The sequence below is a fragment of the Nocardia barduliensis genome, assembly GCF_013315795.1.
In the GTDB taxonomy this organism is placed as follows: domain Bacteria; phylum Actinomycetota; class Actinomycetes; order Mycobacteriales; family Mycobacteriaceae; genus Nocardia; species Nocardia barduliensis.
In genome coordinates this window covers 1-52,633 of record NZ_JABLTE010000053.1, presented here as the reverse complement: position 1 = coordinate 52,633, position 52,633 = coordinate 1, and the positions used below count along the sequence as shown (strand labels likewise).

Annotated in this window: 47 protein-coding genes; 25 read left to right on the top strand and 22 right to left on the bottom strand. The window is 67.8% G+C overall.

Annotation, left to right across the window (positions count from 1 at the left end; genetic code table 11):
• Positions 1-28: 28 nt before the first annotated feature.
• Entirely contained in the window at positions 29-736 is a 708-nt protein-coding gene (locus HOV91_RS22420) for a hemerythrin domain-containing protein (protein WP_174187383.1), read from the bottom strand.
• Positions 737-881: 145 nt separating this feature from the next.
• Entirely contained in the window at positions 882-1,538 is a 657-nt protein-coding gene (locus tag HOV91_RS22415) for a maleylpyruvate isomerase family mycothiol-dependent enzyme (RefSeq protein ID WP_246350552.1), read from the bottom strand.
• A gap of 70 nt (positions 1,539-1,608) precedes the next feature.
• Here HOV91_RS22415 and HOV91_RS22410 point away from each other — a divergent pair, with 70 nt between their 5' ends.
• Positions 1,609-2,544 carry a MerR family transcriptional regulator gene (locus tag HOV91_RS22410; RefSeq protein WP_174187382.1) on the top strand — a complete coding sequence of 312 codons (936 nt, stop codon included), beginning with the start codon at positions 1,609-1,611 and terminating at the stop codon, positions 2,542-2,544.
• 365 nt (positions 2,545-2,909) lie between these two features.
• Positions 2,910-3,281 (top strand): hypothetical protein, encoded by a 372-nt coding sequence (locus HOV91_RS22405; RefSeq protein WP_174187381.1) that lies wholly within the window; start codon positions 2,910-2,912, stop codon positions 3,279-3,281.
• Positions 3,282-3,381: 100 nt separating this feature from the next.
• Here HOV91_RS22405 and helR read toward each other — a convergent pair whose 3' ends face one another.
• Positions 3,382-5,544: an RNA polymerase recycling motor ATPase HelR gene (gene helR, locus HOV91_RS22400; protein ID WP_174187380.1), complete on the bottom strand. Its 2,163-nt coding sequence runs from the start codon at positions 5,542-5,544 to the stop codon at positions 3,382-3,384.
• Between the two features lie 625 nt (positions 5,545-6,169).
• Between helR and HOV91_RS22395 the strand changes: the two genes are divergently transcribed.
• From HOV91_RS22395 to HOV91_RS22385, 3 genes are read left to right on the top strand one after another with little or no spacing between them, the layout of a single operon-like run.
• Positions 6,170-7,150, top strand: a complete 981-nt coding sequence (locus HOV91_RS22395; protein WP_217441022.1) for an alpha/beta hydrolase — start codon at positions 6,170-6,172, stop codon at positions 7,148-7,150.
• Between the two features lie 31 nt (positions 7,151-7,181).
• Positions 7,182-9,008 (top strand): ABC transporter ATP-binding protein, encoded by a 1,827-nt coding sequence (locus HOV91_RS22390; RefSeq protein ID WP_174187379.1) that lies wholly within the window; start codon positions 7,182-7,184, stop codon positions 9,006-9,008.
• Positions 9,005-10,714, top strand: coding sequence for an ABC transporter ATP-binding protein (locus HOV91_RS22385; protein WP_174187378.1), 1,710 nt, complete (start codon positions 9,005-9,007; stop codon positions 10,712-10,714). Before HOV91_RS22390 ends, HOV91_RS22385 begins: the two co-directional genes overlap by 4 nt.
• 21 nt (positions 10,715-10,735) lie before the next feature.
• Here HOV91_RS22385 and HOV91_RS22380 read toward each other — a convergent pair whose 3' ends face one another.
• The 3 genes from HOV91_RS22380 to HOV91_RS22370 all read right to left on the bottom strand — a co-directional run bounded on the left by HOV91_RS22380 (position 10,736) and on the right by HOV91_RS22370 (position 12,407).
• Positions 10,736-11,554 (bottom strand): class II glutamine amidotransferase, encoded by an 819-nt coding sequence (locus HOV91_RS22380; protein WP_174187377.1) that lies wholly within the window; start codon positions 11,552-11,554, stop codon positions 10,736-10,738.
• Between the two features lie 202 nt (positions 11,555-11,756).
• Complete coding sequence (locus tag HOV91_RS22375) at positions 11,757-11,984, bottom strand: hypothetical protein (RefSeq protein WP_174187376.1); 228 nt, start codon at positions 11,982-11,984, stop codon at positions 11,757-11,759.
• 132 nt (positions 11,985-12,116) lie between these two features.
• Entirely contained in the window at positions 12,117-12,407 is a 291-nt protein-coding gene (locus tag HOV91_RS22370) for a hypothetical protein (protein WP_174187375.1), read from the bottom strand.
• A gap of 155 nt (positions 12,408-12,562) precedes the next feature.
• Between HOV91_RS22370 and HOV91_RS22365 the strand changes: the two genes are divergently transcribed.
• From HOV91_RS22365 to HOV91_RS22335, 7 genes are all read left to right on the top strand, one after another.
• Positions 12,563-13,495 carry a LysR family transcriptional regulator gene (locus HOV91_RS22365; RefSeq protein ID WP_174187374.1) on the top strand — a complete coding sequence of 311 codons (933 nt, stop codon included), beginning with the start codon at positions 12,563-12,565 and terminating at the stop codon, positions 13,493-13,495.
• A 152-nt stretch (positions 13,496-13,647) separates the two neighbouring features.
• The gene (locus HOV91_RS22360) at positions 13,648-14,589 is read left to right on the top strand and encodes a TauD/TfdA dioxygenase family protein (protein WP_174187373.1); all 942 of its coding nucleotides are present in this window, start codon (positions 13,648-13,650) and stop codon (positions 14,587-14,589) included.
• A gap of 127 nt (positions 14,590-14,716) precedes the next feature.
• Positions 14,717-15,361 (top strand): ABC transporter permease, encoded by a 645-nt coding sequence (locus HOV91_RS22355; RefSeq protein WP_174187372.1) that lies wholly within the window; start codon positions 14,717-14,719, stop codon positions 15,359-15,361.
• Positions 15,358-16,641 carry an ATP-binding cassette domain-containing protein gene (locus tag HOV91_RS22350; protein WP_174187371.1) on the top strand — a complete coding sequence of 428 codons (1,284 nt, stop codon included), beginning with the start codon at positions 15,358-15,360 and terminating at the stop codon, positions 16,639-16,641. The genes HOV91_RS22355 and HOV91_RS22350 overlap by 4 nt, the downstream gene beginning before the upstream one ends.
• Positions 16,638-17,375 carry an ABC transporter permease gene (locus HOV91_RS22345; protein ID WP_174187370.1) on the top strand — a complete coding sequence of 246 codons (738 nt, stop codon included), beginning with the start codon at positions 16,638-16,640 and terminating at the stop codon, positions 17,373-17,375. Before HOV91_RS22350 ends, HOV91_RS22345 begins: the two co-directional genes overlap by 4 nt.
• On the top strand, positions 17,372-18,358 hold the full coding sequence (locus HOV91_RS22340) for a glycine betaine ABC transporter substrate-binding protein (protein WP_174187369.1): 987 nt from the start codon (positions 17,372-17,374) through the stop codon (positions 18,356-18,358). Before HOV91_RS22345 ends, HOV91_RS22340 begins: the two co-directional genes overlap by 4 nt.
• Before the next feature lie 236 nt (positions 18,359-18,594).
• Entirely contained in the window at positions 18,595-19,824 is a 1,230-nt protein-coding gene (locus HOV91_RS22335) for an MFS transporter (RefSeq protein WP_174187368.1), read from the top strand.
• A 70-nt stretch (positions 19,825-19,894) separates the two neighbouring features.
• On the opposite strand, the gene HOV91_RS22330 is transcribed toward HOV91_RS22335, so the two are convergent.
• Entirely contained in the window at positions 19,895-20,878 is a 984-nt protein-coding gene (locus tag HOV91_RS22330; RefSeq protein WP_246350548.1) for an ABC transporter substrate-binding protein, read from the bottom strand.
• A gap of 308 nt (positions 20,879-21,186) precedes the next feature.
• On the opposite strand from HOV91_RS22330, the gene HOV91_RS22325 reads away from it, so the two are divergent.
• Positions 21,187-21,948 carry an enoyl-CoA hydratase gene (locus tag HOV91_RS22325; RefSeq protein WP_174187366.1) on the top strand — a complete coding sequence of 254 codons (762 nt, stop codon included), beginning with the start codon at positions 21,187-21,189 and terminating at the stop codon, positions 21,946-21,948.
• Between the two features lie 23 nt (positions 21,949-21,971).
• Here HOV91_RS22325 and HOV91_RS22320 read toward each other — a convergent pair whose 3' ends face one another.
• Complete coding sequence (locus tag HOV91_RS22320) at positions 21,972-22,667, bottom strand: hypothetical protein (RefSeq protein ID WP_174187365.1); 696 nt, start codon at positions 22,665-22,667, stop codon at positions 21,972-21,974.
• A 63-nt stretch (positions 22,668-22,730) separates the two neighbouring features.
• Entirely contained in the window at positions 22,731-23,315 is a 585-nt protein-coding gene (locus HOV91_RS22315) for an FAD-dependent oxidoreductase (RefSeq protein ID WP_174187364.1), read from the bottom strand.
• A gap of 193 nt (positions 23,316-23,508) precedes the next feature.
• On the opposite strand from HOV91_RS22315, the gene HOV91_RS22310 reads away from it, so the two are divergent.
• Positions 23,509-24,657, top strand: a complete 1,149-nt coding sequence (locus HOV91_RS22310; RefSeq protein WP_174187363.1) for a hypothetical protein — start codon at positions 23,509-23,511, stop codon at positions 24,655-24,657.
• Between the two features lie 167 nt (positions 24,658-24,824).
• Here the strand turns inward: HOV91_RS22310 and HOV91_RS22305 are convergent, their stop codons facing one another.
• Together HOV91_RS22305 and HOV91_RS22300 are read right to left on the bottom strand one after the other, a co-directional pair.
• On the bottom strand, positions 24,825-25,382 hold the full coding sequence (locus HOV91_RS22305; protein WP_174187362.1) for a GNAT family N-acetyltransferase: 558 nt from the start codon (positions 25,380-25,382) through the stop codon (positions 24,825-24,827).
• Between the two features lie 180 nt (positions 25,383-25,562).
• On the bottom strand, positions 25,563-26,297 hold the full coding sequence (locus tag HOV91_RS22300) for a nuclear transport factor 2 family protein (RefSeq protein ID WP_174187384.1): 735 nt from the start codon (positions 26,295-26,297) through the stop codon (positions 25,563-25,565).
• A 215-nt stretch (positions 26,298-26,512) separates the two neighbouring features.
• On the opposite strand from HOV91_RS22300, the gene HOV91_RS22295 reads away from it, so the two are divergent.
• The 5 genes from HOV91_RS22295 (at position 26,513) to HOV91_RS22275 (ending at position 31,857) form a co-directional block, all read left to right on the top strand.
• Positions 26,513-27,136 (top strand): TetR/AcrR family transcriptional regulator, encoded by a 624-nt coding sequence (locus HOV91_RS22295; RefSeq protein WP_174187361.1) that lies wholly within the window; start codon positions 26,513-26,515, stop codon positions 27,134-27,136.
• Between the two features lie 238 nt (positions 27,137-27,374).
• The gene (locus tag HOV91_RS22290; protein ID WP_174187360.1) at positions 27,375-28,382 is read left to right on the top strand and encodes an Acg family FMN-binding oxidoreductase; all 1,008 of its coding nucleotides are present in this window, start codon (positions 27,375-27,377) and stop codon (positions 28,380-28,382) included.
• A gap of 151 nt (positions 28,383-28,533) precedes the next feature.
• Positions 28,534-29,187: a DUF2267 domain-containing protein gene (locus HOV91_RS22285; RefSeq protein WP_174187359.1), complete on the top strand. Its 654-nt coding sequence runs from the start codon at positions 28,534-28,536 to the stop codon at positions 29,185-29,187.
• A gap of 188 nt (positions 29,188-29,375) precedes the next feature.
• The gene (locus tag HOV91_RS22280) at positions 29,376-30,029 is read left to right on the top strand and encodes a response regulator (RefSeq protein ID WP_174187358.1); all 654 of its coding nucleotides are present in this window, start codon (positions 29,376-29,378) and stop codon (positions 30,027-30,029) included.
• Positions 30,030-30,099: 70 nt separating this feature from the next.
• Complete coding sequence (locus HOV91_RS22275) at positions 30,100-31,857, top strand: sensor histidine kinase (protein WP_174187357.1); 1,758 nt, start codon at positions 30,100-30,102, stop codon at positions 31,855-31,857.
• Positions 31,858-31,917: 60 nt separating this feature from the next.
• Here the strand turns inward: HOV91_RS22275 and HOV91_RS22270 are convergent, their stop codons facing one another.
• From HOV91_RS22270 to HOV91_RS22225, 10 genes are all read right to left on the bottom strand, one after another.
• On the bottom strand, positions 31,918-33,255 hold the full coding sequence (locus HOV91_RS22270) for a hypothetical protein (protein ID WP_174187356.1): 1,338 nt from the start codon (positions 33,253-33,255) through the stop codon (positions 31,918-31,920).
• On the bottom strand, positions 33,252-33,641 hold the full coding sequence (locus tag HOV91_RS22265; RefSeq protein WP_174187355.1) for a hypothetical protein: 390 nt from the start codon (positions 33,639-33,641) through the stop codon (positions 33,252-33,254). The genes HOV91_RS22270 and HOV91_RS22265 overlap by 4 nt, the downstream gene beginning before the upstream one ends.
• The gene (locus HOV91_RS22260; protein WP_174187354.1) at positions 33,641-33,829 is read right to left on the bottom strand and encodes a hypothetical protein; all 189 of its coding nucleotides are present in this window, start codon (positions 33,827-33,829) and stop codon (positions 33,641-33,643) included. The genes HOV91_RS22265 and HOV91_RS22260 overlap by 1 nt, the downstream gene beginning before the upstream one ends.
• Positions 33,826-35,598: a hypothetical protein gene (locus HOV91_RS22255; protein ID WP_246350556.1), complete on the bottom strand. Its 1,773-nt coding sequence runs from the start codon at positions 35,596-35,598 to the stop codon at positions 33,826-33,828. The genes HOV91_RS22260 and HOV91_RS22255 overlap by 4 nt, the downstream gene beginning before the upstream one ends.
• A 187-nt stretch (positions 35,599-35,785) precedes the next feature.
• Complete coding sequence (locus HOV91_RS22250; protein WP_174187352.1) at positions 35,786-36,661, bottom strand: 1-acyl-sn-glycerol-3-phosphate acyltransferase; 876 nt, start codon at positions 36,659-36,661, stop codon at positions 35,786-35,788.
• A gap of 15 nt (positions 36,662-36,676) precedes the next feature.
• Positions 36,677-37,381 carry a hypothetical protein gene (locus tag HOV91_RS22245; protein WP_174187351.1) on the bottom strand — a complete coding sequence of 235 codons (705 nt, stop codon included), beginning with the start codon at positions 37,379-37,381 and terminating at the stop codon, positions 36,677-36,679.
• Complete coding sequence (locus HOV91_RS22240; protein ID WP_174187350.1) at positions 37,378-37,935, bottom strand: hypothetical protein; 558 nt, start codon at positions 37,933-37,935, stop codon at positions 37,378-37,380. The genes HOV91_RS22245 and HOV91_RS22240 overlap by 4 nt, the downstream gene beginning before the upstream one ends.
• 235 nt (positions 37,936-38,170) lie before the next feature.
• Entirely contained in the window at positions 38,171-39,517 is a 1,347-nt protein-coding gene (gene gudD, locus HOV91_RS22235) for a glucarate dehydratase (RefSeq protein WP_174187349.1), read from the bottom strand.
• On the bottom strand, positions 39,514-40,917 hold the full coding sequence (locus HOV91_RS22230; protein ID WP_174187348.1) for an MFS transporter: 1,404 nt from the start codon (positions 40,915-40,917) through the stop codon (positions 39,514-39,516). The genes gudD and HOV91_RS22230 overlap by 4 nt, the downstream gene beginning before the upstream one ends.
• A 125-nt stretch (positions 40,918-41,042) precedes the next feature.
• Positions 41,043-41,966, bottom strand: coding sequence for a LysR substrate-binding domain-containing protein (locus HOV91_RS22225; RefSeq protein ID WP_174187347.1), 924 nt, complete (start codon positions 41,964-41,966; stop codon positions 41,043-41,045).
• 104 nt (positions 41,967-42,070) lie between these two features.
• Here HOV91_RS22225 and kdgD point away from each other — a divergent pair, with 104 nt between their 5' ends.
• Entirely contained in the window at positions 42,071-42,985 is a 915-nt protein-coding gene (gene kdgD, locus HOV91_RS22220) for a 5-dehydro-4-deoxyglucarate dehydratase (RefSeq protein ID WP_174187346.1), read from the top strand.
• Positions 42,985-44,589: an aldehyde dehydrogenase (NADP(+)) gene (locus HOV91_RS22215; RefSeq protein ID WP_174187345.1), complete on the top strand. Its 1,605-nt coding sequence runs from the start codon at positions 42,985-42,987 to the stop codon at positions 44,587-44,589. The genes kdgD and HOV91_RS22215 overlap by 1 nt, the downstream gene beginning before the upstream one ends.
• A gap of 75 nt (positions 44,590-44,664) precedes the next feature.
• Here HOV91_RS22215 and HOV91_RS22210 read toward each other — a convergent pair whose 3' ends face one another.
• Positions 44,665-44,916 carry a hypothetical protein gene (locus HOV91_RS22210; RefSeq protein WP_174187344.1) on the bottom strand — a complete coding sequence of 84 codons (252 nt, stop codon included), beginning with the start codon at positions 44,914-44,916 and terminating at the stop codon, positions 44,665-44,667.
• 541 nt (positions 44,917-45,457) lie between these two features.
• Between HOV91_RS22210 and HOV91_RS22205 the strand changes: the two genes are divergently transcribed.
• The 4 genes from HOV91_RS22205 to HOV91_RS22190 all read left to right on the top strand — a co-directional run.
• Positions 45,458-46,162, top strand: coding sequence for a FadR/GntR family transcriptional regulator (locus tag HOV91_RS22205; protein WP_217441018.1), 705 nt, complete (start codon positions 45,458-45,460; stop codon positions 46,160-46,162).
• A 3-nt stretch (positions 46,163-46,165) separates the two neighbouring features.
• The gene (locus tag HOV91_RS22200) at positions 46,166-46,900 is read left to right on the top strand and encodes a cache domain-containing protein (protein ID WP_174187343.1); all 735 of its coding nucleotides are present in this window, start codon (positions 46,166-46,168) and stop codon (positions 46,898-46,900) included.
• Between the two features lie 133 nt (positions 46,901-47,033).
• Complete coding sequence (locus tag HOV91_RS22195) at positions 47,034-47,249, top strand: hypothetical protein (RefSeq protein WP_174187342.1); 216 nt, start codon at positions 47,034-47,036, stop codon at positions 47,247-47,249.
• Between the two features lie 445 nt (positions 47,250-47,694).
• Positions 47,695-52,633: non-ribosomal peptide synthetase (locus tag HOV91_RS22190; RefSeq protein WP_174187341.1), on the top strand; the 4,939-nt coding region annotated here is incomplete at its 3' end.

The following is a 52,633-nucleotide window of genomic DNA, read 5'->3' as shown; positions in this document are numbered from 1 at the left end:
GTTCGGGGGCATCCGGACCGAAGGCCGGTCACGTCCGGGTGGACGGGTGCTCACCTCGCCGCAACGGCGGAAGGTGCTCCACCGCCCCCGCCGCCAACGCCAGAGCACGACTGACGTGCGCGCAGCCGGCCGCCCATCGGCCCGGCGCTCGGCGAGCTGCTCGGTCGAGTCGATCACGCGAACGATCCAGCGGCGCCAGCGGCACCGCCGCCAGCGCGTTACCGGGCAGTCGCCTCGCCACGGTCGGGTGCGGCCGCGTCGGCGCGGTGACCCGCACCGCCAGCCATGCCCATCCCACCCGGCGCAGGGTCTGCGCGTCGAGTGCCTCCTGCAACTTCGGTAACAGCACATCTTCCTCGTCGCGCACATCCTGGCGCAGCAGTTCCTCGATCCTGCCGAACAACCGGCGGTGCTCGAGGCTGTCGGCGTCCAAAATCTCCAGTTCGGTGAACAACTCGTTGATTTCCTGATGCTCCTGCTCGACACGCAGCGTCAGTTCCGCACCGTCCGGCAGGACCCGCCGGGCCAGCGGCCACAACACCGCTTCCTCCGCGAACGCATGCGGAAAGACCAGTCGGCACAAGGCCGTCAACGCCTCGCGGCGGGCGTCACCGCCGCTGTCGCCGATCCGGAGCAGCAAAGCGTCGAGCGCTTGATGATCCCGGCGCTGCAGGCTCAGCACACTGCGCGGACCACCTAGCTCCGCTTCGGTCTGATCGGCAAGTGAACGCGGCATCGACAGCTCCTTCATAGGCCAGGACTCGCGCACGAGCTACCCCCACTCCCGCGAGCCAAACATCCCTGGTCACCGGTTCCCGTCCGCCCGGCCCGTCCCGGCGTTCGGCTTCGGCGCGATCGACTCGCCGACGGCGCTGACACCACTACGGTCGAGCTTGCTTCGCGAGCAGCGTCGCCGCGTCTCCGGTGATCTGCTCCCACCCTTGGCGGCGCCCGGTCACGGCCAGCAAGAGGGCGGCGACCGGGCCCGTGATGATCGGTCCGTCGCCTGCGGCCCATTCGGCGTCCGTTGCCACGAGGCGGCAGCCGGCGAATTTCTTGCGGGCGTGGAACGGGGCGCCCGTCGTCCAGATTCGGTCGATCGCGACGACAGCGGCGGCTTTCGGCATTTCCCGGGCGATGCCGAGCGGCAGCGCGATGTCTTGGCCGTGCACCAGCAGATCCATCAATCGGTCGGCCGGTGTCGTGCCGAACGCGGTGACTCGCGCGTCGATACTGTCACGCAATTCGTCGAGCAACTGCCCGGTCGTGACCTGGTCGGCATGCCGAACCGCGGTATCACGAATCGCCCGGTGCAGGCTGCCTCCGGCGCGGACCAGGTTGAGCAGGATCCAGCCGACATCGGCGCGAGCCGACAGCACGACGTGCGCGACAACGTCACGCACGCGCCAGCCATCGCACAGCGAGGGATGGTCCCAGTCTGCTTCCGGCAGCGGAGCCAGCAGTGCGGCCAAACTGGCTCGCTCGGCGGCGACAGCCCGCCAGATCTGCTCGGTGCTCATTCTTGTGTCCTCGACCATCGGTAGCTCCTTCTCCCAGTAGGTGTTCCGATACGGTAGGAACTCCACTGGAGTGGAGGTTCCAGCGATCGTGACCGAGAACACACGCCGTGACGGCCTGGTGAGTATCGGAGAGTTGTCGCGGTCGACCGGCGTGCCGGTCCGCACGCTTCGCTTCTACTGCGACGACGGAATCCTGGAGGCGAAGCGCAGCACCGGCGGGCACCGCTTGTTCGATCCGGTGCGCGCGGTCGACCGGGTACGGCTGCTGCGCCGCCTCCGAGCTCTCGGGCTGAGTCTGTCCGCGATCACCGATGTCCTCAGCGGCGTCGCGTCACTCTCCGAGGCGGTCGCCGCCGAACGCGCCGCACTCGACACCGAATTCCGCACGCTGGCCTGGCGGCGAGCATCGCTGCGCGCCGTCGAGGACGCCCCACCCGCCGAACGCGCCGCTCGGTTGGAACTGCTCGCCGCCGCGCAGGACCGAGATCAGGCACGCGACCGTCTCGTGAAGTTCTGGCGGCGACTGCTCGCGCCCCTCCCCTCGGCGATATTCGATGGGTTCGTCGCGATGAATGTTCCGGACCTACCGGTCGACCCGCCGCCGCGACAAATCGTCGCCTACGCCGGGCTCGCCGCCGCCATCACCGATCCCGCATTGCCCACCGCCATGTCACGTCAACTCTGGCGAACGAACCCGGCCGGAATCCACGACAAACGCGCACTGGTGAGCGGGGTCGCCGAAGTATGCGAAACTGTCGACGCGCTGGTCGCCGCACGCTGTGAACCACGCCCCGGCGCCGAACTCGACCAGTTCGTCCACGTCCACGCCACGGCCCGCCGCGAACGCGACTCTCCCCGCCTGCGGCGTGAACTCCTCGATGACGCCGCAGACACCCACCCGGCTATCCACCGCTACTGGCAACTCACCACCGACATAACCGGAACTACCACCTCCGGCGCCGCCCAGTACTGGCTCTACCGAGCATTGGCCCGGTGGAACGATCCGGCAGCGGAGCACCGGTGATCACAGCCGCCGGGGTAGTAGGTATCGGTTCGATAACTTGAAGTCGAAAGTTCGCCTCGCCGGACGGGGAGCCGCAGCCGAATCCGGCTGACATTCGGCGTGGTCGAAGCCGCATCTGGCGCGCAGGTCACGTTCCGATCACGCGCGAGGGTGACTACTGTGTGATGAAGTCAGACCTTTCCCCCGCACCGCGATTACACCATGCTGTCGGTAACTGTTCGTTAGCCTGCGTAGACGTCGCGGAGCCGCTGTGGTGCCGCAGCGGGTGATGGACCGGTCGCCTATGACGGCCGTTCCCATCGGTTCTGCCAGCTTCATACCGAATCGCCAACTCGGTCGATCAGAGTGTCGGCCCGGAGAATGCTATGGCTATCTCAGCTCCAATACCCGGCAAGGCCGAACCCGGTGTGGTCGGCGCTATCGTCGGCTCCTTGCCCGGCACGGGTAATAACACGGATTCAGGGCCGTCGGCGCACGGTCTCGATGAGCAGATCGCGCCGCTGCGGATTCCGGCGCTGGTGCTCGGCGCGTTGCTGATGTGCACCGGCGTGGTGGCGCTGGTGCTGTTACCGGCCTGGCTGCGCGACTACGGCGGATGGCTGGTCATCGCCGCCTACCTGCAATACATGGGCATCGGGGCGACCCTGGCGGTATGGGGTCTGCGCATGACAAGGAAGGTGAGTACGGCCGGTACGAATCCTGCGCAACGCACCGAGCCGCGGCGCGCCGCACGCTAGGATCAGCCGCCCGATCTCTCGGAGGGCAAGCCCGCAGGCGGCGTCGCCTCGACATACCTGATCTTGTAGGTCGCTCCCGACGTCGCGCCAATGGTCCGGGCTATCCGGCGAGCGCGGACAGCGCCGGCGGCAACGGATCTCGGTGCAGGACGCCGAGGCGTTGGGTTGCGCGGGTGAGTGCGACGTAGAGTTCGGCTGCCCCGCGCGGGCCGTCGGCGAGGATTCGTTCCGGCTCCACGACCAGGACGGCGTCGTACTCCAAGCCCTTCGTTTCCGATGCCGCCACCGCGCCCGGCACATCCGGTGGCCCGATCACGATGCTGGTGCCTTCGCGACCGGCTTCGACGCGGACGAATTCCGCGATGGCAGTGGGCAATTCCTCCTCGGAAACCCGCTTGGACCAAGGCTGGACGCCGCACGCGCGAACCGACTCCGGTGGCTGGACTCCGGGCGCGAACTCGGCGAGCAGCGCGGCGGCGACGGCCATGATCTCCGCCGGGGTGCGATAGTTCACCGACAGTGACCGGTAGACCCAGCGGCCGGGCACATACGGCTCCAGCATCGCGCCCCACGAGGTCGCTCCTGCGGCCGATCGGCGTTGCGCGAGATCGCCGACCACCGTGAAGGATCGGCCCGGGCAACGCCGCATCAGCACCCGCCAGTCCATCTCGGACAGTTCCTGGGCCTCGTCCACCACCACGTGCCGGTAGGTCCAGTCCCGGTCCGCGGCCGCGCGTTCGGCGAGTGCACGGCTGTCCCGCTCGAGGAAGCGATCCGCCAGGTCCTCGGCGTAGACCAGGTCCTGGGCGAGCAGATGGTCTTCGTCGTCCATCAGGTCTTCGCGGCTGACGAGGATGTCCAATACGCCGGCCGCGTACTCGGCCTCGGCCCGCTGTTCCCGCTCGGCCGCGCGGTCGGCCGGTTCGGCGCGGCCGAGCAGGTCGACCAGTTCGTCGAGCAGCGGCACGTCCGACACCGTCCAGGCAGCACCGTCGCCGCGCCACAGCGCCGGGTCGCCGCCCGCGGCCCGCAACCGTTCCGGCGAAGCGTACAGCTGGGCCAGCAGTGTCTCCGGCGTCAGTATCGGCCAGAGTTCGTCGAGCGCGGCAGTGAACCGATCGTTGTCCGCGAGCTCCGCGCGCAGGTCGGCCCGCAGGTTCTCCCATGCTTCGCGGTCCTCCCGGCTCAGCCAGCCCCGGCCGATCTTGGCTATCGCCCGTTCGGTGAGCACCCAGGTGACGATCTCGCTGAACACGGCACGGGCTTCGTTGTGCGGCAGCCCGCTCGCGCGGGCCTCCTCCCTGCCCCACTCCGCGGTCTCCGCGTCGATGCGCACCGTGACGTCGGACAGCTCGATCGGCAGCGGATGCCGCGGCAGTCGCTGCCGATCGGCAACCGCCGCCGCGAGCACGTCCAGGATCTGCAACGAGCCCTTGATCCGCGCGGCGTCCGGGGCGTCCTCGGCGGTGACGCGCAGACCGGGCATCAGGTCGCCGGTGGTCATGAACACGACGTTCGTCTCTCCCAGCGAGGGAAGAACGCGGCCGATGTGATTCAGGAACGCCGGGTTGGGGCCCACCACGAGCACACCGTGGCGCTCCATCCGCTCCCGCTGGGTGTAGAGCAAGTACGCCACGCGGTGCAGCGCCACCACGGTCTTCCCGGTGCCCGGACCGCCTTCGATCACCAGCACCCCTGGGTGGTCGAGCCGAATGATCTCGTCCTGCTCGGCCTGGATCGTCGCCACGATGTCGCGCATCCCCGCCCCGCGCGGCGCATCGACCGCCGCGAGCAGGGCCGCGTCCCCTCGCTCGCCACCACCGGGACGGCCGAGGACCTCATCGGTGAAATCGACCAGGTGACGCCCGCGGGTGTGGAACTGGCGGCGGCGGCGCATGTCCTCCGGGCTGGCCGCGGTGGCGACATAGAACGCCCGCGCCGCCGGCGCCCGCCAATCGAGCAACAGCGGCTCGTACTCGTTCTCCTCGTCGAACAGCCCGATGCGTCCGATGTAGGAATGTTCACCCGAAACCGCGTCCAACCGCCCGAAACACAGCCCGTGGTCGGCCACGTCGAGCCGCTTCACCTGCTTGGCCAGCGCACGTACCTCGACATCCCGATCCACCAGTGTCTCGCCGTTTCCGCGCAACGCCGCGCCGTACCTACCTTTCACTCGTGCGCGCTCGGCGTCGAGTCGTGCGTAGAGCGCGGCCACGTAGCTTCGCTCCGACCGCAATTCGTCTTCGTACTCTCGCGTTGACATATGCCCCTCACTTCTCATGGCCCGACGATCCAGCTGTTCACGCCTCGTAGGGCTGCACGCACAAACGCACCTGCGCCCGTGCGGCCCGCAATCCCACCGCGAGTGCCGCCCTCGGTTCGGTCTCCGCACGCGACTCGTGTGCCGACGACATCGCTACTCCTTCCGGCGGTTTTCGGCGTCGGCCAGCGATTTTGCGGCACGACCCGGGTCTTGCCGCAAGCCCCCCGGTGCGCTATAAGTTGAGAATGGAAAGGAGTTCGCTCCGCTCCATTTCTCGTCCGCGCCGGCGGCCGATCTCCCCGCGAAGCTGACCGAGTGCTGGGTGGCGCTCGAATGCACGCACGGCATCGAGCACGACCGAGGCGCAAACTCTCGGTGGCCGCTCGCCCAACTCGCCGCAGCCCTGAAAAACTAAGCGCGCGAACATCGTTGCTGCGCCAGCGCCGCCGTCCTCGGGTGGGCGGTGCGACGACCGGCATGCCCCGGCCGCAACCACATCATCGGCGCCGTCGCCGGACCGCATATTTCCGAAAGCGCACTCACGGTCACAGCTGCCAGGGTATCGCTACGCCGCCGAGGGCACGGTGGCCGACGAAGACCATTACGCACCGCCTGGAGGCATAGCATGCGAGGCATAGTTCCACCGCGAGTCCGACTGCTGGCCGCGGTCTCGACCGAACCGGACTGGGATTCGATCACCCCGGACCAGGTCATCGAATTGCGCGAAGCGCAGCACCGCAGGCGCCGGTCCGTGCTGGGCCGGCTCGTTACCGGCAAGCCCGACCGCGACGCGCGGATCACTTCGTCGGTACTCGAGCTGCCGGGGCGCCGGTTGAACCTGCGCGTGTACCAGCCCGCACGAGGCGGCTCGAAGCTGCCGCTGGTCGTCGCCTTCCACGGCGGCGGATTCATGCTCGGCGCGCCGGGCCAGGACGACTGGCTGCTCAGTCACCTCGCGGCCAACTGCCCGGCCGTGGTCGTCGCGGTCGATTATCGGCTGGCGCCCGAGCACCCCGTGCCCGCACCCGTCGAGGACGCCTACGACGGCGTACCCCGCATCGTCGAGCAGGCCCCCGTATGGGGAGCCGATCCCACTCGGCTCGCCCTGCTGGGCTCCAGCGCGGGTGCCACCCTTGCGACGCTCCCGGCGATCAGGGCGGTCGAACTCGGGCTGCCGGTGCGCGCCCAGGTGCTGATCAACCCGCAGCTGGACTGGACCGAGCAGGTCTTCGAGTACCCCTCGTTCACCGAGAACGCCGACAGCCCGACCGCGACCCCGGCCAATTGCCGTGCCGTGCAGCGCATCGTGCTGCCCGCATCGTTCGACGCCAGGACGATTTCACCGATTGCCGTCGAAAACCTCGCGGGACTCGCCCCGGCCCTGATACAAGCCGTGGGTACCGACCCGCTGGAGGATCAAGCCTCGGCCTATGCCGAGCGGCTGCGACAGGCCGGAGTCGAGGTGACGCTGACGCGTTATCCGGAAGCGGTGCATTCCTTCCTGAGCATGCCCCGACTGGTTCCCGCGGCCCGGCCCGCGCGCGCCGAGATCCTCGCCCACCTGCGCAGCCACTTGCTGGAGCGTTCGGGCATACCGGCGCGGTAGCAACCGCCCCATCGAGGAAGAGCTGAGAGCGATGACTATGACCGACCTTGCCGTGGCGAGGGAGCAGTCCACACCATCCATGGATGCCGATTCGGCGGCGGGACCGAGCGTAACGGGGTTGCTGCGCCCCTACCTGGGCAGTTTCGCCGCCGTCATGATCCTCCAGATCATCGGCGCCGTCGCGGGCTTGGCGCCGTTGCTGGCCGTCGTCGAACTGGGACGAATATTGTTGTCACCCAACCGGATCGATCACGGCCACGTCTGGATAGTGGTGGGCGCGGGCGCGGTCGGCTTGCTCGTGCGCCTGCTGTTCACCGCCGCGTCGTCGGGCGTCGGGCACCTGCTCGACGGCCGGGTGGAACTGTCGTTCCGCCGCGCACTCGCCGAGCGGCTGGGCCGCGTACCCATCGGCTGGCTCTCCAGCCGCCGAACCGGTGAATTGGCGAAGGTGGTCGGCGAGGACGTCAGTGCCGTTCACCCGCTCATCGCCCATTTTCCCGGCGAACTCGTCTCCGCGTTCGTGGTGCCGCTGATATCGCTGATCTATCTGTTCACCGTCGACTGGCGGCTCACGCTCATCACGTTGATTCCGGTGGCTGTGTCGATCGTGCTCATCCCGTTGATGATGACGCCCAAGCGCCAGCGCGAGCAGGTGGACCTGGATGCCGCCATGGGACGGATCGCGAGCGCGGCCATCGAGTTCGTGCAGGGAATCGCGGTGGTCAAGGCATTCGGCGGCGGCGAGCGCGCGCACCGGAAATTCCGCACGGCCACCGAGGATTTCACCGGCTCCTTCCTGCGCTGGGTGCTGGGTCTCGCCGGGATCGCGGCGGGACTGGCGCTGGCGCTGTCACCGCCGTTCGTGCTGCTCGTCGTCCTGATCGGTGGGACGTTCCTGATCACGAACGGTTCCATGGCCCCGGCCGACCTGTTGCCGTTCCTGCTGCTGGGACTGGGACTGACCGCTCCGATCGCGGCACTCGGCCACGGTTTCGACGATCTGCAGGCCGCGCGGCGCGCGGTCGGCCGGATCAGCGACGTGCTCGCCGTGCCTTCGCTGCCGGAGCCCGCGCGCCCGGTCGCGCCACAGGGACACCGGGTGGAACTGCGTGACGTCCGATTCGGTTACGACGCCGACCGGGAGGTACTACGCGGGATCGATCTGGTGCTGGAGCCCGGCACGGTCACCGCGCTCGTCGGACCGTCGGGAAGTGGTAAGTCCACGCTGGCCCAGTTGTTGCCGCGTTTCTTCGATCCGACCGGCGGTTCGGTGACCCTGGGTGGGGTCGACCTGCGCGAGCTCGGCAGCGGTGCGCTCTACCGCGCGGTCTCCTTCGTCTTCCAGGACGTTCGCCTGCTGCGCGCGTCGATAGCCGACAACATCGCCTTGGCGGTGCCGCATGCCCACTTCGATGATGTGGTGCGCGCCGCCCGGCTGGCGCACATCCACGATCGAATTCTCGAATCGCCGCGCGGATACGAGTCGGTGATCGGTGTCGACGTCGAACTCTCCGGCGGTGAGGCGCAACGCATCTCGCTCGCTCGCGCACTGCTCGCCGACACTCCGGTCCTGGTACTCGACGAAGCGACCGCCTTCGCCGACCCCCGGACCGAACGTGCTGTGCGCGAAGCCCTCGCGACGATGGCCGGTGATCGGACGATTCTGGTGATCGCCCATCGTCTCGAGACGGTCGCCGACGCCGACACCGTCGTGGTGCTCGACGACGGGTCGATCGTCGAGCGGGGCAAGCCCGCCGAACTGCTGGCGCACGGCGGGAAGTTCGCCGAGTTCTGGCGAGCGCACCGATCCGCGATCGCCGGTGAGATCGCGGAAGTACGGGAAGAGGAACTCCGATGATTCGAATGCTGCTCCACGTGCTCGGGCACGAGTACGCCCGACCGGTGCGTCGCACCATGACGCTGATGACGATCACCGCGGTAGCCGAAGGCCTGTCCTACGCCCTTCTGGTGCCGGTGCTGCGGGCACTGTTCGGCAGCGAACCTGCGGACGCCTGGCCCTGGCTGATCGCGTTCGGCGTCGCCGTCACGGGCTACGCGGGGCTGCGTTACGGCAGCGACCTCTCCGGTTTCCGCACCGCTGGGACGCTGTTGCGGAGCGTGTATCACCGTTTCGGCGATCACCTGGCCCGCTTGCCGATCGGCTGGTTCACCGCAGGCCGCGTCGGCGAGGTGTCGCTGCTGGCGAGCCGTGGGATCTTGCAGGCGATCAGCATCGTCGCGCATCTGCTGGCGCCGTCCATCTCCGCGGCGGTGACTCCGCTGACGATCGTTGCCGTGCTGCTCGCCTACGACTGGAAGATGGGGCTGGCCGCCTCGGCCGCCGTACCCGTCGTGGCGGCGATCCAGACCCGGACCGGCCGCGCGATGGCCGCGACCGACGCCGAGCGCATCGAACGCGGTGACGAGGCCGCCGGACGAGTCATCGAGTACCTCCAGGCCCAGCCGGTGCTGCGCGCGGGCGGCCGGACCGCCGAACGGTTCCGCGCGCTCGACGAGGCTTTGTCCGGTGTCGAACGCGCGGCCCGTCGTTCGACCCTGTCCGCGTTACCCGGCGTGGTGGGCCTGACGCTCACCGTGCAGGCGATGTTCACCGCACTGCTGGCCCTGGGCGCCTATCTGGTGCTCGGCGGGAACATCGGTGCCGCGGAGGTGCTGGCGATACTGGTGCTGGCCGCCCGCTGCGCCGATCCGTTGCTGTCGCTGGCGGATATGGGGGGCAAACTGCGCGCCGCGCGTTCGGAGCTGGCCAGAATCGACACGGTATTGCGCACTGAGCCGCTGCCGGAAGCCCGCGAGCCGCTCCGGCCGGCACACCACGGTCTCGAGTTCGACGCTGTCACGTTCCGGCGCGGCGATCGCACGGTGATCGACAACGTGTCGTTGTCCCTGCCTGCCGGAGGGCGGCTGGCGATCGTCGGTTCCTCGGGTGCGGGTAAGAGCACCCTGCTCCAGCTGCTCGCGCGGTTCTACGACGTCGACGCCGGTGCGGTGCGGGTGGGTGGTGTGGACGTCCGCGCGATCGGCACGGAGGTGTTGACGGCGCAGTTCGCCATCGTCTTCCAGCATGTCTATCTCTTCGACGGCACCGTCGAGGAGAACGTGCGCCTCGGCCGTCCCGACGCCACCGACGCCGAAGTGCGCGCGGCGGCGACCGCGGCGCGACTGGACGAAGTGATCGAGCGACTGCCCGAGGGATGGGCGACGAATGTCGGCGAGGGCGGCGCACTGCTGTCGGGTGGTGAGCGTCAGCGTGTCTCGATCGCGCGAGCGCTGCTGAAGGACGCGCCCATCGTGCTGCTGGACGAGGTGACCTCGGCACTGGACCCGGTGAACGAGGCGGCCGTCCACGAGGGCGTCGACCGCCTGATGGCGGGGCGGACGGTGGTGCTGGTGGCGCATCGGCTGCGAACCGTCCGACGCGCCGATCGGATCGTCTTCCTGGACGGCGGCCGGATCGTGGAGGAGGGCAGCCACGACGAGTTGCTGCGCCACGGCGGTCGCTACGCCGATTTCTGGGAGATGTCCGAGGCGGCGAGCCGATGATCCGCGCCGGCCGCAGGGCGATCAGGATGCGATCGGGTGGAACGGGCGAGTCTCGTCGTGGCCGGCGCGGACGACGCCTGCCGAGGATTCCGCGACCTCGTTCCACGCCCCCGGCAGGTCGCGCAGCGGTTCGGAAACCACGAACCGCGCCTCCTCGCCCAGTCGGCGCAGCGCTGCCACCTCCGGATGCAGTGCCCGCACTTTGGCGACATCGTTGGAATAGAACAGCGACCGCGTGCGATGTTCGGTGGAATACCGGAAGAACCACATGGACTCGCCGTCGGTGGTCGCGACCGTCATCTGTACCGGGGCTTCGATGCCGTGCGCGCGGCTCACCTCCTCGACGAAGCCGACCGCACGAGCGACCGCGCCGAACGGGTCGTGGACGAGTCCGAAGGTCAGCGCGAGAAAGAAGAGCATTTCGGAATCCGTGGAACCCTCGATGTCGGCGAACAGGGCCGGATCGACCGCGGTCATCAGGTCGCGCTTGGTCGTGTGGAAATCGCGCAGCGATCCGTTGTGCATCCACAACCAGTGCCCGTGCCGGAACGGGTGACAGTTACTGCGCTGCACCGCCGTGCCGGTCGACGCGCGCACATGCGCGAAGAACAGCGATGTCCGCACCTGAGTCGCGATCTCTCGCAAGTTGCGGTCGTTCCATGCCGGTTCGACGTCCTTGAAAACCGCCGGTCGCGGGCCTTCGCCGTACCAGCCGATCCCGAAGCCGTCGCCATTGGTGGTCGTCGCGCCGAGGCGCGAGTGCAAGCTTTGATCGATGAGGGAATGCACCGGCCGGAACAAGAGGTCCTCGGCCAGGATCGGCTCCCCCGAATAAGCCATCCACCTGCACATATTTTGATTGAAGCAGAACGATCGCCGGTCGGCCACCAGCGCTGCGGCGGTCGACGCCACACAGTTCGCCCGACGCTGCGGCCCGGCCGGTCACGCTGGGCAAGCGTGGATCGAATGTGATCCTGCATCGACCGGGCGCGCAGTCGCTGAGACGCCGTTCGCGGACAGCAAGCGTCCGTCCGGACCGGCTCTATGCGGCAGGCGCAGTGCTCGCCGACCGCTTCCTGCGGAAGGGCAGTACGAACATGTACAGGCCGGTACCCAGGAGCACGAAGAGCGGCGGCAGTGGCAGATAGAACACCCAGACCGCGGACTCGGTGAGTCCCAGCGCGGCGGCGATGAAACAGACGATGACGGTCGCCGTGAACGTGACGGACATCCAGCGGTGCAGTTGCCGGTACCAGTTGTTGCGGTTCATTGTGTGTTCTCCTCTTTCCTGCACGAGGGCAGCGCAGCGGTGACCGCCACCGGTTTGGTGCGGTGGGTTTTCAGGTGATATTCGTGCGAGTTACGGATGTATTCGAAGTCCCGGACGGCTCCGGCGGGTGGGCTACCGCTCGTCGAGTACCTTGCCGTCCAGTACGGAGTGGCCGATCGTCAGTGCCGCGGTCGCCTCGGCCAGCGGGAAGTTCCGCACTCCGGCCGCTGTCCCGCGCATCGCCTCGGCCGACTCCCAGCGCCAGATGTCGAGGTAGGACCCGTCGTCCTGCCGAATCAAGGTGGCCGCGGTGAACCTCGCGTCAGCCGACCGGATGCTCCGGATCAGCCGGGTCCGCTGTTCGAGCAGTTGCGCCAGCTTGCCGGTCACGACGACGTATCGGTGCGTTCGTACGACTGCCATGGCCCTGCCCTCTCGTCTCGGATCCTGGTTTGCACCGTTTCTCCTGCCGGGTCGGTTTTCTCCTGTGACTCATAGTTTTCCGCCGGGAGACTGCGGGAACAATGAGCGATCGCGAAACGTCGGTTGCGTCGGGCGTTAACGATGAGGACTATGACGTGGTGGAGTTACGCGAGATCGAGATATTCCTGACTCTTGCCGAGGAGTTGCACTTCGGCCGTACCGCTGAGCGGTTGCATATCTCCACACCTCGGGTGAGTCAGACGATCGCCAAGCAGGAAAGGCGGATCGGCGCTCCCCTGTTCGAGCGAACCAGCCGCAAAGTGACTTTGACACCGCTGGGCGAACAGTTGCGCGACGACCTCCGAGCCGGTTATCGCCGCATCCTCGAGGGCATGGAGTCGGCCGCGAACACCGCTCGTGGTGGACCGGACACCCTGACGCTGGGTGTGCTGGGACCCATGTGGCAGGACTTGGCTCCCCTGACGGCGTTGTTCCGGACCCGCCATCCGCATGTGGAGTTCCGCGTGCGCGAGATCCGGATCGATGACCCGTTCGGCCCGCTCCGCAATGGCGACGTCGACGTGGCCTTGGTGGCCCTGCCCGTGCGGGAACCGGACCTGCGGGTGGGTCCGAAGGCATTCACCGAGCCCATCGTGCTGGTGGTCGGGCGCACGCACGAGTTGGCGGGCCGTTCCTCGGTGTGCTTGGCCGACCTGGCCGACTACCAGGTCCTTCCCTCCGGGTTGCCGATTCCCGAGTACTGGGAGGAGTCCTTCTCGCCGGTGGCTTCGAGCCCGCGGGATTCCGACGTTCCCGCTCCCACCCGGGAGGAGGTCCTGTGGACGGTGACATCCGGTACGGCGGTGGCCTTCGCCTGCGGGCAAGGGATCAAGTACTTCGACCGCGGCGACGCGGTGTACCTCCCGATCGACGAGGGGCCCACGCTGAGCTGGGGCCTCGTCCACCGTGCCGAGCCGGTCAGCCACTGGGTCACGGAGTTCGAGCGCATCGCCACCGACCTCGGGCCGATCGAACTGACCCTCGATCTCGATCCGTCCACCCTGCACCGCCTCCACAAGGTGAGTTAGCGCGCTTGTCACGCCCTGGATACGCCACCGCCCACCGTCGGCCGGGCGGCTGATCGGCGGCCTGTTTCGATCTGCGTGACCGTAATGCTGGCCGTGCCGTGCCGTGGCTGGTTTCCTCGGACCAATCGTCAGGTTCGAGCGAAGGGTCCTGCATGTCCGCCGATCACACAGCAGCTGACACCGAGACCGCCGTGCGGGTGGTCCGACTGGGTGCCCACATCGGAGCGCGGATCGAGGGGGTCCGGCTGGGTGGTGACCTGGAAACGTCGACCGTCGCCGCCATCAGCGCCGCGCTCGGCGAGCACAAGGTCCTCTTCTTTCGCGGTCAGCACCACCTGACGGAGGACGGGCAGTACGACTTCGCGCGACTGCTGGGACAGCCGACCACCCCGCACCCGACCATCACCTCGGCGGGTGTGCGCAGTTTGGCCATCGATTCCCGCCACGGGCGCTCCAACACGTGGCATACCGACGTCACCTTCGTCGATCGCGTGCCGAAGGCGTCGATCCTGCGCGCGGTGTCGCTGCCAAGCTACGGCGGCTCGACCACCTGGGCGTCGACGGTCGCCGCGTACAACTCCCTCCCGGAACCGCTGAAGCGGCTGGCCGAGGGTTTGCGCGCGCGGCACAGCAATCAGTACGACTACGCCGCCACCTTCGAGGACAACCCGGACGAGAACACCAGGGCCTACCGTCGCGAGTTCGAGTCCACCTATTTCGAGACCGAGCACCCGGTGGTGGAGGTTCACCCGGAGACCGGGGAACGCGCCCTCTTGCTGGGGTGTTTCGTGCAGCGGATCGTCGGTCTGCCGAGCCACGAGTCGCTTGCGCTGTTCCGGCTGTTCCAGGACCGGGTGACCCGGCTGGAGCACACCGTCCGCTGGGATTGGTCCCTCGGCGACGTCGCCATCTGGGACAACCGCGCCACGCAGCATTACGCCATCGACGACTACGACGGTAGCGAGCACCGCAAGCTGACCCGCATCACGCTCGCCGGGAAGATTCCCGTCGGCGTCGACGGCACGCCGAGCACCGTGATCGCGGGCGAGGCCGAGTATTACTCCGCCGTCGACCCGATTTCGCGCGCGGCGTAAACCTGATCGCCCGCCGCGCGCCCTCCGGGACCGAAAGTGCAGCATAGATTACTCTATTACGGCTCGCGCGTCCGGTGACTACGCGTACACAGGCACCGACTGATCGTCGGCCGACGATGGGAATCCCGTGAATCTATGGAGTTACGTCCGGGGACGGGGAGAGGTTTTGGCGTTCCTCACCTATCAGCACGCCTCCCTGGCGTTTCAGACGGTCTTGGTCGGAACCGTCGTCGCCGTCCTGATCGCGGTGGCGGTTTATCGGCTCCCGCTGTTGGCCGCGCTTTCCCTGACCTCAAGCCGGGTCGCGCTGACGATCCCTTCGTTGGCGCTGCTGGCGATTCTGTTGGTCCCGTTCGGACTCGGCGTGGTTCCGTCCTTCGTCTTGTTGGCGTTCTTCGCGGCATTACCGGTGATCGGCAACGCGATCGTAGGCTTGCGGTCGGTACCGGCTTCGGTCGTCGAATCCGCGCAGGGCATCGGTTTTTCGCGATGGCGCATACTGGTGACCGTCGAATTGCCGATCGCCTGGCCGGTGATCCTCACCGGCATCAGGGTGTCCACCCAAATGATCGTCGGCGTCGCGGCCATTGTCGCCTATGTCCTCGGGCCGGGCCTCGGATCACTGATCTTCAACGGACTCTCCCGCCTCGGTGGCGCTAACGCCCTGGAGATGGCTTTGACCGGCACCATCCTCATCGTCGTCATCGCGCTGGTGTTCGACGCCCTCCTCGTCCTGCTCGGGCGCCTCACGATCGCAAAGGGACTCGCATGACCGACGATGTGACCAGTCAGCCCGCCCCGGCGCCGCCGGAGCGCAACGTGACCGGTGCGTCCATCGAGCTGGACTCGGTCGTCAAGCGCTACAAGGGTCAGGCGAAGCCCGCGGTCGAGCGTCTCGATCTCGAGATCGAGGCGGGCGACATCGTCGCGTTCGTCGGTCCGTCCGGCTGCGGCAAGACGACCACCCTCAAGATGATCAACCGCCTGATCGAGCCGACCGAAGGCAGAATTCTCATCGGCGGTCGCGACGTCACCAAGGAAAACCCCGACAAGCTGCGGCAGTCGATCGGATATGTCATCCAGTCCGGTGGCCTGTTCCCCCATTGGACTGTCGCCAAGAACGTCGGCGCCATCCCACGGGTGCTCGGATGGGACAAGAAGCGGATCGCGGAACGCACCGAGTACCTGCTCGATCTGGTCGGCCTCGACCCGGCCACCTTCGCCGACCGGCTGCCCAAGGACATGTCCGGTGGACAGCAGCAGCGGGTCGGCGTCGCACGCGCGCTCGCGGCGGACCCGCCGGTCCTGCTCATGGACGAGCCCTTCGGCGCGGTCGACCCGATCACCCGAATCCGCCTGCAGGACAGCCTGATCGCGATCCAGCACGAGCTCGGCAAGACCATCGTGATCGTCACGCACGACTTCGAGGAAGCCACCAAGCTCGGCGACAAGGTGCTCATCCTGTCCGAAGGAGGTCACCTCGAGCAGTACGCACGTCCGGAGGAGATCCTCACCGACCCGGCGACGCCGTTCGTGGAGGAGTTCGTGGGGTCCGGCGCGAAGCTGGCGTATCTGACCGTCTCGCGGGTGCGCGACGTGGCCTACGACGAAGTGATCACCGCCCGGGTCGGGGAATCGGCGCAGGGTGTGATCGCACGCGCGAAAGCGGCCGGACACACCTGGGTCGTCGTCGTCGACGAGGCCGGACGGCCGCGGTCATGGCCCTCGCTCGCGGAGCTGGCGACCAAACCGGAGGTCTCCGACTACCTCGATCGGCGGTTGCCGGTGGTCGCGCGATCCTCGACCCTCAACGACGCGCTCGACGCCATGCTCGCCACCAGCCAAGGCGCCGCACTGGTCACCGACGGGCGCGGCGCGGTCATCGGCTCGCTCGGCATCGGCTCGGTGACGGAGGTGATCCGGGCCAAACTGGCCGAGGGGCGCGGCGACGAGGACCAGCTGTCGTATGAAACGTACATCGACGGCACCGACCCGGCGCCGACGCCGGTGGTCGCCGCCGATGACGAACCGGGATCGGCCGGGCAGTCATGAGCCGTCTGCGCCGCGTTCCGACAGACGTCTGGTTCGAGCCGATCATCATCCTCGTCATCGGGATCGGGTACGTCATCTGGTATCGGTCGACCACGTTCACCCCGACCGAGAAGGCGTCCCTGGGCTGGGCCAACCTGCGGACCACGATCCTCTCGCACATCGAGCTGACCGTGGTGGCCACGGTGATCGTGGTGGTCGTCGCGATTCCGCTGGGCATCGCGTTGACCCGCCCCGCGTTGCGGCGGCTGGAGCCGATCGCGGTCAATATCGCCAATATCGGTCAGGCCGCGCCCGCGGTCGGCCTGCTCGTCCTGTTCACCTTCTGGCTGGGCACCGGATTCCGTACGGCGATCGTCGGACTCGTCGTGTACGCGGTCCTGCCGATCCTGCAGAACACGATCGTCGGGCTTCGGCAGGTGGATCAGCGCACGATCGAGGCGTCGCGGGGCATCGGCTTCTCGGGTGCGCGGACGCTGTTCCAGGTGGAGATACCGCTCGCGGTGCCGGTGATCCTCAATGGTGTGCGTACCGCGCTGGTCATTCTGGTCGGCACCGCGACGCTGAGCACGTTCATCGGCGCGACCAGCCTCGGCACGCTGATCACCACCGGCGTCACCCTCTTCCTGCCCAAGCTGCTCATCTCCGGCGCCATCCTGGTCGGGCTCCTGGCGTTGACCATCGACTGGCTCGGCCGACTCGTCGAACTGGCCGCGACCCCCCGAGGTATCGCATGAGATCGCCACGAGCCCGGCTGCGCACGCTGATTTCCGCGTTGGCGCTGGCGCTGTCGATGCTGACCGGCTGCGGACTGGTGAGCTCGTCCGGAACGTTCCACGACGCGCGGCTGCCGGACGGTGCGCGGCCGCTCGCGGGTGCGAAGCTGGTCGTCACCTCGAAAAGCTTCACCGAGGGCGTGCTGCTCGGGAAGATCACCGCGACCTACCTGGCCGCGGCGGGCGCCGGCATCACCGACCTGACCGGAGCGCCCGGTTCGGCGTCGTCCCGCCAGGCCCAGCTCAACGGTGACGCCGACGTGCTCTGGGAGTACACCGGCACCGGTTGGGTGAACTACCACAATCAGACCGAGACCATCTCGGACCCGAAAGAACTCTGGCAGCGGGTCCATGACGTCGAGGAGCGTGACCACGACCTGGAGTGGCTTCCGCCGGCCAACTTCAACGACACGTACGCGTTCGGCGTATCGACGCCGAACGCCGAGCGCCTGCAGGTCCGGTCGCTGTCCGACGTGGCCGCGCTCCCGGTGGCCGACCGGACGTTCTGCGTGGACGACGAATTCTTCAGCCGCTCCGACGGTTTCATTCCGATGCTGCGGAAGTACGGGATCCCCTACAACGATCCGAACGGTGTTCCGCCCGGCAACGTCACGCGGATGGACGCAGGCGTCGTCTACACGGCGACGGCCAAGGGCGCCCCGTGCAACTTCGGCATGGTCTACACCACTGACGGCCGGGTCAAGAACCTGAATCTGGTCGTCCTCGACGACGACGCGAAGTTCTTCCTGCCCTACAGTGGCACGGCGGTCGTGCGCGGCGCCGTCATCGACCGCTACCCGCAGCTGCGGACCCTGCTCGGAACGATCTCCGAGCGTCTCACCGATGAGCTTATGCAGGATCTGAACGGTCGCGTCGACATCAATGGAGAGGATCCCGCCGACGTCGCCTACGACTGGCTGAAGAGCGAGAAGCTCATCGAATAGCGATTGGTGAGCGGTCTTTTCGGGGCGATGCCACCACCGTCCGAATTCGAATCACCGCGATCGGCACAGTACGACAACCGCAGGGGCATCCGTACAGTGATGCGAAATGATCCCATCATCCGATCTGCGGAGGTTGTGAGATTGCCGCCGACGATTACTTCGGGTCCTGGTTCGATGAACGCACCGGATAGTCCACCGATCGAACCGGATTCTTTCCCGAACACCCGGGCAGTCGCATGACCGCCTACCGGCAGGACGAAATTTCCGCCGAATTCCCGTCGCTGCGACCGCTGTTGTTCACCGTCTACGTACCAGCTGCGGCATATGGCATCGGGATGGGCGCAGCCGCACCCGTCATGGCGCTCACCGCGCTCGATTTGGGCGCGTCGCCGGCCGTCGCAGGCTTGACCGTCGCTTCGGTCGGACTCGGGCAGATACTCGGCGATATCCCCGCAGGACAGGTCGTAGCCCGGTTCGGTGAGCGACTATCGATCATCGGTGCGAGCACCGCGGGAACGATCGGAGTGCTGTTGTGTTTGCTCACTCCGACGGTTCCGCTCCTGGGCGTTGGACTCGTCATCGTCGGGTTGTCCAACGCGGTTTGGGGACTGGCCCGGATGAGTTACCTGTCGGAGGTGGTGCCTTTCGAGCGCAGAGCACGGGCGATGTCGCTGTTCGGCGGGGCCATGCGGCTGGGGTTCTTCGTCGGGCCGTTTCTCGGGGCGGCCGTGATCGCCGGGCTCGGCACACGCGGCGGGTTCGCCGTTCAGCTGGCCGCGATCGTGATCGCCGGATGGTTGATGGCGCGGCTACCTGATCCGCATACCTCAGCGGCGGCGATACAGCGACCGACGCTGTCGCTGATCGGAGTGGCACGAGCCCATCGCACCCTGTTGCTGACGCTGGGCACCGGCTCCTTGCTGATGGGCGCCGCGCGGTCGTCACGCGAGGCCGTACTGCCGCTATGGGCCGATCACCTCGGCGTCGACGCCGCTACCGCCAGTCTGATCTTCGGAATCGGAGCGGGCCTCGATGTGCTGTGCGCCTACCCTGCCGGTCATCTGATGGACCGCTACGGCAGGCGATTCATCGCGGTGCCGTCGCTGATCATCCTGGCCATCGCGTATCTGGCTGTGCCGCTGACCGATTCGGTGTCGACACTCGGGATCGCGGCGATCGTGCTGGGGATCGGCAACGGAATCGGGAACGGCCTCATCATGACCATCGGCGCCGACATCGCGCCGCTGGCCAACCGTGCCGAGTTCCTTGCCGCGTGGCGGCTCACCCACGACGGCGGCTTCTTCGCCGGTCCGTTGGCGATCAGTGGACTGGCGGCGATCAGCCCACTGGCCGTCGCGGTCCTCGCCATCGGAGGCGTCTCGGCGCTCGGCGCGGGAGTGATGGCTCGATACATCCCGGTGTACATCCCATGGCCCGAGCGAATCCACCGCGCCGAAGAACGGTGACCTCCCGAGCCGCACCCGGCTCGAACGGATCGGGCTCCAGCGTGGAGCGGAGCCCGATCCGCTCCACGCGCTATTTCCGAGCCTGCGTGTTGTACTCGTTGGTGTAGAACTTCGACGGTTCGAACGAACCGGTGATCGCGCGGGTATCGCGCAACCAATCCTCCCAGCGCAGGAAGTCGGCGTCCGTGATGACGCCGTTCGTGGCGGGCACGCCGACCGACAGCCAGTACTTCACCGACGACGCGTCCTCACCTGAACGCTTGCGCTTCTCGATGATCTCGGTGAACTTCGCGATGACCTGCTCACGGGGCGTCGTTTTCTGCCATTCGATCGCTTTGGCGACCCCGTCGACGAACGCCCGGACACTCTCGGGGTTCTTGGCGATGAAGTCGTTCCGGAATACATATTGGCCGCCGTTGAACGGACCGAACTCTTCGTAATCGGTGAAGACCGCGCGGAGTCCGCCGTTCGCGATCGCACGCTGCTGGAACTGTCCGCTCAAGGCGGCGACGTCGACCTGCCCGCGCCGGACGGCGTCCTCGGTGTTCGGCGGCGGCAGTACGACCAGTTGAACCGACTTGATCTGTTGCTCGTCCAAGCCGATCCGCTTCAGCGCGAGGTGGATGTCCGCCTCGGACTGACCACCCAGCGTATTCACCCCGACCTTCTTGTCCAGCAGATCTCTCGGAGTCTTGATCGGGCTGTTCTCGGGAACGTAGAACCCGGTGAAGGTCTTCTCATCGGACCCGTAGTAGTTCACCACCGCCGTGATCGGGGCACCGCCCTGGGCGAGTTTGGCCACCGCGCCACCGAAAGCACCGCCGAAATCGACCTGACCGGTCGCCGCCGATTGGATGTCCTGCGGGCCGCTGATGGTGTTGCCCTGCCACTCCAATTTTACTTTGCCTTCGAAGAATCCGAGCTCCTCCGCGAGTTCGGGAATCACGACTTGAGAGGCCCAGCCTTGATAACGCAGAACCGGCACGCCGCCGGCCTTGCGGACCTCTCCTCCTCCACATGCGGTCAGGAGCATCGCCACCGTTGTGGCGACCATCGCGCCTATCAGAAACCTGCCGTGCGCTCTCACGCTCATACTCTCCCTCGATACAGCAACACACGTTCGCATCGCAGTGCAGCGATCGTTGAGCATTCGCTAATTCAGGTCCATAGTTGTCTTCAACTAGATTCGAAAAACGCCTGACTGGCAGCCTTGTCGAGCGGCAATTGTCTCGCCGAAAAGCCAGGCGATCTCGCCTACATGTGAATGATCGACCAGCGTGGAATACCGCCGGGTGCACCGTCGGCGACCGCGCCAGGATCCCCCGTGTGTCCCTGGGCATTCCCGGCGCCTACGATCCGGTCATGGCGGAGATCAGGAGTGAGCGGCGGGACAAGGTCGCGGTGATCACGGTGCACGACCCGGATCGACGGAGCGCCTTGACACCGGCGCTCTCCGAGCAGCTGGCCGCCGCGGTGGCCGAGGCCGAGGGCGATTCCGGCGTGCACGCGGTGATCGTCACCGGAACCCCGCCCGCGTTCTGCGCGGGCGCCGATCTCAGTGCCCTCGGCGACGCCCGCGAGCAGGGCCTGCGGGTGATCTACGACGGATTCCTCGCGGTCGCGCGATGCACACTGCCGACCATCGCCGCGATCGGCGGCGCGGCCGTCGGCGCCGGTCTGAATCTGGCGCTGGCCGCCGACGTCCGGATCGCCGGTCCCCGCGCCCGCTTCGACGCGCGATTCCTGCGGCTGGGCATCCATCCCGGTGGTGGGATGACCTGGATGCTGCAACGCGCCGTCGGACCGCAACGAGCCGCCGCGATGACGCTGTTCGGGGAGATCCTCGACGCCGAGGCCGCCCTCGCCGCCGGATTGGCGCACCGGGTGATCGACGGCGATCACGCCGCACTGCTCGCCGCCGCGCTCGACTTCGCCGCGGGCGCCGCCGAAGCGCCGCGCGATCTGCTGATCACCACCAAGCGCACCATGCGCCACACCGCGAACCTCGACGCGCACGCCGACGCCGTCGACGCGGAAATCGTGCCGCAGGTCGCCTCCCTCGAATCCCCCGAATTCACCGCGCGGCTGGCGGCCAAGAAAGCCGAGATCAGTCGATCCAGCTGACGTCACTTTGGGCGACTTGTCAGCTATCCGGCCGGGTCGGAGCTGTCCCCCGGAGACGGACAGTCGGCGAATTGCCCGGCCTCCGCGCGCCAGGCCCGCCACTGCTGCGGCGTCACCCGCGTATGCGCGCCTGAGCTCATGGCCTCGCATGCGGTGCGCGCTGCGACGTCCTCGCCACCGAATTGCCGCTCGGCTCGTGGCAACGCTTGGAAACCTTCGTCGCGGATCAGCTCATCGGTTACCAGTCGATCCAGGCAGGCTGCTGCCGCTACGGGCGCGGACGACATCTTCCCTGCGTAGAATCCGTAGAGTCCCGGGGCGTAGCTGTCGAGTTTGTACAGGCGCAACGATTCGGTCCCCTCGTCACCTGACATATGCAGCTTTTGGCAGCCGTACATGGCGAGTGTCGAAGCCCTGCGCTCGGCGAGACGAGCCAGGCCCGGAACAGTATTCGCGCAACTGTCCATCACCCGATATACGTCATCCGGAGTGAAGTCACCGGAAATGCCGGAATCAGCATCGTTGTCCGCCAGGATGCAAATAGTCACGCCGCGGATCTTTCCGCCATGCCATATCGGAACGACGGCGGGTGAGCCGACGGTCGGCGATACCACGATCGTCCGCAACTCCGGGGCGGCCATCGCGATCACGCGCGACCGAGTCACGCGATACTCCGGGATGCTCAGCTGGGGAAGCTGTTCGGACAGGAACCCCGGCAATCCGGCACCCAGCGCGAGGACAACCACCTCGGCGGAGATGGGTTCGTTCTCCGCCTCGATAGTCTAACCGGTCTTACCTCGGGTGAGCTCGACAGGACTGCGACAGGTGGCTACGCGCCCTCCGTGTCCCGCCACCTGCTCGATCATTTCTCGTATCAGTAGCTGCGTGTCGATAGCGCGATCTCCGGTTACGACAACCTTTCTCACCTTGTCATCCGGATAGAGCAGATACGCATCGCGCACTTCGGATATATCGCGGACATCGAAAGCGATCCGAGACGTGCGCAATCCCCGGATACCTTCGTCCAACTGCCGGTCGTCGCCGGGCACGAACGCGCCGACCACGTCCGGCGAAGTCAAGGCGCCCGCACGGTCGGCCGCTCGCAGCACTTCTTCGGCGCCCGCGCGGCACGCGGCAGCGAGTTCGTGGGCTCCGTTCATCGCGTACAGAGCTCCGCTGTGCAACCAGCCCTGGTTTCCGGTAGACGCGTATCCACCGAAGCGGTCGATACCCACGAGCGTCGTTGCGAGGCCGGATCGCGCCGCATAAAGCGCCAGCCATAGAGCGCTTACGCCGCCGCCGACGATCGCCAGGTGTCGCTCGGCTCTGCTTGCGGCGACGATGACACTGCGACGCTTTTTACTCACTACAGTGCAGGACTGTATCAGCGAGCAGCCCGGTCAGCGCGCCCCCACGCGAATTGCCGCGACCGAAACCAACTGTCAGGTACTTACTTGATCGAACATTTCGGTAATCAGCGCAGGGTATTGCCCGAAAGTGCACCATCGCAACCTGAATCGTGTGCGTGGTCGATGCTATGCTCCCGAGGTGACGTCAGGGGTGGACGAGCTGGTCGCCGTTGCTCGTGCCGATATCGGGGCAGGCCGCTTGTTATTGGCTTCCGACTTGACGCTGCAAACCGCCGAGCAACTCTTGGCAGCCGAATCTCGGCCGGACTTGGAACTCGAAATGGAGATCCACTGGCTCCGGGGCGTGGTCGCGCGCGATCAGCATGCCGGTGAATCGGCGATCGCGCTTTTCGATCGAGCCCGCGCCATCGCTTGGCAGATGGGACGCTGGCACTCGGTGGCGGAGTTGTCCATCGCGAAGGCAACAGCCGCCAATCTCGCGCTGAATCCACGGTTGTCGTCCATGTATCTGTTCGAGGCCCGCCGGGAAATGGAGCATATCGGCCGTGCTCGCAGGCAGACCCTGCTGATGGAGGTCATCGCCCGTCGCGTGCAGCACTACGAGTTGGCCGGAGACCTCGAATCGGCCGAGCGTTTGGCCACGCGAGCCCTCCGAAGAGGCCGGGCCGTCGAGTCGCCGGAATTGTTGATAGCACGGTTCTCGACGCTGTCCAGAATCAGGTCGACGCGCCTGGGGCAGCCTTCCCGGCAAGTCGAGCGGTGGCTCGAGGAGGCCGAAGAACAGGTGCGGGACACCCGCAGCGTGCTACGCGAATTGCAGTGGCGCACAGCGCTGGCGCATCATCTCCAACTGGCCGGAGATTCGGGAATCTCACACGAACTGCGGAAGATTCGTCAATTGGTGACGATGGGTCAGATCCGGCACCGTCCGTCGGAGATGATTCTGCAGCAGAACGGCATTCCGTTACCCCCGCTGCCCCATGGCGCGGTAAGAGAGGAAAAGACAGTGACATACAACTTCGGCGGCTCCGGTCACAACATATCGATCGGCAGCATGAACGTGAGCCAGTTCTCGTCGCACAACAGCGCGGGCAACAAGGAGCAACTCTGGGAAGCCCTGCGCCAGGCAGGTGTGGACGACGCCGAATTGGCCGACCTCGACCACGCGCTCGAGGAAGACGCGAGCGCCGGAGAACTCGACTCGCAGGGGGCCGGCCCGAACGTCACCAGCTGGTATCGCCGACTCCTGGCCAAAAGCGGCGACACCACCGGCAAGATCGCCATCGGCGCAGCGGGCGGGGCGCTCGGCCGAGCACTTGCCGCGTACTTCGGGTTGTGAACCGATCATCGTCGATCGACTGTCGGTTGGTAGCGGCACGGTGACGGATGCGGCGACTGCGTAATCACGGGAGTTCTGGGTGACCTGCATCCGTGTGGGTTGCTCCGGTCGGCGCGGTGCAGGTTGGCCCCGTACCGAGACGGAGCGGCGACGGTTGTGGGTTGCTGTCAGTTCGTGGCGTCGACCGCGGCGTAGAGCAGGGAGTCGCGCCACGCTCCGCGGACGAACAGGTGGCTGCGCATCCTGCCCTCGAATTCCAGGCCGAGTTTCGCCAGTACTCGGGCCGACGCCTGATTGTCCGGATGGCATGTCGCGCTGATGCGCCGCAACCGCAGGCGGTCGAAGCCGAACCGCAGCAGCAGCGTACCGGCTTCAGTGGCGTAACCCTGTGACCAGAAATCACGGTGGAATACGAAGCCGAACTCCCCTCGCCGGTGCCGGGCGCTGGTGACGCCGATGGCTGCCGAGCCGATGAGCCTCCCTGAGTGAGCCTGAGTCACCGCGAAGGTGAAGGCGTCCCGCTGTGGGTCGCGGGCTTGCGCGGTGGCATCAGCGAGAAACGCACGGGTGTCTTCGATGCTGTTCGGTCCCCAGTCGGTGAAACGGGTAACCACTGGATCTCCGGCGAAGGCGTGCACCGCCGCCTCATCCGTGCCGGTGAACTCGCGCAAGATCAGTCTGTCGCTGATCAACGGAAAATCGTCGGGCTCTCGCCGAATCGGCATGCGAGGACGGTCCTTCCAGGGCTGGGATCGGTGGAGTCGTCTGATCAACTGACGCGTGCGGTCGATGGTTCCAGCCTGCGGGTGGCCGGGACCGTTGCGGCCACCACTATGGGCTCAGCGGGTCGGGTCGCCGCCGGGCGCGGATCGGTCTGGACCCAGCCGGTCCGGTTCCGGCGGCCGCTAGATCAGCCTGCCGAGGCGGCTGGTGAAGGCGGGGATCTTCGAGGCGGCGAGCAGGGCTCGGAACTGCCAGCTGTCGTCGCGTGGCAGGATTCCGGCGCGTTGGGTGACATCCAAAGCGTCGTAGAGGGTTTCGCCTTCCTCCATCAGGCCGTCCTGGTTGAAGTGGTAGCGGTCCACGGCCGGGCATTGGATGAATCGGCCGTCTCCGTAGAGCGCGGGTGCGCTGTCGTCGTACGGATACAGGCGCAGCGGGCCGGTCCAATGGCCGCTGCCGATGTAGCGAATGACGGTGCGCACGCGGCCTTCGGGCGTCACGTCGAGGTAGACCTGGCCGGGCAGCGGATCGTAGCGCCAGTCCGGAATGGCGTCGAAGAAGGCGAAGTTGTACTTCACGAATTCGTCGATGCCGACGATGGTGCGGCCGAAGGTCGTCACGTCGGTGTAGCGCACGTCGGCGGCGTAGAGCTCGTGGTTGCGGCTCATGTCGCGGACGAGGAAACTCCACCAGTACTTCTTCGCCCAGTTCAGCAACCAGCTCACATCGATGCCGAGCTTGCCGTAGTGGGTCAGCTTGCGTTCGAACTCCCCGAACCACTGCTCGGTGGTGGCCTGGAGTTCTGGTTCCGGAATCGCGCGGATCGGCGCCGCTCGGTTGGTGTGGAGGAACTCCGGAACCGGTTTCGACAATCGCGGACGACGCAGGGCCTGCTGAAACTGTTCGTCGCTGAACATGGGCACCCTTTCACCACGGCCTCGATCACGATCTCGTCCGCGGAGCAGGGCGAAAGGAATGCCCGCGCCGCGAAGCCCGAGACCCGCTGTCGGCCCGTTCTTTCGGGCGGACGATTGGGCGCGGCCGCGCCGGACGCCCAACTTGAATCACATGATTCATCTAGAATCAGGCGATGTCAATAGGTCGGGCCGCGTCGCGATGCGAGGATGGGCGGGTGAATGCGCCCAAGCTCTGGCGTGGCCAGACGCTGCAAGACCGATCCGAGGATCGCCGCGAGCAACTGCTGGACGTCGGTCTCGAACTGCTCGGCACCGCGGGGACGAGCGCGGTGACGATGCGGGCGGTCACGCGCCAGGCCAACCTGAGCCCGCGCTACTTCTACGAAAGCTTCGACAGCCGCGAAACGCTGATCACCGCCGTCTACGACCGCGTCGAAGCGGCGTTGCGCGATCGGCTCTCCGCCATCGCGCCCGCCGCCGATGTGCAGGTCGGCGTGCGATCGGCGTTGGAGATCTGCGCGAGCTTCTTCGAAGAGGATCCGCGCCGCGCTCGGGTGCTGCTGCGCGAGCCGCTCGCCGATGACAACCTGCGCCGCCATATCGCCCTTCGCACGCCGACGGTCATCCGGGCCATGGCGCCCGTCCTCGGTCCCGCCGCCGCCGGGCTGTTCGCCAGCAGCGACGAAACCCTCGCCGCCATCGGCACCGCCCTCGCCGGTGCACTCACCGCGGTCTACCTCGACTGGGTCGACGGCCGCCTGCCGATCGACCGGGACGCCCTCGTCGACACCGCCGTCGGCATCGTCGTCGCACTGCTGGGGATCGCGTTCGAGGTCTGACGCGGAATGCGAGACCGAGAACATCGCCTGGGGCACGAGGAGCGGCTCGCCGATCGGGACCGACACGGCGGTCAGCGGCATGGACCGATGGCTCCACGGCATCGGGACATCGGCCCTTTCGATTATGGGTGGCACTGCTCTCGCGTCGGCCCGTTCGCGCGGACACGGTGACCAAGGACCCTGCGGTCCGGGCGCAACGTCCGTACCTCCCGGGCCGGTCACGGCGCAGACTCGCGGTATGACCGCAAACAACGAAGCGCCCGTCCTGCCGGTACCCGGTCATCGGACGATGACGGAGGCGCTGCGGCGCGCTGTCCGGGCGCCTTCGGTGCACAACACCCAGCCGTGGCGCTGGGTGTTCGACGGCGCCCGCCTGCACCTGTACACCGACGCCGACCGGCTGCTGCCCTCCACCGACCCGCACGGCCGCCAGCTGGTGATCAGCTGCGGAACCGTGCTGCATCATCTGCGGACGGTGCTCGCCGACCAGGGCTGGCACACCGACATCCTGCGCGCGCCCGACCGGCAGCGCCCCGATCATCTCGCGGTGATCGAATTCCGTCCCTGGGCCGCCCCGCCCGAGGGAATCCATACCCGCGCCCTGGCCATCGACGTGCGGCGCACCGACCGGCTGCCGATGACCGAACCGGCGGGCTTCGCCGAGATCCTGCCCCGGCTGCGAATGCTCACCTCCCCGCACGAGGTGGAACTCGACGTGCTGGCCGACAGCGCACGGCCCCGGCTGGCCGCGGCTTCGGAGCAGGCTGGTGCTCTGCGCCGCGACGATCTGCTGTACCAGGCCGAATTACGTTGGTGGGCAGGACATTCCGAAACTTCCGAGGGCGTGCCGCCGTCGGCGCTGGTGTCGGATGCGGAATTCGCCCGGGTCGACATCGGCCGCGACTTTCCCTCCGCGCCGCGTTCGATGCGGCGTGCCCAGTTGGAGGATCGCGCCGCGCTGCTCGTACTGAGCACCGACGGCGATTCGGTGACGCACTGGCTGCGCACGGGCGAGGCATTGTCGGCCGTGCTGCTGGAGTGCACCGCCGCGGGGCTGGCGACGTGCGCGCTGACCCACATCACCGAGCTTCCGACGACCCGCGGACTGCTCGCCGGCCTGATCCCGCGCCCGGGATCGCCGCAGGTACTGATTCGCGTCGGCACCGCGCCCGACGACGCGGACATGCTGCCGCCGACTCCTCGGCGACCGGTCGCGGAGGTCTTCACCGTCACCGGCTCCCACTGACCCACGTGCCCGGTACCGCCGCCCGACGGCGGGGCCCGGCCATGCCCGGGTGACCATGGTCCCGTCAGTGCGGGCACGAGGCCTCTCACCGGTCCGGGCGCGAACGGGCAGTCTCTTCAGTGGGGGACAGCATCCGTGAAAGGCACCTCCCATGAGCTACCACCGCGACCCCCTCGCACCAGCGGTGCACACCGCGCACGAGTGGCTGCGCACTCTGGCCGACGGACTCGCCACCGAAGACCGGGCCTTCGCGCACCGTGCGTTGCGCGCATGGTTGCACACCGTGCGTGACCGCATCGGCGTCAACGCGGCCGCGCACCTGAGCGCCCAGCTGCCCGAACTCCTGCGCGGGATCTTCTACGAGGGCTGGGTCCCCGCGCGGGTCCCCGTCCCGCACGACGTGCCCTCGTTCCTCGACCAGTTCGCCCTGGAAGCAGGCGTATCCCGCGACGAGGCCTACGCGCTGGCGGGTGCCGTGACCGACGCACTGGCCGACCTGTTCTCACCCGGGCAGCTCGACCACGTCTTCGCGTTGCTTCCGGAGGACATGCGGCACATTCTGCGCGGAACCGACCTGGCGGGCACCTTGCAGGAAACCGCGGTCACCCGGCCGGAAGCCTCGCGCTTCGACGAATTGGACAACCGGTTGCGAGCGCTGACCGACGTGGTGGCCGTACTCGCCCGCAGCCTCGAGGAAACCGCCGGTAGCGCGGCGCATGACACCGGGCGAGTTTCCGCCGCCCAGCAAGCCCAGCGGATCCTGATCGCCGAAGGACTCACCCGCGCCGACACGCCGACTGGCTGATCAGCCCCCGCAGGCCCGCGCTGCCCTCGATGCTCCACGCACGCGGCCCGTTGAGGCCGGGCCTTGCCTGCGGGCGGCGTCCGTCACTATGCCTGTTCGATCCCACAAGAGGACTTTGGTCGGTACCGAGCCGCCTGCCCGATGCGTAGTGTCGACCGCGCAACTGCTCCCCCGGATTGGACACCACCATGATCACGGTGTTTCTGGTCGACGACCACGAAATCGTCCGTCGCGGTCTCGTGGACCTGCTCTCCGACGACCCGGAGCTGTCCGTCGTCGGCGAGGCGGGCGATGTCGCCCAAGCCCTCGCCCGGATTCCGGCGCTGCGGCCGGACGTCGCCGTACTGGACGTGCGCCTGCCCGACGGCAACGGGATCGAACTGTGCCGCGATCTGCTGTCGAAACTCGACGATCTGCGCTGCCTCATCCTCACGTCGTTCACCGACGAGCAGGCCATGCTGGACGCGATTCTGGCCGGGGCCAGCGGTTATGTGGTCAAGGACATCAAAGGCATGGAGTTGGCGAAGGCGATCAAGGAGGTCGGCGCCGGACGCTCGCTGCTGGACAACCGCGCCGCGGCCGCCCTCATGCAGCGGCTGCGCGCGAACACCGAGGACGGCCCGCTGGCCGCGCTCACCGAGCAGGAACGCAGACTTCTCGACCTGCTCGGCGAAGGGCTGACCAACCGGCAGATCGCCCAGCGCATGTTCCTGGCCGAGAAGACGGTGAAGAACTACGTCTCCCGGCTGCTGGCCAAGCTCGGCCTCGAACGGCGCACCCAGGCAGCCGTCTACGCTTCCAAGCTCCGATCCCGGCCGTCCGGGTCCACGATCGACTTCTGACCCGCGTTCCCGGAGTCCTCGCCAGGCGTTGGCCGTTCTTTTCCGCGACCAGGTGAAATATTCTTGACCCATGGCGAGCAGCCGCGCTGACGGTGTTCCGGGAGCAGCGCAGACGAGCGATTACGCCTCGGCCGACACCTACTCGGTCCGCGATACGCTCTCGCAACTGCGGCTGCGCGAACTGCTGGGCGAGGTCAAGGATCGCATCGAGCAGATCATCGACGCCCGCGACCGGATGGACGGCCTGATCGAGGCCATGCTGACCGTCACCTCCGGCCTGGACCTGGGTCGCACCCTGCGCACGATCGTGCACACCGCGATCTCCCTGGTCGACGCCCGCTACGGCGCGCTCGGCGTCCGCGGCCACGATCAGCAGCTGACCCAGTTCATCTACGAGGGCATCGATGAACCGACCCGCACACTGATCGGGGATCTCCCCCAGGGCCACGGGGTGCTCGGCCTGCTGTTCGGCCGACCCACACCGATCCGGCTGGACAACCTCGCCGAACACCCCTCGTCGGTCGGTTTCCCCGCCCACCATCCGCCGATGCGCACCTTCCTCGGCGTGCCCGTCCGCATCCGCGACGAAGTCTTCGGCAATCTGTATCTCACCGAGAAGGCGGGCGGTCAGCCGTTCACCGAAGACGACGAGGTCATCGTGCGAGCCTTGGCCGCCGCGGCCGGTATCGCCATCGACAACGCCCACCTGTACGAATCCGCCCGCACGCGGCAGGCGTGGATCGAAGCCACCCGCGACATCACCACCGAATTCCTCGCAGGCACCGCGCCGGACCAAGTCCTGACCCACTTGGTGGAGGCCACGCGTCGGCTCACCGGCTCCGAGCGGACCTTTCTCGCGGTCGTGCCGGACCCGGAAAGCCCGCCGGAGGAGATCACCGAGCTGTTGATCACCCACGCCGCGGGCGCCCCGGACAACCAGCGGATCGTCAGTTTGTCGTTGGGCGACACCACGATCGGCCGGGCGTTCGGACTGCGCTCCCCGCAGCGCGTCGACGACGCGCGCCGCGCCGATCTCGGCAAGATCTTTCCCGACGCCGGACCCGCGCTGGTCCTGCCGATGCAAACGTCCGATTCCACCGTGGGCGTGCTGGTGGCGCTGCGCGCGGTGGAATCAGCTCCCTACAACGACGAGACCCTCGAACTGACCGCCGCGTTCACCGAACAGGCGGCACTGGCGATGCAACTGGCCGACGCTCAACGGCGCGTGCGAGAACTGGACATCCTTTCCGACCGCGACCGCATCGCCCGCGATCTGCACGATCACGTGATCCAGCGATTGTTCGCCGTCGGCTTGAGCTTGCAGGGAACTGTCCCGCGCACCCGCGTACCCGAGGTGCGCGAACGGCTCACCGAAGCCATCACCGATCTGCAAGACGTGGTGCAGGAGATCCGGACCACGATCTTCGACCTGCACGGCGGCGACAGCCACAGCGCGCGGGTGCGGCAACGCATCGAGGAAGCGATCCGGCAGCAGACGGCCACCAGCGGAATCCGCACCTCCGTGCGCATCGGCGGCCCCCTCTCGGTGCTCGAGCCGGAACTGGCCGACCACGCCGAAGCCGTGGTGCGCGAAGCGCTCAGCAACACCGTCCGGCATTCCGGCGCGGCGTCGGTCTCGGTCGAGATAACAGTGGCCGACGACCTGACCATCGTCGTCGAGGACGACGGGTGCGGCATGCCCGGCGAGGTCACGCCGAGCGGCCTGGCGAATCTCGCGCGGCGCGCGGAGGACGCGAGCGGGAGTTTCACTGTCGCTGCCGGTGCCGGCACGGGAACCCGGCTGTGCTGGAAAGTGCCGCTGCGGTGACGCTCGAAACGTGCCGACGGCCCGCCCGGCTTCGGAAGTTCGCCGGGTCGGCCGGGCTTCTCAGGACTCGAACAGCAAATACAGACCGGTAAAGGTGAAACCGACCATGGTCAGCATCAGAGCGAGTTGACCGGTGAGCCGGTGCGCCCGGGGCAGCAGTCGCAGGCAGCGGTCGTGCGCGGCGGCGACCCCGAGGATGTGACCGACGACCACGGCCAGCACTTTGATCGTGCCAAGCACGCCGGGGTGAGCGGACAGCACGTAGGCGACCTCGCGATCGGCGAGGCCGAGCAGATTCCATCCTCGCCCGAACGGGTCCGCGAACAAGATCACTGTCGCCTGGCCCTTCTCCACGAGAAACGTCAGGTAGTGGGCTATCAGATAGCCGGCGACGATCGGGGTGAGACTGTGCGCGAGGCGGGCCGGAAGCCGCCGCCGTCGAGCTTCCTCCAGGCCGCCGGTCGCTCGGGCCGCGGTCCGGAACGCGACGCCGACCACGCCGATGAAGCCGAGCAGCCCCAGCGTGTTCAGCACGACCGGCCAGACGTCGGACCCACCGTCACCTGCGTCGGCCAGTAGTCCGCGCCACGAAGGGAACGTGGTGAAGCTGTCGAACGCGGTCGAGCCGAGCAGGGTGGCGGCGACGGCCACCGCGCCGATCCGCGCCGGGGTGCCCGCCAGGTTGTCCAACGGCGAGCGCAGGACGAGTTCACCGGTCCGGCGGCGTCCGAACGGGCTCAGCCTGCCCAGCAGGCTGCTGTACACCTCGAGCGGATCGGCGCGCTCGGCCCACGCGGTACCGCACACGATCAGGCCGATCGTCGTCACGACGAGGTATGCCGCCAGCCACGTGGTGACCGCCCCCACCGAACCCGGTTCCGGGTAGGCCAGTTCCAGCCAGACGAAGGAGAACAGACCGAGCACCGCGGGCCACTGGCCCCAGCGGCTGGGATAGCGAACCAGACCGCGTCCGGGCGGGCGCCGCCACGCCAGGCAGATGACGCGGTGCACCGCGCGCGCCGGGGAAAGCACCTTCCACACGGGTCCGGCGAACAGCGAGGCGACCATGACACCGACCCACAGGAAGATGTAGACGACGCCGGGAACAGGATTATCGGCCGGATCCGAGGGACCGAACAGACCGATCGCGAGGACCCCGACGGTAGCGGCCACGCTCACCAGCGATATCGCGGCTCGGACAATTCCGGAGTCCACGACCGTCGCGACGATCGCCGGCAGCGCGACTCCGGGCGATCGCGGTTCCAGCCGTGGCTCGCGCCAGGCGAACGCCAGCACCGCGAAGGAGAACGTCAAGGCCCAGGCCGCCCCGACGAGGGCATACGACAGCGGGATCGGCAGATCGGCGGCTCCGCCGATGCCGTGGGCGAGCACCGTCATCCGCGTACGAGCAGTGTCGCCACCGTGCGGCGCGCGTGGTGCAGTTCGATCTCCACCCGGCCCGGCACGTCCACGGTGAACCGGAACCGCTGGCCAGTGCCCGGAGTGACCGCGAAGGTGTGCTCGGGCGAGGCATGGACGTGCAATTCATCGTGGGCGTCGCTGTCGACCACGATCTCGATCGGTCGGCCCACGCGCGTCTCCAAGCGGACGTCGGCCGGGCTCACCGAACCCCCGGCGATCCGAACGGCTACGACGAGACTGTCCGAGTCTTCGGCGATCGCGCTCGTCGATGTGGTGGTGGCGGAATCGGTCGCGGCGCAGCCGGCCACGAGCACACCACCGAGCAGCAGCACGAGCGCGCCCCAGCGCCGCACCGAACCCATCACTCCTCCTTGTCCACGCTGTGCTCGGACCGCGAACCCTGCGCCCGCTCCCGATCCTCCGCACGACGGTCGCGCAGCGCGACGAACACGACGACCGCTACGACCAGAAAGGCGGGCAGGAAGGCCGGGATGGCCAGCAGGATCGAATGATCGGCCAGCACGTCCACGCCGTCGTAGCCCTGGGTCATCGGGAAACCACCGGCTCCTCGGCCGGTCGGCTCGCGTGCGGATACCGGTCGTTGACCCGTGCCGCGCCCCAGGACAACGCCCAGACCAGCACGAGGCTGCACAGCAGCACGACCAGCGACGCCGCGGTGAACAACCAGGACGGGAAATCGAACGAGCGCTCCCGCTGCAGCACGGTGATCTCGGCGATGAACGGCCGGGTGAACGAGGCCAGGGCCGGGACCTCGTCGACGCCGATGCCCGGGTCGGCGGCCATGAAGATCGGCGCCGCGGTCAGGACGCGGCCGTCCTGCAGGCGCAGTACGGTCTTCCACGTTCCATGGGCTGGAACAGGTTTGGTGGACACGTAGTGGCCGGGGCCGACGCGCTGCAGTCGGTCCACGACCAGACCGCGACCGGGACTGTCGGTGCCGATGCCGCCTTGCCAGGCCAGGATCTGCATCCATTCGGGGTCGGCGCCGACGAGATCGGTGGGCGTGACGCGAACGTCGGCGAGCACCATCCTCCCGCCCGCGTCCGACGCGGCGTCGCGGAGGGTCACGGTGGCTTCGGCTCGCTCCGGTACGGCGGTGATCAGCCCGTTGGCGGTCGCGGCCGCCACGATCACCACCGCGGCGACCATCAATCCGCGGCGCACCGGCGGACGGGGCAGCGGTTCACCGCGCAACGCCATGGCCAGCAGCGCGCCGACGACACCACCGGCGATGCCGGTGGGCACGGCCATCGCGAGCAATTCCGGCCACATGGCGGCGGGCCAGGGATTGACGAACATCGCACGGACCCACAGGGATTCCAGCCACAGCCCAACGGTCGCGATGCCGAGTCCGCACGCCGCGCCCCACCAGATCGGTCGCCTGGCCAGGGGCAGCAGCGCGAGCAGTTCCACCACGATCGCGCAGCCGAGATAGAGCGGGAAGACGTTGCGCGGGGCGTCGATGATCGGCCCGCCGACCAGCACGGCCACCACGGTGCGGACCAGGGCGGCGAAGCCGACGACGACGAGGGTGCTGAACGGCCCGAGGCACGCGCGGGCGGCGACCAGGGAGATGGCGGCCGCCGCCACCATGAGCATCGGTTGCAGGACGAGCCGGAACTGCTGCACGCCGAAGTCGAATTCCACCTGGAACACCGACAGGCCGATGAGCAGGCCGCCGAAGGCGAAGGACCGCAGCAGCCACATGCGCCGTCCGTCGGGGCGGTCGGGTTCGGGCTTGCTGTGCCTGCCCTCGAACTCCAGCAGCAGCACACCGACCAGCGACAAACCGGCGCCGCCGATGAGCATCAGGTGGGTGGGGCCCCACAGCGTGACGTCCTGACCGAACAGCCGGTGCCAGATGTCGTCGAGGGGGAAACCGATCAGCGCGTAGAGACCGGCGCCCGCGAGGAGGATGCCGCCGACGGGCGCGTACCAGGTACGGGTGATCCGCACCGCGGCGGCGCCTGGCTTTTCGTCCAGCGGAAGCACGATCGCCGACATCCCGGCGGTGAACAGGAAGAACAACCCCGCCAAGATGAAGTAGTGCGCCGGATTCGCCAGCGGCCCGTCATCGCGTCCGTTGCCCACGTGCAAGCTGACGTCCCAGATGAATCCCAGCAGGGCGGTCAGGATGGTCGCGAGGAACAGCGCTAGCGGGAGCGCGACCCAGCCGGGCCGATTGAACAGTCGCCCGAGCCGGTCGGCCACGCGCTGCAGCCACGTGATGCGACGGGTGCGGTGCAGGTAGCCGATCCACAGCAGCACCACGGCGACCAGCCCCGCAGCACCGGTCATGGCCGCTACCTGGTCCAGTGCCGCTCCGCCGCCCTCGGTGCCCGGGGCGGCGAACCATCCGAACTCGGCATGCGCGAGAGCGCGCACGGGAGACCTCCATCACACGAAGTAGTTATATGTTACGAACGGTAGCATAAACATTTCCGCACCGGGGTAAGTTCGGTCGAAATCGCCGCACCGAGTCCGTTCACCCGACGATCGGCAGGTCGCGCTCTTCGTCCAGCCTGGTCAGCGTCCGTTGCATGAGGCCGGTGACGTGCCGGTAGGCCCGTTCGATGTCGAGCTCCGGACCCAGCGTTTCCCGCAGGTCGATCGGGTCCAGGAACTCGACGGTGATCTTGCTGGGCAACGGCAGGTGCCCGGCGAGATCACCGATGTTCAGTCCCCACGGCAGGGCGATCGAGATCGGGAACACCTTCAGCCGCAGCATCCGGTCCAGCCGCAGGAGGCGCGCGATCCGATCCCCGCGCGTGAGCACCAGTTCACTCTGCTGCGCACCGATATTGACCACGGGCACGATCGGCACCCGCTCGTTCCAGGCAAGGCGCAGGAAGCCGGTGCGACCGGCGAAGTCGATGCGGCCCTCCTCCCAGGTAGGGCGGTGCACCTCCCAGTCGCCGCCGGGGTAGACCAGCACCGCCGCACCGTCGCGCAGCGCCTGCTCGGCGTTGCCCTGGTCGGCGTTCACCGTGCCGAAGCGGCGCAACAACGACCCGATCACGGGATAGGCCATCACCATGTCGTGGGCCAGCTGGAAGAAGGGCCGGTTCGGGCCGAAACGGCGGACGAACGCCAGGGTGGTCACCAGAACCTCCGGCGGCACGTTGCCGCCGGAGTGATTGGCCACCAGCAAGACCGGCCCCTGCTCCGGTACCCGCTCCAGGCCGCGTACCTCCGCCCGGAAATAGAGGCGGACCAGCAGCCAGCCCAGGTCCATGGTGTCGGCGATGAACCGCGGGTCGCGGTCGGCGGGATCGGCGGTGGGAACGCGGGCCTCGACTTGCTGGGCCACCCAGTTCGTCGCTCGGTCGAGCGTTCCCGTCGCCAATCGAAGGACATTCATGGGCCAGGTTTCCGGCTAGGCGCCGGTCGAGAGCAACTGATCGAAGAATGCCCGGTAGCCGCGCAACGCCTGCCGCAGGCCCTCGGTGTCGGACGTGTCGCCGAGCCGCGCGTCCAGTTCGCGTTTGCGCTCCTGGTAGGTCGTGACCAGCTGCTCGATGGTGCCGCCGAGCAACTCGTCGGCACGGCTGACGGCGGCCCTCGGGTCGTCGACGAAGGTGACCTGGACCTCTCGCCACTGGGTGCGCAGGCGATCGAGTTCGGTTTCGGGGATCAACGGCGCGAGCTGGTCGTTCGCCGCGGGAGCGGTCGATGTGCCGTCCGATTCGCGGGCCACGTCTTGCGGCACCGCCTGCGTGGCAGTGGCGGCGCTGCCGCGCTCGACGTCGCCGGCGAACTCCGCTCGTCCGGCACCGGTCGCGGACTCCCCCGCAGCGCCGTGCTCGCGCACCACGCCGGAGTCGTCGGCCACGCGACCGGACGCGTCACGTTCGAAAGCATCGCCGCTGGTCGCCCTGTGCTCGGAGTCGTCGATCGTGCTCGCGGTCTGTCCGGTGTCGCGCCCGACCGCCGCGGTGTCGCCGACCGGCTCGGCGTGGCCTTCGTGGCGACGGTCGGTCGCGTCGCCGTACTGGTCGGAGTGCGACCCGACGGGCTCCCCCGTCCTGGCCGCATCCTCATCCGCCCTGGTGTGCAGTCGTCGCTCGGATTCGGTGCTCATGATTTCACGTCCTTGTTCCCCTGATCGGCCCCGCCGAGCAGGTCCTTGAAAAGTTCCCGGTAGTGCACGACTGCCGTGCGCCGGTCCTCGGTGGACACCTCGGCGCCCCTGCGCGTCGCGATCTCGTGCGCGGCGCGATAGTGGCCCAACGGCTCGGCGTGCTCCACGGAAAGATCGGCGAGCTGCTGCTCGTAGTTCTCCGTGGGGTATCCGCGTTCGGCCATGATCGTGGTGACGAGTCGGTCGGCCTCGGTCAGCGCGCCGGCGGGGTCGTCGATGAATCGCTCCTGTACCTCGACCCAGCGGGTGGTGTAGACCCGCTTCTCGTCGTCCGACAGCTCGCGTAGCCGCAATTGTGCGTGCCTGCGCTCGCGTTCGGCGAGTTCTTGTTCTGCCGTCTTGCGGTCCTCGAGTTCCTGAACCGTCCGGTCGTACTCGGGGCCGAATCTGCGGCGTAATCGCTGCCTGCGCACCATCGGCCAGACCAGGAACGCCAGAACGGCCGCGATGACGATGACGATGACGGCGATGATCACCCATGCTCCAGCCGACATCTTGACCTCCTTGCCGAGCTTGTTCGCAGGGGTAATGCCTCTTCTCGGTAGTTCCAAACTCCTGATCTTCGGCGTGTTCGGCGTAGTCGGCCCGGCCGGCTCCCGATCCGCGCTGACGGATGGACGACGTTTCACCAGAACCGATTTCGGCTGCCGAGTGGACTCCGTGGCGGGCCGGGCGGCACGCAAAAAGAGCCGCAGACCACTGGTCCGCGGCTCCTTGTGCGATGGGTGTTCAGCGCATCAGCGCAGGGCGCTTGCTGTCGAAGCGCCAGCCCGGCACGAGGTACTGCATCGTCGCGGCGTCGTCCCGATCGCCAAGGCCCTCCCGCAGGTAGAGCTCGTTGGCGGCGGCGACACGTTCCTCGTCGAGGTCGACGCCGAGACCGGGGCGCGCCGGCAGGGTGAGCATGCCGTCGGCGATGCGATACGGGTCGCGGGTGATTCGCTGGCCGTCCTGCCAGATCCAATGGGTGTCGATGGCGGTGATGGCGCCCGGGGCGGCCGCGGCGACGTGGGTGAACATCGCCAGGGAGACGTCGAAGTGGTTGTTGGAGTGCGAGCCCCAGGTCAAACCCCACGCATCGCACAGTTGGGCGACGCGGACCGAGCCCGCCATGGTCCAGAAGTGCGGATCGGCGAGGGGGATGTCGACGGCGCCCGCGCGCACGGTATGGCCGAGTTCGCGCCAGTCGGTGGCGATCATGTTGGTGGCGGTGGGCAGGCCGGTGGCCCGCTTGAACTCCGCCATCACCTCACGACCGGAGTAGGAACCCTCCGGGCCCACCGGGTCCTCGGCGTAGGCGAGCACGTCGGTCAGCTCACGACACAGTGCCACGGCCTCGCTCAGCAGCCATCCACCGTTCGGGTCCAGGGTGATCCGCGCGTCCGGGAACTCCTCGGCGAGCGCGCGGACCGCGGCGGCCTCGTCGCGCCCGGCCAGCACGCCGCCCTTGAGTTTGAAGTCCCGGAATCCGTAGCGCGCACGGGCGGCACGGGCCAAAGCCACCACCGCGTCCGGGGTGAGCGCGGCCTCGTGCCGCAGCCGCAGCCACGTATCGGCGTCGTCGGGCTCGTCGGCGCCGGAACGATACGGCAGGTCGGTGCGGGTGCGGTCGCCGACGAAGAACAGGTAACCGAGCACCGGCACCTGGGTGCGCTGCACACCCTCGCCGAGCAGCGCTGCCACCGGCACCTCCAAGTGCTGCCCGAGCAGGTCGAGCAGGGCGGATTCCACGGCGGTGACGGCGTGCACGGTGACTCGCAGATCGAACGTCTGGCTGCCGCGTCCGCCCGCGTCGCGAGCGGCGAAGGTGCGGCGGATGTCGCCGAGCACGGCGTGGTGGTCCCCGACAGAGCGGCCGAGCACCAATTCCCTGGCGTCGGTAAGGGTGGCGCGGATGCGTTCGCCGCCGGGGACCTCGCCCACTCCGGTGCGGCCTTCGGAATCGGTGAGGATCACCAGGTTGCGGGTGAAGTAAGGAGCGTGCGCGCCGCTCAAGTTGAGCAGCATGCTGTCGTGGCCCGCGATCGGCACGACGCGCATGCCGGTGACGCGAGGGGTGCGGGGCGAAGATGTCATGACCGGTTCTCCAAGGTGGTGACGGCGAGGGCGTTCGGGGCGGCGGCCGGTGCGCGATCGGCGGCAGGGTCGGCGGGAGCGGCGAAATCGGTATCGGGGGCGCCGGATCGCGCTTCCCGGCGCACCAGCAGCACCGACGCCGCGGCGAGGACCGAGGCCGCGGCCAGCGCGTACAGACCCCAGGTCACCTCACCGGTGGCCGATTTGATCAGGCCGAAGCCGTAGGGCGCGACGAACCCTCCGAGGTTGCCGATGGAGTTGATGATGGCGATGGCCGGGGCCAGCACCAGCGGGTGCAGGCCCGATTGCGGGATGGACCAGAACAGCGGGCTGGCGCTCTTGAAGCCCATGGCGGCGATGCACAGGAACACCAGTGCGAGCCACGGCGAGGTGATCGCGGCCAGGTAGGTGCCGACGGCCGCGGTGAGCAGCGCGATGATCAGCAGCGGCCTCCGGTTGCCGGTGCGGTCGCCGATCCGGGCGGAGACGTACATGGCCACCACGGCGCAGATCCACGGCAGGGAGGCCAGCAGGCCGACGGTGATGTCGTTCACGCCGTCGATGCGGCGGATGATCGAGGGCAGCCAGAAGGTGTTGGCGTAGATCGAAAGCTGGATCGCGAAGTAGATCCAGCAGAACAGCAGCAGCTTCGGGTCGGCGAGCATGCGCCAGCGCGACGCCTTGTGCGCCATGCCCGAATTGACGGCCTTGTCGATCTCCTCCTCGGCAATGGTTTCACCGAGCGCTTTCCGTTCCCCCGCCGTCAGCCATTTCGCGTCTTCGATTCGGGAATCCAGGAAGAAGAAGGCGATGCAGCCGACGATCACCGAGACCATTCCCTCGATACCGAACATCCATTGCCAGCCGTGCAGGCCGGCGCCGCCGTCGAGTGAGAGCAGCGGGCCGGACAGCGGGCCGGAGATCGCCGCAGCGATCGATGAACCGGCGACGAACAGCGCGGTGGCGCGGCCGCGGTGGCTGTTGGGCAGCCACTTGGCCAAGTAGAAGATCACCGCGGGGAAGAAGCCCGCTTCGGCGGCGCCGAGCAGGAAGCGCAGGACGTAGAACATGGTCGCGTTCTGCACGAACATCATCGCCGCCGAGATCAGGCCCCAGCTGATCATGATGCGGGTGAGCCAGATGCGGGCGCCGAATTTCTCCATCATCACGTTGCTCGGCAATTCGAACAGCGCGTAAGCGATGAAGAAGACTCCCGCGCCGAACCCGTACGCGGCGGCGCCGATGCCGACGTCCGCCTCGAGGTATTCACGGGCGTAGCCGATATTCGATCGATTGATCTGATTGCAGATCAACATGACGATGAACAGCGGGACGACTCGTCGAAAGAATTTCGATACGGCCGCATCCAGTTCCGCTGCCGGCTGCCGAGTGAACGACATCGTCCACTCCTTTCGGTCGAACCACCACCGCGCTGTGCGGTGCTGTGGGAAGAGATCGTCGGGGCGAGTGACTCGCCTCACAGCACCGAACTTAGAGAGCGGGCACGATTCCCGTCCAACACCAATTACGGATGAATCGATACAGGAAAGGTATCGGACGGCCGCTGCTCCGCTACGCCCAGCCCCCGCAGCAGCCGCGCCAGCGCCGGGTTCTCGTTGTCCTGCCGCCAGACGAGATCGAGTTCCACCACCTGCGCGATCTCCGCGAGCGGCCGGTACCGCACCTTGTCGAAGCGCATGCCCGCCGCCGATTCGGGCACCAGCGCCGCGCCCCAGCCCAGGTTGACCAAGGCCAGGATGCTGTGCACCTGGGTCATGTACTGGGTGACCGCCGGCACCACCGCCGCGGCGTGCAGCACGCTGGTCACCAGTTCGTGGAAGTAGCGCGCCTCCACCGGCGCATACATGACCATGTCCGCGCCGTGCAGGGTCGCGATCGGCAGCGAATCGGCCGAGGCGGCGAGCGGATGATCCCCCGGCAAGGCCGCGATCAAGCCTTCGCGCACGAAGGTGCGGGCACTCAGATCCGGGCGGGTGATCGGCGGGCGCACCATGCCCAGATCCAGTGAGCCGTCCGACAGCGCCTCGACTTGGTCCATGGTCACCAGTTCGCGCAGTTCCACGTCGACGTCCGGCAGCAGCGTACGCGCGGTCGCCAGGACCAAGGGCAGGCCGGAGTGCACGCTGGCGCCGGTGAAACCCACCCGCAGCACCCCGCCGGTGCCCGCCGAGACCCGGCGCACCGCCAGGGTCGCGCGCTCGGCCTGCTGGAGCAGGCGGCGCGCGTCTACCAGGAAGGCCTGACCGGCCCGGGTCAGCCGGACCGTGCGGTTGGAGCGATCGAACAGTTCCGCGCCCACTTCCTTCTCCAGCAGTTGGATCTGCCTGCTCAGCGGCGGCTGCGTCATCCGAAGTCGCTCCGCCGCGCGCCCGAAGTGCAGTTCCTCGGCGACGGCCACGAAGTGGGTGAGCTGCACAAAGGTGAACATTCGATACCGACCTTGTATTGATGGATATGCAAACAGTGTTGGACGTGAATCATATGTCGTTCCTAGGGTGGGCTCAGCTGGCCCATCGAACAGGAGCGCCCATCATGACCACTGCCGCACCGCAGGACATCGCCCGGAAACTCGGCTCCGGTCTGCTGTCCTTCCCGGTCACCCATTTGCGTGCCGACGGCTCGTTCGACGAGGCCGCCTACCGCGAGAACATCGCCTGGCTCGGCGGCTACGACGCGTCCGGCCTCTTCGCCGCGGGCGGCACCGGCGAATTCTTCTCGCTCACCCCCGCCGAGGTGGAGCAGGTGGTGACCGCCGCGGTGGCCGAGGCGCCGGAGGGGCTGCCGGTGATCGCGCCGGCCGGTTACGGAACGGCCACCGCGGTCGAGATGGCGCGAGCGGCGCAACGCGCGGGCGCGCACGGAATCCTGCTCCTGCCGCCCTATCTCACCGAGGCGAGCCAGGAGGGGCTGGTCGCGCACGTCCGGCAGGTGTGCGCGGCCACGGACCTCGGCGTCATCATCTATTCGCGCGCCAACGCCGCCTACACCGAGACCGCCGTCGCCGAGCTCGCCGACCGGTGCCCGAACCTGATCGGATTCAAGGACGGCATCGGGAACATCGAGCAGATGACCCGCATCTACGCCGCCCTGGGTGACCGGCTCACCTACGTGGGCGGACTGCCGACCGCGGAGATGTTCGCGCTGCCCTACCTGGCCCTCGGCGTCACCACCTACTCCTCGGCCATCTACAACTTCGTCCCGGAATTCGCGCTCGCCTTCTACCGGGCGCTGCGCCGCGGCGACACCGCGTTCGTCCGCACCGCGCTCAACGACTTCGTGATCCCCTATTGCGACCTGCGCAACCGGAAGCCGGGCTACGCGGTGAGCATCATCAAGGCAGGCATGAAAGTGATCGGACGCCCGGCCGGACCGGTGCGCAGCCCGCTGACCGACCTCGACGAAGTCGAACTCGCCGAGCTGGCCGATCTCGTGAAGAAAGTGAGCTGATGACCGCCCCTCGTATCGACGCAGCGCATCTCACCGGCGCCAACCTGGTGGGCGCGGCGGATGTTCCCGGCGCCGCCGACGCGCCGTTCCACGCGACGAATCCAGCGACCGGAGCCGAACTCACCCCGGTGTATCGGGAAGCCGACGCCGCGACGGTGACCCATGCCGCCGAACTGGCCGCGGCCGCGTTCGAGCGCTATCGGCACACCGGCTTCGGAGTGCGCGCCGCGTTCTTGGACAGCATCGCCCAGCAGATCGAAGCACTGGGCGATGGCCTGGTCGAGCGGGTGATCGCCGAGACCGGCCTGCCCGAGACGCGGGTGCGCGGTGAGATCGCGCGCACCACCGGCCAGCTGCGGCTTTTCGCGGACGTGGTGCGCGAGGGCAGCTGGACCGGCGCCCGCTGGGACCGGCCCGACCCGGCGCGCAGCCCGCTGCCGAAACCCGACCTGCGGCAACGCCGAATCCCGCTGGGCCCGGTCGCGGTGTTCGCGGCGAGCAACTTCCCCCTCGCGTTCTCGGTGGCCGGGGGCGACACCGCGTCCGCGCTGGCCGCGGGCGCACCGGTGGTGGTGAAGGCGCACCCCGCCCATCCGGGCACCTCCGAGCTGGTGGGACGGGCCGTACGCGCGGCCGTGCGCGAGCACGACCTGCCCGAGGGCACCTTCTCCCTGATCCACGGCGGCGTCGACACCGGGTTGGCGCTCGTGCGCGACCCGCGCATTCGGGCCGTTGGCTTCACCGGCTCGCGGCGGGGCGGGCTCGCGCTCGTCGCGGCCGCCGCCGCGCGCCCGGTGCCCATTCCGGTATTCGCCGAGATGTCCAGCGTCAACCCGGTCTTCGTGCTGCCCGCGGCCTTGGCCGAGCGCGGCGCACGGCTCGGCGCCGAATTCGTCGCCTCGCTCACCACCGGTGTCGGTCAGTTGTGCACCAGCCCCGGTTTGGTGTTCCTGGCCGACGGCCCCGGCGCCGACGATTTCGTCGACGCGGCGAGCTCGCGGATCGCGGCCGCGACCGGTGCGCCGATGCTGAACCCGGGCATCGCCGCGGCGTTCGCCGCCGGAGCGCGACGGCTGGCCTCGACCGACGATGTGCGCTCAGTCGCGACCGGCACCGCCGACGGGGCCGCCTGCACCGGCGTGCCACAGCTGTTCGTGACCACAGGTGAGCGGTTCCTGGCCGACCGGGAACTCCAGGAGGAAGTGTTCGGGCCCGCCTCGATCATCGTCCGGGTATCCGGAGCGGAGCAGCTGGCCGCCCTCGTCGACGAACTCGAGGGCCAGCTCACCGCCACGGTGCACGCCGCGCAGGCGGATCGCGCACTCGCCCGCACCCTGCTCGGCAAGCTCGAACTCATCGCGGGCCGGGTGCTCTTCGACGGCTGGCCCACCGGGGTGGAGGTCGGTCACGCGGTGGTCCACGGCGGCCCCTTCCCCGCGACGAGCGCGCCCTCGACCACTTCCGTGGGCAGCCGCGCCATCGAGCGGTTCCTCCGCCCGGTCGCCTACCAGAACGTCCCCGACGACCTTCTCGCCGACGAGATCCGCGCGGACAACCCGCTCGGCATCTGGCGGCGCGTGGACGGGGCCATCACGCGGGACTGAGATCCAGTCCCCGCGCGGATACGACGCGGCACGCCCGGCCGCACGACCGGGCGTGCCGCCGCGCCCGGCTGGAGTTCAGGCCCAGGCCTGCTGCAACGGGGGGAAGAGCTTCGCCCAGAATTCGCGGCGTACCGCATCCCACAGCCTGGTCAGCTCCGGAAGAAGCTCTCGCGCCTGCGCGAGGTCGGGGTAGTTGTCCGGAGTGAAGCAGACGACCGGCGAAGCGTCGCGGGTGTTGTTCACGGCGACGATCGCGATCAGGTGGTGGTGGACAAAGCGCCACGTCACGCGTACCCCGTCGACTTCTGTATGGCGCACGTCATCCATCTTCGACACCCCGGCGGCGTGCGCTCCGCCCGTGCTCGGGCCGTCCACGGTCGCCCGGCCGAATCGCGCTCTGGGCCGCTGTCTCGGCGCGACCGGGGGCACGCCACCGTTGGCGCTCGCTCTGACTGCTCTGGTTCTCGAACATGGAGAAATCCTGCTTCGATCGTGACGCCGACGCGTCCAGATGCCCATGGGGCAGTTCCACCGTGTAGAACATAAGACATTAGATTTCATAGTTCAATAGGCACCGGCGGAAAATCGCGCCGAGTTCGCCGAGACCACCGCGGCGCAACCGCCGCGTGGCAGCGACCCTCCTGGTCCCGAAGCGCGTCGCGTACAAGAGCGAAGGCGGCTCTCACCGGCACAACGCCGCCCAGGTAGCCGCTCCTCCTACCACGGACAGGCGGTAGAGGCGTACGGTGTACCTATAACTCTAGAGTTCATATTTCAAGTGTTCCTTGGCTAGGATTCGAATCACATCCCCCACCGAGGAGTCGCGTTGTCCAAGCAGGAGAGCGCCGGACTGACCGCGCTCGGCGCCGTGCTGTCGCCGCTCGAAGGCGGCGGTCCGAAAACCGAGGCCGTGGTGCAGCGACTCTGCGCTGCCATCAGCCTCGGCCTGATGGTCGACGGCCAGCAGTTGCCGAGCGAAACCGATCTCGCCAACCAGCTGGGTGTGTCGACGATGACCCTGCGCGAGGCGTTGGCCGTACTCCGGCAGCGGGGCATCGTGCACACCAAGCGCGGACGCGGCGGCGGCAGTTTCATCCGCGGTGCGGCGGAGGCGCTGGAGGGCACGTCGCTGGCCCGGTTGCAGCAGATGAGCATCCAGGAGTTGCGCGATCTGGGCGACGAGCACTTCGCCGTCACCGGAGCGGCCGCGGTATTCGCCGCGCGCCGCGGGTTGCGGGCCGATATAGCCCGGCTCCGATCTCTGGCCGACCGGCTGAAGGACAGCAGCGAACCCATTTCCGCCCGCCGGGCCGACAGCCGCTTTCATATCGAGATGGCCGTGTGCGCGCAATCCACCCGACTCACCCGCGCCGAGGTCGCGTTGCAGGCTGAACTCTCCGCTTTACTCTGGCTGCCTCGGCTGAAATTGGACCCGGCGGCCGAAGCCACCGCTCATCGCGACTTGGTGGACGCGATCGAGAGAGAAGACGATGCCCGGGCGAGGGAACTGGCAGAATCACAAACCGAGTCACGTATCCGCCGCCTCGTCGCCCTACGCTTGGAGCTCAGTTGATCGATGAGGGAAACCGATGACATTCCAGTCCCGGTGACCGTCGAGTCGCTCGCCCAGGCCGTCACGGAACTGGCCGAGGAGATCTACCGGTCGCTGGGGACCATCGGGACCGGGCTGACGACGCTGTGGCAAGGGTTGGCCGAGAACCCGCAGCACGCTCCCCGATCGACCGACTTGGCGCCACTGCGCGAGACCATCGTCGGAGAACTCGAGCAGCGCGGAAATCTGTTCGAAAGCGCGGGCGTCGTGATGGCCGACGGCGTTCTCGCGGACCGCCCCCGGCATTTGGACTGGTGGTCACTGGACGCACAGCGCGCACCGCAGCGTCTGATTCTGGAATTGAATCCGCGCAGCGAATACTTCTACGACTACACGCGAATGGAATGGTTCGAGATCCCGCGCGACCAAGGTCGGCGGTGGGTGTACGGGCCGGGTCTCGACTACGCGTGTACCGATCAATACATCTGCACATTCGCGATACCGGTCACGGTCCCATCGGGAACCTTCCTCGGAATTGCCGGCGCCGACGTCCCGGTCGCCTCGATCGAAGAAGTGCTACTTCCGCGATTCCGGGCAGCGGGTCAGCGGGTGGTTCTGGTCAACAGCGAGGGCCGCGTCATCATGGGAACCGATCCCGAATTCACCACCGGATCCAAGACGAGCCGGATGGATCGATCTGCCGCGGCGGTTCCGGTCGAGGCGACGCCTTGGTCGTTGCACCCGCTGGGATCGCACTGATACCCCCCAGGGCAGCGATGAGCGGACCGGCGCGCGACCCGGCCGCGGGCAGTCCCGACTGATGGACGGTGCACGGTGCGCCCCGATGAATGGGGTCGTGCGTCCCAGACGAATTCGCCGAATACTCGTGCCCATGAAGGCGATCATCGCGAGCCTCCTCGTGACGGCCACACTCCTCGCTCCCCTGTCGACCGCGTCCGCCGCGCCGCTCGAACAGCAGGCGGCCATCGCGGAGAGCGGATCGGCCTCGACCGGGTCGGCCACCCAGGCGCTGTGCCGGTTACTGCGCATGCTGCGCGCCGGGTGGGTCGACAGTTCCGGCGGCGGCCCCGCCTGCACATTCCCCTGACGCCGCGCGCGGTAAGCGGCATGGACGCGGCCCGAGAGGCGCCGCGGCCGGCCGTTCGCGGATTCATGAATAGGCTCTCATAGCCTAGAAGTATTGTCGCACAGTCGATCTCGGCGTCGGAGATGAGTTCTCGCGCTCCGGTGCGACGGGGTTGCCCGAGTAGCGGAAGTCGACCGATCGAACGCCAACGGGCGGGTCCTCGTCGCACTGGAGCACCTGGTCGGCGGAAGATGTGAGACACAGCATAATTCGCCACACGCTGCAGTATGCCGCGCCGTGGGCAGGCCACCGGCTGTGTACTGTCCCGACGGGGCGGACGGTATGGACTTCTCGCGGGAGGGCTACCAGTCTGTCTGCGACACCGTCGCGAGCACGTAGCGATCCCGGGGGCCGGAACGATGATTCGGCTGCCACCCAGCACCACCTGAAGGAGAAAGCACCGGAAATGAAGATGGACCGCCGTTCTGCGCGTGGAAATCGCCGTCGCCGTTCCGGCGGTCTACTCTTCGGGCAACTACTCACCGCCGCGGTCGAATCCGCCGCCGACACGGTGGCGATTCGATTCAGTCCGACAGGCGACTCCGCCGACGCCGTGGAGCTGACCTATCGGCAGCTCGACGAATCGTCGTCCCGGTTGGCGCGTGAGTTGATCGACCGGGGCGTGGGGCCCGGCGACGTGGTGGCCATCGGCATCCGGCGCTCCATCGAGTCGGTTCTGTCGGTGTGGGCGATCGCCAAGACGGGCGCCGCGTACGTGCCGATCGACCCCACCTACCCGCCCGAGCGGATCGCGTACATGGCCTCCGATTCGGGAGCCGCGCTCGGCCTGACCACTTCGGCATACCGCGAAGCGCTCGGCACGTCCATCCCCTGGCTCGAACTCGACGATCCGCGGAACCAGGAACGAATCGGGCAGCGGCCCGCGCACCCGGTTTCGTACACCGATCGGGTGCGGCCACTCACCGAGCAGCATCCCGCTTACGTCATCTTCACTTCCGGCTCGACCGGCCGGCCCAAGGGCGTCGTGGTCACCCACTCCGGATTGGGCGCGATGGTGGCCTCCGAACGGGAGCGCTACGACGTCACCGAAGGCTCCCGGGTGATGCACATCTGCTCGCCGAACTTCGACGTGTCGGTGCTGGAACTGCTGCTCGCCTTCGCCACCGGCTCGACCCTCGTGGTCGCGCCGCCGACGGTATTCGGCGGGTTCGAACTCGCCGATCTGCTGCGACGCGAACGCGTCACGCACATGCTCATCACACCCGGCGCGTTGGAATCGGTCGATCCCGCCGGTCTCGTGGATCTGCGAGTCGTCATGGTCATCGGTGACAGGTTCGGCCCCCACCTGGTGAGCCGGTGGGCAGCCGACGGCCGCGCGATGATCAACGGCTACGGCCCGACCGAAGCGACGGTCATCGCGACCAGCAGCGCGCCGCTCGTGCCGGGTGAGACCGTCACCATCGGTAGCGCAATACCCGGATTCGGTGTATTCGTGCTGGATTCGCGCCTGCGCCCGGCCCCGGCCGGAGTGGTGGGCGAGTTGTATCTGTCCGGCCCAGCGCTGGCGGCGGGCTATCTGAACCGGCCAGGTCTCACCGCGGCACGTTTCGTGGCCACCCCCTTCGGTGGCGAGGCCGGAAATCCGGGCTCACGCATGTACCGAACCGGCGACTTGGCCCGCCGCCTCGGTTCCGGCGGCATCGAGGTCCTCGGACGTTCGGATTTCCAGGTGAAGGTGCGCGGCTTCCGCGTCGAACTGGGCGAGATCGATGACGCGCTGAGCCGCCATCCGGAGGTCGAATTCGCGGCGACGCTGGGCAAGCGCCAACCGAACGGCACGACCATGTTGGTGTCCTATGTCCTGCCCAAGGCGACCGAGCTGGACGCGGCAGGGATCGAAACCGAGTTCGACACCACCGAACTCTTCGATTTCATCTCCGAGACGTTGCCCGCCTACATGCTTCCCTCGGCGATCATCGTGCTGGACGAGATCCCGTTGACGCCGGTCGGCAAGCTCGACCGAGCGGCGTTGCCCGAGCCGATGTTCGCCGCGCGGGCGTTCCGTGCGCCGTCGACACCGGTGGAGGAGATCGTCGCGGAGGTCTTCGCGGCGCTGCTGGTGCCCGAGGAGGACGGGCGCGTCGGTGTCGACGACGATTTCTTCGAGCTCGGCGGTAATTCTTTGCTGGCGGCGCAGGCGGCGGCGCGGATCGGTTCCGCGCTGGATGTGCGCGTTCCGGTGCAGTTGTTGTTCGAGGCGACGACGGTCGCCGCGCTGGCGGCTCGGGTGGAGCAGCATGCGGGGTCGGCGGCGGGTCAGGCGTTGCGTGCGCTTCCGCGGCCGGAGCGGGTGCCGTTGTCGTATGCGCAGCAGCGGATGTGGTTCTTGAACCGGTTCGATCCGGGTAGCGCGGTGAACAACATTCCGGTGGCGGTGCGTTTGTCGGGACGTCTGGATGTGGCCGCGTTGCGGGCGGCGGTCGGTGACCTGGCCGAGCGGCACGAAGTACTGCGCACCCTCTACCCGGACCTCGACGGCGAGGGTTATCAGCTGGTGTTGCCGGTGGCGGATCCGCGGGCGGTGCCGGAGCTGGTGGTGGAGCGGGCACAGGAGTCGGAGGTACCCGAGTGGGTGGCCTCGGCCGTAGGCGAGGGTTTCGATGTGACGGTGGCGCCGCCGGTGCGGGTGCGGTTGCTCGAGCTGAGCGATTCCGAGTACGTGCTGGTGTGCGTGGTGCACCACATTGCCGGCGATGGCTTCTCGATGGGTCCGTTGACGCGGGATCTGATGAGCGCTTATGTCGACCGTATAGGTGGTGGCGGGCCGGAGTGGCCGCCGTTGCAGGTCCAATACGCCGATTTCGCGTTGTGGCAGCGGGAGGTCCTCGGTGACGAGGACGATCCGGAGTCGTTGCTGGCCCAGCAGATCGCGTTCTGGCGGGCGGGGTTGGCCGGATTGCCCGAGCAGCTGGAGTTGCCCGCGGATCGGCCTCGCCCTGCGGTGTCGTCCCATCACGGTGCCACGCTGGGTTTCGAGATCGATGCCGATGTGCACGCCGCGTTGAGCCGGGTCGCGCAGGAACACAATTCGACGTTGTTCATGGTGGTGCACGCGGCGTTGGCGGTGTTGCTGGCGCGGTTGTCGGGCACCCGCGATATCGCCGTCGGCACTCCGGTCGCGGGGCGTGGCGAGGCGGCGTTGGATGAGCTGATCGGCATGTTCGTCAACACGCTGGTGCTACGCACCGACATCGACCCCGGAGCGCGGTTCGATGAGCTGCTCGCCGCGGTGCGGTCGGTGGATGTGGAGGCCTTCGGGCATGCCGACGTGCCGTTCGAGCGGCTGGTGGAGCTGCTGGACCCGCCGCGATCGGCGGGACGCCACCCGCTGTTCCAGGTGATGCTGACCTTCCAGAACCTGGCGCGCACCGAACTGGAGTTGCCGGGACTGTCGGTGTCGGCGGTGGACCTGGCGGTGCCACTGGCGAAGTTCGACCTGCAGCTGACGGTGGCGGAGAACATCGACCCCCACGGTGAGGCGCACGGTTTGTCGGCGGCGTTCACCTATGCCACCGACCTGTTCGACGAGGCCACTGTGCAGGACTTCGCCGATCGGTTCGGTCGGATCCTGTCGGCGGTGGCCGCGGACGCCTCGGCGGTGGTCGGTGATATCGATGTGCTCGCCCCCGGGGAGCGCGAGTTGGTGTTGCGCGAGTTGTCGAACCCCGGCGCGGTGGCGCCGGAGGTGACGTTGGCGGACGTCATCGCCGAGCAAGTGCGATTGCGTCCGGACGCGGTCGCGATCCGTTTCGGTGACACCGCGCTGACGTTCGGTGAGTTGCAGCGGCGGGCCAATCGGGTCGCTCGGGCGTTGATCGCCCAGGGCGCGGGTCCGGAATCCTTGGTGGCGGTGGCGGTGCCACGCACGGAGGAACTGCCGGTCGCCCTGTTGGGTGTGTTGACCGCGGGTGCGGCGTATCTGCCGATCGACACCACCTATCCGGTGCAGCGGCTGGAGTTCATGCTCGACGACGCCGCCCCGGTGTGTGTGCTGACCACCGCAGACGAACGTGTCGCGGTACCGGCCGGGCAGGTGCCGGTGGTGGTGCTGGCCGAGGCGGAGAACTATTCCGACGCGCCGGTCGGTGACGCGGATCGGGCAGCGCCGCTGCGCGCGGACAATCTGGCGTATGTCATCTACACCTCCGGTTCCACGGGTGTGCCGAAGGGTGTGGGTGTCGCGCATCGCAACGTGGTGGAGTTGTTCGCCAACACGCAGCCGTTGTTCGGGTTCGGCCCCGACGACGTGTGGACACTGTTCCACTCCTACGCGTTCGACTTCTCGGTCTGGGAGCTGTGGTGCGCACTGGCGCACGGCGGCAGCGTGGTCGTGGTCGACTACCTCACCTCCCGCTCCCCGGAACAGTTCCGCGAACTGCTGATCAGCGAACGGGTCACCGTCCTCAACCAGACGCCCTCGGCGTTCTATCAGTTGGTGGAGGCCGATCGGGCGGCGACCGCGGGTGACCTGGCGTTGCGGTATGTGATCTTCGGTGGTGAGGCGCTGGATCCGCGCAAGCTGGGCCGCTGGTATGAACGCCACGGCGCGGGCGCCCGGTTGGTGAACATGTACGGCATCACCGAAACCACGGTGCACGTGTCATTTCTGCCCTTGCAGCCTCAGGACGCGCAGGACGGCGCCAGTGTCATCGGGCGCGCCATCCCGGGTCTGTCCGCGTATGTGCTGGACGGGCGTCTGCATCCGGCGCCGGTGGGGGCACCCGGTGAGATCCACGTCGTCGGCGCGCAATTGACGCGCGGGTACCTGGGCCGTCCTGGTTTGACGGCGTCGCGTTTCGTGGCGAATCCGTTCGGTGTGCCGGGGTCGCGGATGTATCGCTCCGGTGATATCGGCCGGTGGCGCGCGGCGGCCGACGACGCGGTGCTCGAGTACGCCGGGCGTGGTGATCAGCAGGTGCAGTTGCGGGGGTTCCGTATCGAGTTGGGGGAGATCGAGGCGGCGTTGCTGCGTTGTCCGGGGGTGAGTCAGGCGGTGGTTGTGGTGCGTGCGGACGAGCACGCCGGGGATCGGTTGATCGGGTATGTGGTGCCGGATGCGGGGACGAGTCTGGATGCGTCGGTGCTGCGGACGCAGGTGTCGGAGTTCTTGACCGGTTATATGGTGCCGGATGCGGTGGTGGTGCTGGATGTGCTGCCGTTGACGGGGAATGGCAAGTTGGATCGGCGAGCGCTGCCGGAGCCGGAGTTTGTCAGTGGGGTGGTGTTCCGGGCGCCGAGTTCGCCGGTGGAGCAGGCGGTGGCGGAGGTGTTCGCTGGTTTGCTGGGGGCGGGTGAGGTGGGGTTGGATGATGATTTCTTCGCGT

What these genes read in the sequence shown, in the direction of transcription:
- HOV91_RS22210 (WP_174187344.1), bottom strand. Translation starts at nt 44,916, where the DNA reads ATGGATGACGTGCGCCATACAGAAGTCGACGGGGTACGCGTGACGTGG.
- HOV91_RS22215 (WP_174187345.1), top strand. Translation starts at nt 42,985, where the DNA reads ATGACCGCCCCTCGTATCGACGCAGCGCATCTCACCGGCGCCAACCTG.
- HOV91_RS22240 (WP_174187350.1), bottom strand. Translation starts at nt 37,935, where the DNA reads ATGTCGGCTGGAGCATGGGTGATCATCGCCGTCATCGTCATCGTCATC.
- HOV91_RS22230 (WP_174187348.1), bottom strand. Translation starts at nt 40,917, where the DNA reads ATGTCGTTCACTCGGCAGCCGGCAGCGGAACTGGATGCGGCCGTATCG.
- HOV91_RS22250 (WP_174187352.1), bottom strand. Translation starts at nt 36,661, where the DNA reads ATGAATGTCCTTCGATTGGCGACGGGAACGCTCGACCGAGCGACGAAC.
- gudD (WP_174187349.1), bottom strand. Translation starts at nt 39,517, where the DNA reads ATGACATCTTCGCCCCGCACCCCTCGCGTCACCGGCATGCGCGTCGTG.
- HOV91_RS22360 (WP_174187373.1), top strand. Translation starts at nt 13,648, where the DNA reads ATGTCCGCCGATCACACAGCAGCTGACACCGAGACCGCCGTGCGGGTG.
- HOV91_RS22265 (WP_174187355.1), bottom strand. Translation starts at nt 33,641, where the DNA reads ATGGGTTCGGTGCGGCGCTGGGGCGCGCTCGTGCTGCTGCTCGGTGGT.
- HOV91_RS22345 (WP_174187370.1), top strand. Translation starts at nt 16,638, where the DNA reads ATGAGCCGTCTGCGCCGCGTTCCGACAGACGTCTGGTTCGAGCCGATC.
- HOV91_RS22420 (WP_174187383.1), bottom strand. Translation starts at nt 736, where the DNA reads ATGCCGCGTTCACTTGCCGATCAGACCGAAGCGGAGCTAGGTGGTCCG.
- HOV91_RS22245 (WP_174187351.1), bottom strand. Translation starts at nt 37,381, where the DNA reads ATGAGCACCGAATCCGAGCGACGACTGCACACCAGGGCGGATGAGGAT.
- HOV91_RS22335 (WP_174187368.1), top strand. Translation starts at nt 18,595, where the DNA reads ATGACCGCCTACCGGCAGGACGAAATTTCCGCCGAATTCCCGTCGCTG.
- helR (WP_174187380.1), bottom strand. Translation starts at nt 5,544, where the DNA reads ATGTCAACGCGAGAGTACGAAGACGAATTGCGGTCGGAGCGAAGCTAC.
- HOV91_RS22305 (WP_174187362.1), bottom strand. Translation starts at nt 25,382, where the DNA reads ATGCCGATTCGGCGAGAGCCCGACGATTTTCCGTTGATCAGCGACAGA.
- HOV91_RS22270 (WP_174187356.1), bottom strand. Translation starts at nt 33,255, where the DNA reads ATGACGGTGCTCGCCCACGGCATCGGCGGAGCCGCCGATCTGCCGATC.
- HOV91_RS22375 (WP_174187376.1), bottom strand. Translation starts at nt 11,984, where the DNA reads ATGAACCGCAACAACTGGTACCGGCAACTGCACCGCTGGATGTCCGTC.
- HOV91_RS22260 (WP_174187354.1), bottom strand. Translation starts at nt 33,829, where the DNA reads ATGACCCAGGGCTACGACGGCGTGGACGTGCTGGCCGATCATTCGATC.
- HOV91_RS22340 (WP_174187369.1), top strand. Translation starts at nt 17,372, where the DNA reads ATGAGATCGCCACGAGCCCGGCTGCGCACGCTGATTTCCGCGTTGGCG.
- HOV91_RS22405 (WP_174187381.1), top strand. Translation starts at nt 2,910, where the DNA reads ATGGCTATCTCAGCTCCAATACCCGGCAAGGCCGAACCCGGTGTGGTC.
- HOV91_RS22280 (WP_174187358.1), top strand. Translation starts at nt 29,376, where the DNA reads ATGATCACGGTGTTTCTGGTCGACGACCACGAAATCGTCCGTCGCGGT.
- HOV91_RS22285 (WP_174187359.1), top strand. Translation starts at nt 28,534, where the DNA reads ATGAGCTACCACCGCGACCCCCTCGCACCAGCGGTGCACACCGCGCAC.
- HOV91_RS22325 (WP_174187366.1), top strand. Translation starts at nt 21,187, where the DNA reads ATGGCGGAGATCAGGAGTGAGCGGCGGGACAAGGTCGCGGTGATCACG.
- HOV91_RS22300 (WP_174187384.1), bottom strand. Translation starts at nt 26,297, where the DNA reads ATGTTCAGCGACGAACAGTTTCAGCAGGCCCTGCGTCGTCCGCGATTG.
- HOV91_RS22370 (WP_174187375.1), bottom strand. Translation starts at nt 12,407, where the DNA reads ATGGCAGTCGTACGAACGCACCGATACGTCGTCGTGACCGGCAAGCTG.
- HOV91_RS22195 (WP_174187342.1), top strand. Translation starts at nt 47,034, where the DNA reads ATGAAGGCGATCATCGCGAGCCTCCTCGTGACGGCCACACTCCTCGCT.
- HOV91_RS22200 (WP_174187343.1), top strand. Translation starts at nt 46,166, where the DNA reads ATGAGGGAAACCGATGACATTCCAGTCCCGGTGACCGTCGAGTCGCTC.
- HOV91_RS22380 (WP_174187377.1), bottom strand. Translation starts at nt 11,554, where the DNA reads ATGGCTTATTCGGGGGAGCCGATCCTGGCCGAGGACCTCTTGTTCCGG.
- HOV91_RS22255 (WP_246350556.1), bottom strand. Translation starts at nt 35,598, where the DNA reads ATGACCGGTGCTGCGGGGCTGGTCGCCGTGGTGCTGCTGTGGATCGGC.
- HOV91_RS22385 (WP_174187378.1), top strand. Translation starts at nt 9,005, where the DNA reads ATGATTCGAATGCTGCTCCACGTGCTCGGGCACGAGTACGCCCGACCG.
- HOV91_RS22350 (WP_174187371.1), top strand. Translation starts at nt 15,358, where the DNA reads ATGACCGACGATGTGACCAGTCAGCCCGCCCCGGCGCCGCCGGAGCGC.
- HOV91_RS22395 (WP_217441022.1), top strand. Translation starts at nt 6,170, where the DNA reads ATGCGAGGCATAGTTCCACCGCGAGTCCGACTGCTGGCCGCGGTCTCG.
- HOV91_RS22290 (WP_174187360.1), top strand. Translation starts at nt 27,375, where the DNA reads ATGACCGCAAACAACGAAGCGCCCGTCCTGCCGGTACCCGGTCATCGG.
- kdgD (WP_174187346.1), top strand. Translation starts at nt 42,071, where the DNA reads ATGACCACTGCCGCACCGCAGGACATCGCCCGGAAACTCGGCTCCGGT.
- HOV91_RS22275 (WP_174187357.1), top strand. Translation starts at nt 30,100, where the DNA reads ATGGCGAGCAGCCGCGCTGACGGTGTTCCGGGAGCAGCGCAGACGAGC.
- HOV91_RS22415 (WP_246350552.1), bottom strand. Translation starts at nt 1,538, where the DNA reads ATGGTCGAGGACACAAGAATGAGCACCGAGCAGATCTGGCGGGCTGTC.
- HOV91_RS22390 (WP_174187379.1), top strand. Translation starts at nt 7,182, where the DNA reads ATGACTATGACCGACCTTGCCGTGGCGAGGGAGCAGTCCACACCATCC.
- HOV91_RS22330 (WP_246350548.1), bottom strand. Translation starts at nt 20,878, where the DNA reads ATGGTCGCCACAACGGTGGCGATGCTCCTGACCGCATGTGGAGGAGGA.
- HOV91_RS22225 (WP_174187347.1), bottom strand. Translation starts at nt 41,966, where the DNA reads ATGTTCACCTTTGTGCAGCTCACCCACTTCGTGGCCGTCGCCGAGGAA.